Annotated in this window: 54 protein-coding genes and 11 tRNA genes (2 of these 65 running past the window's edge); 30 read left to right on the top strand and 35 right to left on the bottom strand. The window is 40.6% G+C overall.

The features are described 5' to 3' along the window. Together NQT69_RS06540 and NQT69_RS06535 are read left to right on the top strand one after the other, a co-directional pair. Nucleotides 1-413, top strand: the end of a protein-coding gene (locus NQT69_RS06540; protein ID WP_256826881.1) for a transporter substrate-binding domain-containing protein. Its footprint begins 418 nt before the window's first position; only the last 413 of its 831 coding nucleotides appear in the window; its start codon lies off the left edge, out of view; the stop codon is at nucleotides 411-413. Nucleotides 414-447: 34 nt separating this feature from the next. Next, complete coding sequence (locus tag NQT69_RS06535; RefSeq protein WP_256826880.1) at nucleotides 448-1320, top strand: peptidylprolyl isomerase; 873 nt, start codon at nucleotides 448-450, stop codon at nucleotides 1318-1320. 41 nt (nucleotides 1321-1361) lie between these two features. Here NQT69_RS06535 and queF read toward each other — a convergent pair whose 3' ends face one another. Then, nucleotides 1362-2207 (bottom strand): NADPH-dependent 7-cyano-7-deazaguanine reductase QueF, encoded by an 846-nt coding sequence (gene queF / locus NQT69_RS06530; protein WP_256826879.1) that lies wholly within the window; start codon nucleotides 2205-2207, stop codon nucleotides 1362-1364. Nucleotides 2208-2266: 59 nt separating this feature from the next. On the opposite strand from queF, the gene syd reads away from it, so the two are divergent. Then, nucleotides 2267-2806, top strand: coding sequence for a SecY-interacting protein (gene syd, locus NQT69_RS06525; RefSeq protein ID WP_256826878.1), 540 nt, complete (start codon nucleotides 2267-2269; stop codon nucleotides 2804-2806). Nucleotides 2807-2856: 50 nt separating this feature from the next. Here syd and NQT69_RS06520 read toward each other — a convergent pair whose 3' ends face one another. Both NQT69_RS06520 and NQT69_RS06515 read right to left on the bottom strand, forming a co-directional pair. After that, nucleotides 2857-3630 carry a Zn-ribbon-containing protein gene (locus NQT69_RS06520; protein WP_256826877.1) on the bottom strand — a complete coding sequence of 258 codons (774 nt, stop codon included), beginning with the start codon at nucleotides 3628-3630 and terminating at the stop codon, nucleotides 2857-2859. Nucleotides 3631-3642: 12 nt separating this feature from the next. Continuing rightward, a complete protein-coding gene (locus tag NQT69_RS06515; protein WP_256826876.1) occupies nucleotides 3643-3909 on the bottom strand; it encodes a hypothetical protein in 267 nt (88 codons plus the stop codon). Nucleotides 3910-4219: 310 nt separating this feature from the next. Here NQT69_RS06515 and NQT69_RS06510 point away from each other — a divergent pair, with 310 nt between their 5' ends. Together NQT69_RS06510 and NQT69_RS06505 are read left to right on the top strand one after the other, a co-directional pair. Then, nucleotides 4220-4873: a GNAT family N-acetyltransferase gene (locus NQT69_RS06510; protein WP_256826875.1), complete on the top strand. Its 654-nt coding sequence runs from the start codon at nucleotides 4220-4222 to the stop codon at nucleotides 4871-4873. A gap of 99 nt (nucleotides 4874-4972) precedes the next feature. Beyond that, a complete protein-coding gene (locus NQT69_RS06505) occupies nucleotides 4973-7843 on the top strand; it encodes a M16 family metallopeptidase (protein WP_256826874.1) in 2871 nt (956 codons plus the stop codon). A 103-nt stretch (nucleotides 7844-7946) separates the two neighbouring features. Here NQT69_RS06505 and NQT69_RS06500 read toward each other — a convergent pair whose 3' ends face one another. From NQT69_RS06500 to NQT69_RS06435, 14 genes are all read right to left on the bottom strand, one after another. Beyond that, the gene (locus NQT69_RS06500; RefSeq protein WP_256826873.1) at nucleotides 7947-9215 is read right to left on the bottom strand and encodes a DUF642 domain-containing protein; all 1269 of its coding nucleotides are present in this window, start codon (nucleotides 9213-9215) and stop codon (nucleotides 7947-7949) included. A 381-nt stretch (nucleotides 9216-9596) separates the two neighbouring features. Further along, a complete protein-coding gene (gene gloA, locus NQT69_RS06495) occupies nucleotides 9597-9995 on the bottom strand; it encodes a lactoylglutathione lyase (protein WP_256826872.1) in 399 nt (132 codons plus the stop codon). A gap of 1 nt (nucleotide 9996) precedes the next feature. After that, complete coding sequence (gene nth / locus NQT69_RS06490; protein WP_256826871.1) at nucleotides 9997-10632, bottom strand: endonuclease III; 636 nt, start codon at nucleotides 10630-10632, stop codon at nucleotides 9997-9999. A gap of 36 nt (nucleotides 10633-10668) precedes the next feature. Beyond that, complete coding sequence (locus tag NQT69_RS06485; RefSeq protein ID WP_256826870.1) at nucleotides 10669-11367, bottom strand: electron transport complex subunit E; 699 nt, start codon at nucleotides 11365-11367, stop codon at nucleotides 10669-10671. Continuing rightward, nucleotides 11364-11999, bottom strand: coding sequence for an electron transport complex subunit RsxG (gene rsxG, locus NQT69_RS06480; protein ID WP_256826869.1), 636 nt, complete (start codon nucleotides 11997-11999; stop codon nucleotides 11364-11366). The genes NQT69_RS06485 and rsxG overlap by 4 nt, the downstream gene beginning before the upstream one ends. After that, entirely contained in the window at nucleotides 11996-13054 is a 1059-nt protein-coding gene (rsxD, locus tag NQT69_RS06475) for an electron transport complex subunit RsxD (RefSeq protein WP_256826868.1), read from the bottom strand. The genes rsxG and rsxD overlap by 4 nt, the downstream gene beginning before the upstream one ends. Then, entirely contained in the window at nucleotides 13051-15321 is a 2271-nt protein-coding gene (rsxC, locus tag NQT69_RS06470; RefSeq protein WP_256826867.1) for an electron transport complex subunit RsxC, read from the bottom strand. Before rsxC ends, rsxD begins: the two co-directional genes overlap by 4 nt. A gap of 8 nt (nucleotides 15322-15329) precedes the next feature. Next, nucleotides 15330-15884: an electron transport complex subunit RsxB gene (gene rsxB, locus NQT69_RS06465; RefSeq protein WP_099295825.1), complete on the bottom strand. Its 555-nt coding sequence runs from the start codon at nucleotides 15882-15884 to the stop codon at nucleotides 15330-15332. A 1-nt stretch (nucleotide 15885) separates the two neighbouring features. Then, nucleotides 15886-16467, bottom strand: a complete 582-nt coding sequence (rsxA, locus tag NQT69_RS06460; protein ID WP_256826866.1) for an electron transport complex subunit RsxA — start codon at nucleotides 16465-16467, stop codon at nucleotides 15886-15888. 206 nt (nucleotides 16468-16673) lie between these two features. Beyond that, nucleotides 16674-18617, bottom strand: a complete 1944-nt coding sequence (locus NQT69_RS06455) for an EAL domain-containing protein (protein WP_256826865.1) — start codon at nucleotides 18615-18617, stop codon at nucleotides 16674-16676. 150 nt (nucleotides 18618-18767) lie between these two features. Further along, a tRNA-Asn gene (locus NQT69_RS06450) sits at nucleotides 18768-18844 on the bottom strand. Nucleotides 18845-18870: 26 nt separating this feature from the next. After that, a tRNA-Asn gene (locus NQT69_RS06445) sits at nucleotides 18871-18947 on the bottom strand. Between the two features lie 23 nt (nucleotides 18948-18970). Next, a tRNA-Asn gene (locus tag NQT69_RS06440) sits at nucleotides 18971-19047 on the bottom strand. Nucleotides 19048-19068: 21 nt separating this feature from the next. After that, nucleotides 19069-19145: transfer RNA gene (locus tag NQT69_RS06435), tRNA-Asn, on the bottom strand. Between the two features lie 1083 nt (nucleotides 19146-20228). On the opposite strand from NQT69_RS06435, the gene NQT69_RS06430 reads away from it, so the two are divergent. The 5 genes from NQT69_RS06430 to NQT69_RS06410 all read left to right on the top strand — a co-directional run bounded on the left by NQT69_RS06430 (nucleotide 20229) and on the right by NQT69_RS06410 (nucleotide 26290). Further along, on the top strand, nucleotides 20229-21608 hold the full coding sequence (locus NQT69_RS06430; protein ID WP_256826864.1) for an MATE family efflux transporter: 1380 nt from the start codon (nucleotides 20229-20231) through the stop codon (nucleotides 21606-21608). Further along, a complete protein-coding gene (gene uvrB, locus NQT69_RS06425) occupies nucleotides 21605-23605 on the top strand; it encodes an excinuclease ABC subunit UvrB (RefSeq protein WP_256826863.1) in 2001 nt (666 codons plus the stop codon). Before NQT69_RS06430 ends, uvrB begins: the two co-directional genes overlap by 4 nt. Beyond that, entirely contained in the window at nucleotides 23598-24548 is a 951-nt protein-coding gene (locus tag NQT69_RS06420; RefSeq protein ID WP_256826862.1) for a class I SAM-dependent methyltransferase, read from the top strand. The genes uvrB and NQT69_RS06420 overlap by 8 nt, the downstream gene beginning before the upstream one ends. Further along, complete coding sequence (locus tag NQT69_RS06415) at nucleotides 24535-25203, top strand: tRNA (adenine(22)-N(1))-methyltransferase TrmK (RefSeq protein ID WP_256826861.1); 669 nt, start codon at nucleotides 24535-24537, stop codon at nucleotides 25201-25203. Before NQT69_RS06420 ends, NQT69_RS06415 begins: the two co-directional genes overlap by 14 nt. 61 nt (nucleotides 25204-25264) lie before the next feature. Beyond that, nucleotides 25265-26290, top strand: coding sequence for a hypothetical protein (locus NQT69_RS06410; RefSeq protein WP_256826860.1), 1026 nt, complete (start codon nucleotides 25265-25267; stop codon nucleotides 26288-26290). Here the strand turns inward: NQT69_RS06410 and NQT69_RS06405 are convergent. Then, nucleotides 26277-26519: a hypothetical protein gene (locus NQT69_RS06405; protein WP_256826859.1), complete on the bottom strand. Its 243-nt coding sequence runs from the start codon at nucleotides 26517-26519 to the stop codon at nucleotides 26277-26279. The genes NQT69_RS06410 and NQT69_RS06405 overlap by 14 nt on opposite strands. Nucleotides 26520-26679: 160 nt before the next feature. Here NQT69_RS06405 and NQT69_RS06400 point away from each other — a divergent pair, with 160 nt between their 5' ends. Further along, nucleotides 26680-27129, top strand: coding sequence for a methyltransferase family protein (locus NQT69_RS06400; protein ID WP_256826858.1), 450 nt, complete (start codon nucleotides 26680-26682; stop codon nucleotides 27127-27129). A gap of 101 nt (nucleotides 27130-27230) precedes the next feature. Here the strand turns inward: NQT69_RS06400 and queC are convergent, their stop codons facing one another. Next, complete coding sequence (gene queC / locus NQT69_RS06395) at nucleotides 27231-27914, bottom strand: 7-cyano-7-deazaguanine synthase QueC (RefSeq protein WP_372822958.1); 684 nt, start codon at nucleotides 27912-27914, stop codon at nucleotides 27231-27233. Nucleotides 27915-28044: 130 nt separating this feature from the next. Between queC and queE the strand changes: the two genes are divergently transcribed. Continuing rightward, nucleotides 28045-28710 (top strand): 7-carboxy-7-deazaguanine synthase QueE, encoded by a 666-nt coding sequence (queE, locus tag NQT69_RS06390; protein ID WP_256826856.1) that lies wholly within the window; start codon nucleotides 28045-28047, stop codon nucleotides 28708-28710. Nucleotides 28711-29562: 852 nt separating this feature from the next. Here queE and NQT69_RS06385 read toward each other — a convergent pair. Further along, complete coding sequence (locus tag NQT69_RS06385; RefSeq protein WP_256826855.1) at nucleotides 29563-29862, bottom strand: DUF3301 domain-containing protein; 300 nt, start codon at nucleotides 29860-29862, stop codon at nucleotides 29563-29565. Between the two features lies 1 nt (nucleotide 29863). Then, entirely contained in the window at nucleotides 29864-30892 is a 1029-nt protein-coding gene (locus tag NQT69_RS06380) for a DUF3549 family protein (RefSeq protein ID WP_256826854.1), read from the bottom strand. A 102-nt stretch (nucleotides 30893-30994) separates the two neighbouring features. On the opposite strand from NQT69_RS06380, the gene NQT69_RS06375 reads away from it, so the two are divergent. The 3 genes from NQT69_RS06375 to NQT69_RS06365 are packed head-to-tail and all read left to right on the top strand — an operon-like array spanning nucleotide 30995 to nucleotide 32518. After that, the gene (locus NQT69_RS06375; protein WP_256826853.1) at nucleotides 30995-31315 is read left to right on the top strand and encodes a YqcC family protein; all 321 of its coding nucleotides are present in this window, start codon (nucleotides 30995-30997) and stop codon (nucleotides 31313-31315) included. Next, a complete protein-coding gene (gene truC, locus NQT69_RS06370) occupies nucleotides 31308-32072 on the top strand; it encodes a tRNA pseudouridine(65) synthase TruC (RefSeq protein ID WP_256826852.1) in 765 nt (254 codons plus the stop codon). The genes NQT69_RS06375 and truC overlap by 8 nt, the downstream gene beginning before the upstream one ends. Continuing rightward, the gene (locus NQT69_RS06365) at nucleotides 32072-32518 is read left to right on the top strand and encodes a flavodoxin (protein ID WP_256826851.1); all 447 of its coding nucleotides are present in this window, start codon (nucleotides 32072-32074) and stop codon (nucleotides 32516-32518) included. Before truC ends, NQT69_RS06365 begins: the two co-directional genes overlap by 1 nt. 43 nt (nucleotides 32519-32561) lie before the next feature. Here NQT69_RS06365 and NQT69_RS06360 read toward each other — a convergent pair whose 3' ends face one another. Together NQT69_RS06360 and gloB are read right to left on the bottom strand one after the other, a co-directional pair. After that, complete coding sequence (locus tag NQT69_RS06360) at nucleotides 32562-34157, bottom strand: lytic transglycosylase (protein ID WP_256826850.1); 1596 nt, start codon at nucleotides 34155-34157, stop codon at nucleotides 32562-32564. A gap of 137 nt (nucleotides 34158-34294) precedes the next feature. After that, on the bottom strand, nucleotides 34295-35080 hold the full coding sequence (gloB, locus tag NQT69_RS06355; protein WP_256826849.1) for a hydroxyacylglutathione hydrolase: 786 nt from the start codon (nucleotides 35078-35080) through the stop codon (nucleotides 34295-34297). Nucleotides 35081-35131: 51 nt separating this feature from the next. On the opposite strand from gloB, the gene NQT69_RS06350 reads away from it, so the two are divergent. Further along, nucleotides 35132-35890 (top strand): class I SAM-dependent methyltransferase, encoded by a 759-nt coding sequence (locus NQT69_RS06350; protein WP_256826848.1) that lies wholly within the window; start codon nucleotides 35132-35134, stop codon nucleotides 35888-35890. On the opposite strand, the gene NQT69_RS06345 is transcribed toward NQT69_RS06350, so the two are convergent. Together NQT69_RS06345 and rnhA are read right to left on the bottom strand one after the other, a co-directional pair. Then, complete coding sequence (locus NQT69_RS06345; protein ID WP_256826847.1) at nucleotides 35861-36715, bottom strand: MBL fold metallo-hydrolase; 855 nt, start codon at nucleotides 36713-36715, stop codon at nucleotides 35861-35863. The genes NQT69_RS06350 and NQT69_RS06345 overlap by 30 nt on opposite strands. An 85-nt stretch (nucleotides 36716-36800) precedes the next feature. Then, nucleotides 36801-37268 (bottom strand): ribonuclease HI, encoded by a 468-nt coding sequence (rnhA, locus tag NQT69_RS06340; RefSeq protein WP_256826846.1) that lies wholly within the window; start codon nucleotides 37266-37268, stop codon nucleotides 36801-36803. A gap of 68 nt (nucleotides 37269-37336) precedes the next feature. Here rnhA and dnaQ point away from each other — a divergent pair, with 68 nt between their 5' ends. The 10 genes from dnaQ (at nucleotide 37337) to NQT69_RS06290 (ending at nucleotide 41253) form a co-directional block, all read left to right on the top strand. After that, nucleotides 37337-38050, top strand: coding sequence for a DNA polymerase III subunit epsilon (gene dnaQ, locus NQT69_RS06335; RefSeq protein ID WP_256826845.1), 714 nt, complete (start codon nucleotides 37337-37339; stop codon nucleotides 38048-38050). 8 nt (nucleotides 38051-38058) lie between these two features. Then, nucleotides 38059-39435 carry a TIGR03503 family protein gene (locus NQT69_RS06330; protein WP_372822935.1) on the top strand — a complete coding sequence of 459 codons (1377 nt, stop codon included), beginning with the start codon at nucleotides 38059-38061 and terminating at the stop codon, nucleotides 39433-39435. Nucleotides 39436-39534: 99 nt separating this feature from the next. After that, nucleotides 39535-39611 (top strand) — tRNA-Asp (locus NQT69_RS06325). Nucleotides 39612-39638: 27 nt separating this feature from the next. After that, nucleotides 39639-39715: transfer RNA gene (locus tag NQT69_RS06320), tRNA-Asp, on the top strand. A 41-nt stretch (nucleotides 39716-39756) separates the two neighbouring features. After that, nucleotides 39757-39833 (top strand) — tRNA-Asp (locus NQT69_RS06315). A 30-nt stretch (nucleotides 39834-39863) separates the two neighbouring features. Next, nucleotides 39864-39940: transfer RNA gene (locus NQT69_RS06310), tRNA-Asp, on the top strand. A gap of 37 nt (nucleotides 39941-39977) precedes the next feature. Next, nucleotides 39978-40054, top strand: a tRNA-Asp gene (locus NQT69_RS06305). A gap of 37 nt (nucleotides 40055-40091) precedes the next feature. Continuing rightward, nucleotides 40092-40168, top strand: a tRNA-Asp gene (locus NQT69_RS06300). A gap of 54 nt (nucleotides 40169-40222) precedes the next feature. After that, nucleotides 40223-40299 (top strand) — tRNA-Asp (locus tag NQT69_RS06295). 237 nt (nucleotides 40300-40536) lie between these two features. After that, complete coding sequence (locus NQT69_RS06290; protein WP_256826844.1) at nucleotides 40537-41253, top strand: helix-turn-helix domain-containing protein; 717 nt, start codon at nucleotides 40537-40539, stop codon at nucleotides 41251-41253. Nucleotides 41254-41315: 62 nt separating this feature from the next. Here NQT69_RS06290 and NQT69_RS06285 read toward each other — a convergent pair whose 3' ends face one another. Beyond that, the gene (locus tag NQT69_RS06285; protein WP_256826843.1) at nucleotides 41316-43259 is read right to left on the bottom strand and encodes an alpha/beta hydrolase family protein; all 1944 of its coding nucleotides are present in this window, start codon (nucleotides 43257-43259) and stop codon (nucleotides 41316-41318) included. Between the two features lie 338 nt (nucleotides 43260-43597). Continuing rightward, nucleotides 43598-46054, bottom strand: a complete 2457-nt coding sequence (fadE, locus tag NQT69_RS06280) for an acyl-CoA dehydrogenase FadE (RefSeq protein ID WP_256826842.1) — start codon at nucleotides 46052-46054, stop codon at nucleotides 43598-43600. A 227-nt stretch (nucleotides 46055-46281) separates the two neighbouring features. Here fadE and NQT69_RS06275 point away from each other — a divergent pair, with 227 nt between their 5' ends. Beyond that, nucleotides 46282-47046, top strand: coding sequence for a class II glutamine amidotransferase (locus tag NQT69_RS06275; protein ID WP_256826841.1), 765 nt, complete (start codon nucleotides 46282-46284; stop codon nucleotides 47044-47046). Nucleotides 47047-47171: 125 nt separating this feature from the next. Here NQT69_RS06275 and NQT69_RS06270 read toward each other — a convergent pair whose 3' ends face one another. The 5 genes from NQT69_RS06270 to cmoA form a co-directional block, all read right to left on the bottom strand. Then, on the bottom strand, nucleotides 47172-47963 hold the full coding sequence (locus tag NQT69_RS06270; protein WP_256826840.1) for a DUF3108 domain-containing protein: 792 nt from the start codon (nucleotides 47961-47963) through the stop codon (nucleotides 47172-47174). After that, complete coding sequence (gene purN, locus NQT69_RS06265; RefSeq protein WP_256826839.1) at nucleotides 47920-48567, bottom strand: phosphoribosylglycinamide formyltransferase; 648 nt, start codon at nucleotides 48565-48567, stop codon at nucleotides 47920-47922. Before purN ends, NQT69_RS06270 begins: the two co-directional genes overlap by 44 nt. Then, nucleotides 48567-49619, bottom strand: a complete 1053-nt coding sequence (purM, locus tag NQT69_RS06260; RefSeq protein ID WP_256826838.1) for a phosphoribosylformylglycinamidine cyclo-ligase — start codon at nucleotides 49617-49619, stop codon at nucleotides 48567-48569. Before purM ends, purN begins: the two co-directional genes overlap by 1 nt. 229 nt (nucleotides 49620-49848) lie before the next feature. Then, nucleotides 49849-50817 carry a tRNA 5-methoxyuridine(34)/uridine 5-oxyacetic acid(34) synthase CmoB gene (gene cmoB, locus NQT69_RS06255; protein WP_256826837.1) on the bottom strand — a complete coding sequence of 323 codons (969 nt, stop codon included), beginning with the start codon at nucleotides 50815-50817 and terminating at the stop codon, nucleotides 49849-49851. Nucleotides 50818-50832: 15 nt separating this feature from the next. After that, nucleotides 50833-51558: a carboxy-S-adenosyl-L-methionine synthase CmoA gene (gene cmoA / locus NQT69_RS06250; protein WP_256826836.1), complete on the bottom strand. Its 726-nt coding sequence runs from the start codon at nucleotides 51556-51558 to the stop codon at nucleotides 50833-50835. A gap of 117 nt (nucleotides 51559-51675) precedes the next feature. Between cmoA and NQT69_RS06245 the strand changes: the two genes are divergently transcribed. Next, nucleotides 51676-52362, top strand: coding sequence for a DUF3334 family protein (locus NQT69_RS06245; protein WP_256826835.1), 687 nt, complete (start codon nucleotides 51676-51678; stop codon nucleotides 52360-52362). Nucleotides 52363-52415: 53 nt separating this feature from the next. On the opposite strand, the gene bcp is transcribed toward NQT69_RS06245, so the two are convergent. Both bcp and NQT69_RS06235 read right to left on the bottom strand, forming a co-directional pair. After that, entirely contained in the window at nucleotides 52416-52892 is a 477-nt protein-coding gene (bcp, locus tag NQT69_RS06240; protein ID WP_256826834.1) for a thioredoxin-dependent thiol peroxidase, read from the bottom strand. Nucleotides 52893-52902: 10 nt separating this feature from the next. Further along, nucleotides 52903-53436 (bottom strand): glycine cleavage system protein R, encoded by a 534-nt coding sequence (locus NQT69_RS06235; RefSeq protein ID WP_256826833.1) that lies wholly within the window; start codon nucleotides 53434-53436, stop codon nucleotides 52903-52905. Between the two features lie 345 nt (nucleotides 53437-53781). On the opposite strand from NQT69_RS06235, the gene bamC reads away from it, so the two are divergent. Together bamC and NQT69_RS06225 are read left to right on the top strand one after the other, a co-directional pair. Further along, entirely contained in the window at nucleotides 53782-54843 is a 1062-nt protein-coding gene (bamC, locus tag NQT69_RS06230; RefSeq protein ID WP_256826832.1) for an outer membrane protein assembly factor BamC, read from the top strand. 68 nt (nucleotides 54844-54911) lie between these two features. Continuing rightward, a complete protein-coding gene (locus NQT69_RS06225; protein ID WP_256826831.1) occupies nucleotides 54912-56300 on the top strand; it encodes a YjiH family protein in 1389 nt (462 codons plus the stop codon). A 133-nt stretch (nucleotides 56301-56433) separates the two neighbouring features. Here NQT69_RS06225 and NQT69_RS06220 read toward each other — a convergent pair whose 3' ends face one another. Then, a protein-coding gene (locus tag NQT69_RS06220; RefSeq protein WP_256826830.1) for a GGDEF domain-containing protein crosses the window boundary here: on the bottom strand, nucleotides 56434-57671 show its 3' portion. Its footprint extends 1132 nt past the window's final position; the window shows 1238 of its 2370 coding nt (coding positions 1133-2370); its start codon lies off the right edge, out of view; the stop codon is at nucleotides 56434-56436.

Raw genomic sequence — 57671 nt, 5'->3', positions numbered from 1 at the left:
TTTTTCAAAGTAATGAATTAAAAGTTTTAACCTATGGTCAAGGGGCCGAGCCATTACAAATGCTTGAAACAGGCCGGGTAGATGCTTTACCTTATGAAATTTTAGAAGTGACAAAGCCACGCAATACGAGCTTAGTAAATGATCAATATATTGCAATTCATTACTCAAGTGCGGTGTATTTTTTTGTGGCAAATGATAATCAGAAATTGCATGATCAAATTGAAACAGGCTTAAATATAGCCGTTAACGATGGCTCATTCGATGCGCTTTTTTATCGTCATTTTGCCCGCGCAATTAGTCATGCCAATTTAACAAATAGACGTGTTATTGAATTACAAAACCCACTTTTACCTTTAAGTGCCCCTTTAAATACTGCGCATTATTGGCTTGATAAAAAAGCACTTAATCAATAACCTATCAGCATAATTACTTTTAATAAGCCATATTATGTTTAAATTTTGGTTGTTCATTACCCTTTTATTTTCACTCATAACCCTACCTATAGCTGCTAAGCAAGCGACGGTCAACAGTGTTATGCAACAAGTGGACTCATCGGATTGGCGTGTTGTTGAGGCACAAAATATACTCAAAATAACCCTACCAACTGGAGCGGCTTATATAGAGTTAAACCCATTGTTGGCCCCTACACATACAAAAAATATAAAACGGCTAGCGCGCGAGGGATTTTATAACGGCTTGAATATATATCGTTTTGTTGAAGGCTTTGTTGCACAAGGCGGTGATGCCAGTGGCAAAAAAGTACCCACACAAGCAAAAAAGTCTATTCCTGCAGAGTTTTATTTAACCACTAAAAAACCATTAGCTATTACTGAGCTTGACCATAATGACGGCTATGCTGCAATCACGGGGTTTTTAAATGGCTTTGCAGTGGCGCAAAACCAACATAAAACGCAAACTTGGCAAGTACACTGTAATGGTATTTTTGCCATGGCGCGTGATAATGATATAAACAGCGGTGGCACTGAGTTTTACGTCACCATTGGCCATAGTCCACGCTATTTAGACCGAAATATTACCGTATTTGGGCGAGTGCTTGAAGGTATGGAGCACTTTAATCGTCTTGAACGCAAGGCTAGCGGTGATACACCATTTAATCTGATTACTGATATTCAAGTATTGGCAGACATTAGTGGACAAGACAATAGTCAATTTAAGGTTATGCGTACAGATTCAAGAGTATTTAAAGCGTTGATAGCCGCGCGTAGAAATCGCAGTGAAGCTTGGTTTATTGCAACCCCAAATTATATCGATGTATGTGCTATGCCGATCCCAACCGAAAGAGTAAAGCTGAACCTATAAAAATAATTAACCCAAATAAACTTTGGGTTAATTTAAGATCACTATTGGCGATTTATTTTTATATTAAATGGCACGGCATCATTATGAGTAGAACGGTATGGGTTGATATCTAGACCACCACGACGTGTATAGCGGGCATAAACCTCGAGATCTGAGATCGAAAGTGCAGTCGTTAAATCACTGTAAATACGTTCTACACATTGTTCATGAAACTCATTATGGGTTCGAAATGAGATCAAGTAGCGTAATAGTGACTCTCTACAGATTTTCTTACCAGTATAGCGGATGATAATACTTGCCCAATCGGGTTGTGAGGTAATTAAGCAGTTCGATTTTAGTAAATGGCTATGTAAAGTTTCAGTTACTATGTCATCGCAATCGCTTGCCAGCGAGCTGGCATCCAAATTATAGCCGTCAATTTCAATATCGAGATCATCAATACAATCGCCGGGTAATGGTGTGCAGGGCAGGCAGTTATAGTCATCTGCACGGTACAGAGTTACAGTAACCGGTAATGACACCGCATCAGATAAATCATTTGTTAACGCATTTTGCACATGTTTTATGCTGTCAAATCGCGTTTGATTAAAACTATTTAAATACAGTTTGAAAGATTTAGATTCAATAATGTGCGTTGTTTGACAAGGAAAGGCAAATGTCGCAACAGCCACCATAGGTTTACCTTTGCTATTAAGCCAAGACAGCTCGTAGCCAGTCCAAATGTCTTGCCCTTTAAAAGGAAGGTGAGCTTCATCAATATTTAAATCATCGCGGTTAAGCTTACGCGCAATAGGAAATAGTAAGCTTGGTGTGTAAGTATCAACATACTCGGTTGATTGCCCAAGTACACTGCCTTTTAGTTCAGGAGAATGGCTGTAATCTGTCATGTTGCGTCTTTTGTAGTTACAATGACCGCATTATACCTAAAGCTAATGAGTTTCACAGTATGTCTATTGTTACCCAATTAGAGCAACTTCATAAAAATTTTGCCCAGCATAAGTTAAACCTTACTAATTTATTACCACAAATTCAGCATGACAGCGATTGGCCAAGTCCATGTGAAGTCGCTGAGCCGTTAGATGATGGTTTCATTCAATGGCAAGCAGTGCGAAGAGAGCCCTGTGGCTCATTGAATGATTTAGCTAAAGCCCTTGAGGTTGATTTTCCTGATAGTTTAAACCAATTTTATGGTGCTTTTTTTGCGGGGCCTATAATGGCGAAAATCGAGCAGCATGAGATTGAATTGCTGCAAGCATGGAGTGAGGATGATTTTGATTTGCTGCAACAAAACATAACTGGGCATGTTTTAATGAAACGCAAATTAAAACAACCGCCTAGTGTATTTATCGGACTGACACAGCAAGAAGATTTATTGGTTTCTGTTTTGCTCGAAAGCGGTGAAGTGTGTTTAGAGTATGTCGGTAAAAAACCGCATCATGTGTTGGCTACAAACCTTGAAGAGTTTATTCAAGCTCTGAAGGTGTAACCGATTATTTCGCGGAGTAAGTAAGATTTACTCCGCGTATAATATCAATGTTATTGAAAATCCCAAGAAATATTTGAGACCAAGCCACAAGGCTCGCACTTAAAATCAAATAAGCCAAACCAAGGTTCTGGCAGTTTCCAATCCCCGTCACAACTTGGACACTTTCGTGCGCGTTCAGACGCTTTATCTTTACCACCTACCCGATATAAATAATAATAAACAGGCTTTTTAGTTAAGAATTTGATACGCTTAGCTATGTCCCTGCCACGACGAGACAAATCGCTATTGAGGTTAGATATTTCATCTAAGGCTGGAAACTCACACCGTGTTGCACCATTTATTTGGATTTGATCACATGCTTGCCAATCTTCTTGCCATTTAATCAGCGTTTTGTAGTCGCCATTGGCTATTGCTGGTATCTTAAATAGCGGTACAGGTAGAAAATCATCACCACAATATAATGGGCTGCAGGTATGCACATACGTTGTATATAAAATATAACTTGAAGGCTCCTGGCAGGTATCAGCACCGTTGGAGTGGATATCTTGGCCTATGACCTTAACTTTAGGAGCGAGCAGACCTGCATCATGCAACTTATCTATGCTGTGTTTAACAAATGGACTGTGATTTAACGGATGCATAGCATCATCTGTAGGGCTCATTACTCGTGTAACAAAGTAGCCGTCTTTTAATACGGTGGGAAATTCTTCCCCCATTATTTGACCATTAAAACGCAAGGCATTAACCACGCGATTAATCGCTTGCTCTGCGTCTTCTAATGTAGTGTCTTGGTAACAGTCAAAGGTTAAATCAACAACAAACATTCATTTTCTCAATTAATTTTTATCTATTAATGCCAATAGTTTATCTAGCTTAGCTTCAATGCGATCAAGTTGGCTCTCTTTCGATTTACTCGTTTGCTCTTTACTAGGCTGTTGAATCAAACTGTGAATTGACTCCGGGTTATTTTTATACTGGCTCACTGCCGCAATAATAATAGGCATAGGGACTGGTTGAGATAACTTATTTTTGGTTAGCGCGACAGTTGGGGTTTTACCTTCTTCTAGAAGGGTTTTGATGGCATCAATAACGATGGAATTCATTAATTTATAAACTCTTAAATTTACGCACAACACAGTAGTGTATTGCGCAGTTATCATATCAATATACTCAGCTGCGCTCAATAAAAGCTTGCGCATGAATATGTTAGTTTCAGTTGACTCAGGCTTGTTGGTTTAACCTAGTTTTAGCATGCTCTATGGTGTCCATGTCATGCTCTTTATAGCGATAATGTTTGATGATGGCGGGAGTGAGTTTAACTCTCGCTGAATTTGCGTTTTACTTAAGATAGGAATATACCTATAAATGGTGATAGCAAATGATAAAAACCAAGAACAATAAAAGGAATCGCTTATGACAACCGCCACACAAACTGATGCTTACAGTGTGCAATACATTTCCGCTGAGGATATCAGTGTAGCTGCGAGTTTGATATACCAAGCCTACCATGATGATCCTGTATTGCAGCAAGTGTTAAATTACACAGAGCATAACCCTGCTGCTTATGAAAAAAAATTACGCGCTTTAATTCGCGAAGAGTTAAATACTTTTTGGCAAGTAAAACAGCCATTAATAGGTTTATATCGTAATGAAAGGCTCAAAGCAGTTGCGTGCGTATTTGAGTCTAACAGTCAGTTACAGGCCGAGCGATACTGGCACTGGCGTTTAAAATTAATGCTTAGCGCGGGGTATTTACAAACGAATCAACTAATAGAAAAAGAGCAGACTATTCGTGCTGCCTTAAAAGATCAGGGAAATTATTACTTTTTAGCTTTTATAGCCGTTGACCCGCACTTTCATGGCCAAGGACTGGGTAGGTACTTGTTACGAGGTTTAGATGATTTAGTAAAAAATAACACTGCAGCTTCTGGTATGGCTGTATTTGTAACTCGCGATCAACATATAAGCTTTTTTCACAGTGAAGGGTTTAACACATTGAAAAAGTTAATGTTTGATAATATTGAAGGCGAGTTATTGCTTAAGCTTAGAGATCTCAGTTTTAAGTAATAGTTTGTTACAAAATTATTTAGAGTACACTTACTAAGCAGTTGTTGTTGTTCCTGTTAACGAATAGACTAAAAATGTTAATTTTAATAGGATAAACAGATGAAACTGACAAAAATTGCACTCGCTGTGCTTCTTAGTAGCAGCATAGCAGCATGTTCTCAACACTCACTCAAAACGACAGAATCAAGTATCACATCAGCCGTAACTGTTCCTGGGGTTACCTTAGTTGAGGCCGTTGATGGCCATGGTGAAAAAATTAGTATTCCTTACAAAAAGTATAAATTGGAGAATGGCTTAACCGTTATTATTCATGAAGATCGCTCAGACCCCCTAGTGCATGTCGATGTTACATATCATGTAGGTTCAGCAAGAGAGGAACTTGGTAAGTCTGGCTTTGCCCACTTTTTTGAGCACATGATGTTTCAAGGTTCTGAAAATGTAGCGGATGAAGAGCATTTCAAAATTATCACTGAAGCAGGTGGTAAATTAAACGGTACAACTAACTCAGACCGGACTAATTACTTTGAAACAGTTCCTGTAAATCAACTTGAAAAAATATTATGGCTTGAAGCTGACCGCATGGGTTTTTTACTTGATGCTGTAACACAAGATAAATTTGAAGTACAACGTGAAACTGTTAAAAACGAGCGTGGACAAAGAGTAGATAATCGTCCCTATGGCCGTTTAAACGAACGTGTATCGCAAGCGCTTTACCCCGATGGTCATCCGTACTCTTGGCCTGTGATTGGCTATATGGATGATTTAGATCGTGTGAATGTTAATGATTTAAAAGCGTTCTTTTTACGTTGGTATGGGCCGAACAATGCCACGATTACCATTGGTGGTGATGTAAAGCCGGACGATGTACTACCGTTAGTAAGTAAATATTTTGCATCGATCCCTCGTGGTCCAGAAGTAGTTAATGCCGAAAAAGTCGCTGTAACGCTTGATGCTGATCGTTACATTTCCATGGAAGATAAAGTACATTTACCTCTGCTTAGCATGAGCTTCCCAACTACTTTTGCGCGTGCTGAAGACGAAGCCCCATTAGATATTCTTGCTGAAATAATTGGTGGCGGAAATAACTCATTACTTTATAAAAACTTAGTTAAAACACAATTGGCAGTTCAAGCGGGCGTTAGTCACCCATGCCGTGAACTTGCTTGTTCAATGAGTATTTATGCACTGCCGCATCCTGCTTCAGGTAAAACACTTGGAGATATTGAAAAAATAGTCCGAGATTCATTTATAGAGTTCGAGGAACGCGGCGTTACTCAAGATGATTTAGATAAAGTCAAAGCTAAAATCGAATCCGGCGCTATTTTCGGTTTACAAAGTGTGTCAGGAAAAGTGTCACAACTTGCAGCATTTGAAACATTTACTGGAAACCCTAATTATATAAAAGATGATATTGCTCGTTACAATGCAGTTACCAAAGCGGATGTGATGCGCGTATTTAATCAATATATTAAAGGTAAAGCTGCTGTGATCATGAGTGTTGTGCCTGAAGGTCAAATTCAACTTATTGCGGCACCTGATAACTTTACGCCAATCAGCCATGACTTTGGTGGTCCTTCAAAGACATCTGCTGATGATTTAGTCGCGAGAAAAGCAATCGACACCTTTGATCGTAGTAAGCAGCCAATGGCCGGTGTAAACCCTGCTGTTGATGTACCAACTTTATGGGATGCGAAAACAACAAATGGTATTGAAATTTTGGGTACGCAGAGCATAGAAACGCCAACAACGTCATTATTAATTAAAGTACCAGGCGGTTTATATCATGAGCAAGCCGACAAAGTAGGCTTAGCATCAATGACTGCCGCTTTGTTAAATGAGTCAACGCAAGCCTATACAACCGAGGAAATGACCAATGCACTTGAAAAATTGGGCAGCTCCATTCGTATTTCTGCATCTAACAGGCACACTAATATATTTGTATCGAGCTTAACTAAAAATCTTGATGCTACATTAGCCCTTGTACAAGAAAAGTTGTTTAAACCTGCATTTAATGCAGAAGACTTTGAGCGTAATAAGCAACAAAGTTTGCAAAATATCCAACATGCAATGAAAGATGCAGGCTATTTAGCTACTAATGCATACAGTAAATTATTGTATGGTAATAGTATTGCTGCGTTACCAAGTGGTGGCACGCAAGCAAGTATTGAGGCAATAACGCTGGATGATGTGAAGCGTTTTTATGATGTTCATTTTAAGCCTGTAGGGACAGAGGTTATTGTAGTTTCTGATTTAGATCAAGCCGCACTTCAGTCTAAAGTAACAAATACTTTAAAAACTTGGCAAGGGAGCTCGCCAGCAGTAACGGCTACCTTTAAGTTACCTAAGGTTGAAGGGAATACTATTTATTTAGTTGATAAACCTGGTGCACCTCAATCTGAAATCCGTATTGGTAAACGTGACATGATTGAAGATATTACCGGTGAGTTCTTTAAGTCAAATTTAATGAATTTTGCTTTAGGTGGTAACTTTAATAGCCGTATAAACCTAAACCTTAGAGAAGATAAAGGATATACATACGGTGCCAGAACACGCTTTTGGGGGGATGCAACTTCAGGTGGTTTCACAGCATCCGCAGCGGTAAGAGCTGACTCTACAGCAGCATCAATTACAGAGTTTACAAACGAATTAAATAAATATGCTCAACAAGGAATCAGTGACGAAGAACTAAACTTTATGCGCCAAGCTATCAACCAAAAAGATGCACTTAAATATGAAACGCCAAATGCAAAACTTAGCTTTTTAGCACAAATTTTAGAGCATAATTTAGAGCCGAGCTTTGTGAAAGAGCGTAGTAAAATAGTAAGTACTATTACTAAAGATGAAATTAATGAGCTTGCAGCTAAGCACCTTAATACTAAAGAAATGGTTTATTTAGTCGTCGGTGATGCAAAAACATTAAAACCTGAGCTTGAAAAATTTGATATGAAGGTAGTTGATTACAGCTTATAGCTTATTAACTAATATCTCAAAACCAAAAGCGGCTTTTAGGCCGCTTTAATTTTTTAAATAAAAAGCCAGTCAAAGACTGGCTATTGGAGACTAACTTTTTCAATTAGTTACAGTAGTTACCATCAACAAATGTCAAATCGTTAACATGTGATGGGCCTTGCATAACGAAAGTCGCTTCAGCTGTGTTTTGGTTTAGCTTAAAGATATTCGCATTTTCACCCTTAACTCGGCCTGAAACATAAATACTACCATCTTCTGCAATTGCAATACCGGATGCTTGTGCAACACCATGTTCACCAATTAATGTAAGCTCTAATGAACCTTCATCAACAGTGTATAAAGCTTTGCCGGTTAACACATAAAGTACATTATTATCTGCAGAATAAGCGATATCACCATCAGCAAACGAGTCACCGGGATAGGTTAATTTTCCTAAAACGGTTTTATCACCAGTCTCAATATTAAAGTCGTACATGTATGTTTTGCTAGTGGCTCTTAATGTCGTGCCATCAGCGCTCATAGCAGAGCGATAAATCGGGTACGATTCAGCTGATGTAACAAACGATTGCTCATTGCTTTGAAGATCAAGTGATAAAATTTGTGACTCTTTAGTTGATTTATCTAACTGCTCCATGAAATATAACACGCCGTTATGAGATGCGATATTTGATGCCGTATTTGATAAACCGGCAACAATAGAGTAGGTGTTGTTTTCAGTATCAAAGCGGTATACATACCCTTCTTCACTTGTGCCAAAGTTATTGATACCATATAAACCAGTTGCACATTCATTTACTGCTGCCTGCGCTGTTACACTTACATCGTCAATAAATGCACCGTAAGAGTCAGATGTGCCAGCACCTTTAAATTTTAGCTCGGTATTAATTGCTGATCCCGTTACAGTGTAGGTAAACTTCTTCCAACCAACTGAATCACTATTTAGTGTATCAAGCAGTTGACCATCCCAATAGACTTCAGCGATATTAGTGTCTAAATCACCATTCACTCGAGCAGAGTAGTAAAAACTAATATCATACGTGTCACCTTCACTAGTAGGAATATCTTGGTAGATAGAATAATTAGCAGTTGAGTCCAGCTCAATGTACTGTTCTCCTGCTATGACGGGAATTATATTAATAAGCGATTTTTGAATTTCTACTTGAGCACCTTGGTGTTGCCAGCCGGCCAGTGAATCCAATAATTCCCACGTGTCTGAAACAGCAGCATCTTCAAATGAGCCATTAACTACTAGGTTAAGATTTGCACCAGTTTGTTCAGTATCAACACTAACCCCAAAGGCGGTATTGGCATTAACAAAGCTAGATGAAATGAGTAATGATAAAGATAAAAGCTTAAAGGTTGAGTTTTTCATAATATTCCCCGAACAAATGATTAAAATGCTGTGTTATTAACATTTAATTAATATTTTATAGTTCTATTGTGCTGTATTTGTCGCGCTTGGTCAAATAATAAACGTGATTATTTACTGTCGAAGCCTTTACAGATCTGACTTTTTTCATAAACATTCCATCATATACAGCGGGTTATATAGCGACTAGGAATTTTCTGAAAATACACTAGGAAAGCGTTAAGGATGGTGTGACTAATAACAGGTAATTATTTTATATCGATAATGGGAAGTGATGAATTACATATAGGTTAGAGTAAAGGGAGAGGAGTGTTTAACTCGAGAAGCCATAACGTATGGCTTCATATCAAATAAACTAGCTTGAATTTTAATTTACTTAGAAAATTAAAAGTCTGAGTTAGTTTTCTTTTGTATAAGTTCAATAGCATAACCATCTGGATCTTTTACAAAAGCTATCTGTGTTGTGCCACCTTTAACAGGGCCAGGCTCTCTGCTAACATTCCCTCCCGCTGCTTTTATATCAGCACACGCTTTATAAATATCATCAAATTCAATAGCTATGTGGCCATAGGCATTACCCAGATCGTAACTGTCAGTGTCCCAGTTATAAGTTAACTCTAAAACAGTGCTATTTTTTTCATCTCCGTAACCTACAAAGGCAAGCGTGTAACGGTACTCTTGATTATTAGCTCGGCGTAACTCTTTCATACCTAAAATCTGGGTGTAAAACGCAATTGATTTCTCTAAATCAGCGACTCTTAACATTGTATGTAGTAAACGCATATTAACCCTCTGTTTTCTCTTTAAACTCACATAAATCTTCAATAATACAGCTGCCGCATTTGGGTTTGCGAGCTACACAGGTATAACGACCATGTAAAATTAACCAGTGGTGTACGTCTACTTTAAATTCTTTTGGCACGACCTTTTCAAGTTTTTGCTCAACCGCAACCACATCTTTGCCCATAGCAAATTTGGTGCGGTTTGAAACACGAAAAATATGCGTGTCTACGGCAATGGTCGGCCAGCCGAAGGCGGTATTAAGTACCACATTTGCTGTTTTTCGGCCAACACCAGGAAGCGCCTCTAGGGCTTCACGGTTTTCAGGCACAATACTGTTATGCTGGTTGACTAAAATTTCACACATCTTGTATACGTTATTGGCTTTTGAATTGAATAAACCAATAGTTTTAATGTAATCGCGAAGGCCTTCTAAGCCGAGATCCAATATGCCTTGTGGCGTATTCGCAACAGGGAACAATTTACGTGTGGCTTTGTTGACACCAACATCGGTGGCTTGTGCTGATAGTGTCACCGCCACTAGTAGCTCAAATGGGCTTGAGTACTCAAGCTCGGTTTCAGGATGTGGATTATCATCGCGTAGACGAGTTAAAATCTCGTGGCGTTTTTCTTTATTCATGCAACTTAAACGTACAGCAAAGCTGTACGCTTCCCCTTAAGTTAAACTGGTTACTCGTGCCCGTGGGCCTTTTTCCGCTTCTGGCGGTGCGACTTGTTTGGCTTTTATTTGCGCATCAATGACATTTTTACCTGCAATTAATAAGCCTAGCCCTAAAAAGGCACCGGGCGGTAATATGGCGAGCAAAAATTGATTGTCAAAGCTAAATACCTCAACGCGTAAAATAGATGCCCATGGGCCGAGTAATAAGTCGGCGCCATCAAACAATGTACCTTGGCCGATCAGCTCGCGCATTGCGCCAAGAACAATCAACACCACCATAAACCCTGAGCCCATCATTAAACCGTCAAACGCCGATAAATGAACTGGATTTTTCGACGCATAGGCTTCTGCACGGCCGATGATGGCACAGTTAGTTACAATCAAAGGAATAAAAATCCCTAAGGATTGGTATAGGCCAAATGTATAGGCATTCATTAAAAGTTGAATAATGGTTACGAATGCTGCAATGATCATTACAAAAACAGGGATACGAATATCTTTTGGTACCCAGTTTCTGACTGCTGAAATTGTAACGTTAGAACCGATTAGTACCATTAAGGTAGCCAGTCCAAGTCCCATTGCGTTGGTGACGGTCGAGGTAACAGCGAGTAATGGGCACAAACCAAGTAACTGGACAAGGGCAGGGTTGTTTTTCCACATACCTTCGTTGAATAGCTCTTTAAGTTGACTCATGATTCACCTGCTGTACATGCGTTTGGCGCATTAAATACTTCGTTAAATTGGCTTTGAGAGAATAACACGGCATTTTTTACTGAACCAACAACGGCACGTGGTGTGATAGTTGCGCCAGTGAACTGGTCAAAGCTGCCCCCATCTTTCTTCACTGCCCAGCGTGCGTCGTCTCCACCCAGTACTGATTTATCATTGAATAAAGTGATCCAAGGAGATTTTTTTATTTCAACTTTATCACCTAAGCCTGGTGTTTCCTCATGCTTAGTGACCCGCACACCCGCAATTTGTCCATTTGATAACACTGCAGTTAATAGCTCAATATCGCCGCTATAGCCTTTAGGTGTGACATGGCGCATGATCAGTGCGACAGCTTCGCCATTTTGACGTGCGCGATAAACACGTTGTGGTTCTTTACCCAATAGAGGATTGCGAATTAGCGCACAGTCGTTATATAAAACATTATTATAAAATGCAGGGTTGAGTACTTCTTGTAATTGGTCTGACAGTTGTTTGCGCTCTTGCTCAGCAATATTATCCGCTGTTAACTCATGAATAGTGGCAACAGCTCCTGTTGTTAGGAGTGCAAAAATAGTTAAAATGCCACCATTTTTTGTCATTGAAGGTAAGATCATTTTTTCACCCCGTGACCATAAGTGCGTGGCTGTGTGTAATAATCAATCAATGGAACTGCCATATTTAATAGTAATACTGAAAAGGCGACAGCGTCAGGGAAACCGCCAAAGGTACGGATTAAATATACTAACAAGCCAATTAATGCGCCGTATATTAGACGTCCACGATTGGTTGTCGCAGCAGAAACAGGGTCGGTGGCAATAAAAAATGCGCCGAGCATAGTGGCCCCACTAAATAAGTGAAAAGCAACACCGGGCTCAGTTCCTGGCGTAGCTATATAACCTATACCACTGCATATTGCGAGCATAGCAATAAAGCTAACAGGGATATGCCAGTTAATCACTTTGCTTTTGATTAAGTATATCCCACCGATTAAGAAACCAAGGTTCACCCAGCCCCAACCTTTACCAAGCCATTGATTAAATACCGGTGATTGCATGCTTTCTGAAATTGTTAAGCCATGGGCAATATCTGTTTTCACCGTATCAAGGGGAGTGGCCATAGTCATTCCATCAAAACCCACACGTAATTGATCAACACTAAACCCAGCGGATGTATACCCATTAAAAATAACACTCAATTGCTGACTAAATGTTATAGGTTGTGCGAGTAAGTCGGTTGCGGGCAACCAAGCGGTCATTTGCACAGGAAAAGAGACAAGGAGCAGCACATACGCCGCCATTGCAGGATTAAATAAATTAAACCCTAGTCCACCGTAAAGCTGTTTCACAATAACAATGGCGAATACACTACCAATCACTATGATCCACCAAGGTGCTAATGGAGGAATACTTAACGCGAGAAGTACACCAGTCAGCCAGGCACTGCCATCGTTCAACGCGGCAATAGCTGAACGCTTGCGCATGCGCATAATAACAGCCTCAGCAACGCTTACTGTAAGCAGCGCTAAAAGTAGCTGTATTAGTACCCCAGTGCCAAAAAATATAAGCTGAGCGATAAATCCCGGTACGCAGGCTAAAATCACCGTTAACATCAGTTTGTTGAGCGATTTGTGGCTATGGTTATGGGGCGAGCTTGCCATGGTTAACTTCATGACTGATCACTTCCTTCTTGTTGACGTTTCTTTGCTTTAGCACGAGCAATAGCAGCGGCCACCGCGGCTTTCTTTTTATCTTCGGCGTTACGCGAAACAGGCTCTGACTCTTGGCTTAGCTCAGACTCTGTAGTGACTTCATCAGTTGGCTGCGAATCATTTTCCTTTGCTGCTTTTTTTGCTTTAGCACGGGCAATTGCAGCTGCGACGGCGGCTTTCTTTTTATCTTCAGCGTTATGTGCAGCAGGCTCTGACTCTTGGCTTGGTTCAGACTCTGTAGTGACTTCATCAGTTGGCTGCGATTCATTTTCCTTTGCTGCTTTTTTTGCTTTAGCACGGGCAATCGCAGCAGCGACGGCAGCTTTTTTATCATCAGCCGGTGCGTCAGTATTTTCATTTGACTCATTTTGTGCAGCTTTTTTCGCTTTAGCACGAGCAATTGCAGCAGCGACGGCTGCTTTTTTATCATCAACCGGTGCGTCAGTCGTTTCAGTTGACTCAGTTTTAGTTGCTTTTTTCGCTTTAGCACGGGCAATTGCAGCAGCGACGGCCGCTTTTTTATCATCAGCTGGTGTATCGTTTGTATTCTCGTTTGACTCAGCTTTTTGTGCTTTATATGCACGAGCCTGCTCTTTACGCGCTGCTCGCTCTTGTGCAACTGCAGTATTATCAGGTTCTAATTCACCGGTTTGCTTTTTAGCTTTAGCACGGGCGATGGCTGCAGCAACGGCTGATTTATTGTCTGCTTTATCGTCTGACTTTTTAACTCGCGCTAGCGCATCTGCAACTTTTTGTTTTTCATCAGCTGATTTAGCGGCTGCAGGCTTGCGTTTATGACGATTTTGTCTTGCTTCTTGTTCGCGTTCTAAGCGTTCTTTTCTAAGCTCAAAGCGTTCTTTTGCTCGTTCAGCTTTGACTTGTTCTGCCTGTTGCTCTTTTATTTCGACTTTAGCAACACGATAGTATTGAACCAGTGGAATTTCACTTGGGCATACGTAAGCGCAAGCGCCACATTCAATACAATCAAACAGATTATATTCTTTTAATTTGTCATATTCTTTAGATTTAGCAAACCATTGTAGTTGTTGTGGTAGTAAAGATGCAGGGCAGGCATCAGCGCAAGCACTACAACGAATACATGCTTGCTCAGGACCAGGCTCAGCTAATTCACTATGATCTGGCGCTAAAATACAGTTTGTAGTTTTAACCACACCAATACGTACTGTAGGTAAAGTAAAGCCCATCATAGGGCCGCCCATTACAACACGTTGTTGAGGTACAGGTGAAAAGCCTTGGCAATCTAATAAATGCTTAATCTCAGTACCTAACAAGGCCCATACATTACCCGCATTGTGAATTGTATTGCCAGTCACAGTAACAACCCGCTCAATCAATGGCTTACCCTGATAAACAGCTTGCTCAATGGCAAATAAGGTACCCACGTTTTGAACGAGGACACCAATATCGGCGGGTATTCCGCCACTAGGGACTTCTTTATCTGTTAGTAATTGGATTAACTGTTTTTCACCGCCTGAAGGGTACACAGTTGGTACAGTCTGCACGATAATTTTATCATTGTGCTGAGAGGCTTGTTTCATCGCCGCAATGGCTTGGGGTTTATTATCTTCAATGCCAATTATAGTCAATGTAGGTGATAGCAACTGTTGCATCAGCTCTATCCCTTTAACAATTTGTTCTGCATGCTCACGCATCAGCACATCATCAGCGGTGATATAAGGTTCGCACTCAACGGCATTAACAATAAAAAACTCAATTGGTTTACGGCTATCGGCTTTGATATAAGTAGGAAAACCGGCACCGCCCATTCCTGCAATCCCGCTATTATGAATAATATCGATTAATTGCTCATGAGAAAGAGTTGTAGGTTCAGTTACAGGGCTGAGTTCACACCAAGTATCGTGGCCGTCTGGGGTAATAATGATACTTAGCTCAGGCAAAGCTGATGGGTGAGCCGATGGCATTTGGCAAATATCAGCGATTACGCCAGAAGTAGGTGCATGTACCGGCACAGACCAGTTAGCTACAGGCTTAGTAAGAGCTTGTCCCTTTAAAACAGATTGCCCTTTATCTACTATGAGCTGGCCATTCGCGCCGATGTGCTGTTTAAGCGGCACAACCAGCTTTTCAGGAAGTGGTAGCCGTTTAATAGCTTGTGTGTTTGACTGTGCCTTTTGACCCGGTGGGTGAATGCCCCCAGGAAATGGCCACACTTTACCTTGCTTAATTTGTTGAATTAACTTTTCCATGTGTGACCTTAATCTATTTGTGTTACTGGGATTGCATCAAGCTGCCATTTCCACGTTTGTTTAGTGGTTTCTACAGGCAGCATATCAATACAGTCAACAGGACAAGGTTCAACACATAAATCACAGCCTGTACATTCATCAATAAGTACAGTGTGCATCTGTCGTGTTGCACCGACAATAGCGTCAACAGGACAGGCTTGAATACATTTAGTACAGCCGATACATTCATCCTCACGAATGTAGGCTACGGTTTTAACTGGCTCAGCCTGTTCGCCGCCAGCTAGAGGCTTAGCCTCAACCCCCATTAAATCGGCCAGTTTTTTAACGGTGGCTTCACCCCCTGGTGGGCATTTATTAATTTCATCGCCATTAGCAATGGCTTCAGCGTATGGTCGACAGCCAGGGTAGCCGCATTGGCCACATTGCGTCTGTGGTAAAATAGTATCTATTTGCTCAACAATTGGGCTTCCTTGCACGCGAAAGCGTACGGCGGCAAAGCCCAAAATCAAGCCAAAAATTAGTGCTAGCGAACCAAGCGCTAGCAACGCATAAAACAAGGTCATGTTAAAACTTCACTAATCCAGTAAAACCCATAAAGGCCATAGACATAAGGCCTGCGGTGATCATCGCAATCGATGCACCTTTAAAAGGAGAGGGGACGTCTGCGGCAGCTAAGCGCTCACGTAGTGCGGCGAATAATACTAATACCAAAGAAAAACCAACGGCAGCACCAAAACCATATACCGCTGATTGTAAAAAGGTATGATCTTCTTTGATATTCAATATGGCAACGCCTAATACCGCACAGTTGGTGGTGATCAAAGGTAAAAATATACCCAATAAACGATATAAAGTAGGGCTAGTCTTTTTTACGACCATTTCGGTAAATTGTACTACTACGGCAATGACTAAGATGAAGCTCATTGTACGTAAAAAAGTAATATCTAACGGAATCAAAATATATTGATTTACTAAGTAGCTTGTAACAGATGCAAGTGTTAGTACAAAGGTGGTAGCTAATGACATACCAATAGCAGTATCCAATTTACCAGATACTCCCATAAACGGGCATAGGCCTAAAAATTGTACTAAAACAAAGTTGTTAACCAGCACGGTGCCAATTAACAGCAAGACATATTCTGTCATATTCGCCTCAAGCTATAATAAACGCCGACATTATCCTTTTTTCTTGCTGGTTTAACAACACATCAGCGAGAAAAAACCGGCTTTTGTAATGATACTTACTAGTATTTATACTTATGCAAGAAACAATGTGTGGTTTCAGTGGGACGAATAGGGCAGTTATAAAAATTTAAAAGGCGAATAAAAGCGCCTTTTATAAATGAACTTAATTAGATATCTTTCGGCTTCTCGATGTAATAGCCTTGAACACCATCTAAACATAGGGTTTCTACTATGTGTTTTTCTTCTTGGCTTTCAACACCTTCGGCAAATACACTGACACCGATACGGTGTGCTAAGTCGACCATTAAACGCATAAAGTATTGGTTATTTTTATCTTCTTCTAGGCCCCGAGTATAGCTTGCATCCATTTTTATGAAGTCTGGTTTTAAGTCACGGAAAAACTTAAATGATGTTAAGCCAACACCAAAGCGTTCAACAGTAATACGCGCACCTACTCGGTGCACCATATCAATAAAACGCTTACTGGCTTTTATGTTTTGCTGTAGGCCGAATTCACTAACCTCAAAAACCAGCTTAGAAGCGATATTGGTGTCTTTCAATAAACGACGTTCAAGCCAAATGACAAATTGATCGTTATGCGCGCTTGACGCTGTTACGTTAATACCAAAATATTTCTCTGAAAAGTTACGGCTCTTAATTTTTTCTAAGGACGTATCGATAATTAGCCGATCTATTTCAATGGCCATATCAAGCTTTTCAGCCATCGCTAAAAAGGAGGCTGTAGGTAATACTTGGTTTTCTTCAGTTTTAAAGCGTACTTGTATTTCAGCATAGGCTTTTACGCTCTTGCCAATGGGCATAATACTTTGCATTACCAAATGGACACGTTTAGACTCAATTACTTCATTAATAACCTTACGCCAGTTCTGATTACCAAACCCAGCACTTACATTATTCATTAAGTCACTCTCGCGCTGTACATGCCACGCATTTGCTTGCTTCGACTGCGCCATACTCATGGCGTTATCTACAACCGAAAGCAATTCACCCAGCGGTTTTCCTTTTTCGTAACCTACAATACCTGTGTTTGCGACAGAGCTTAACTCTTGATTTTGCTGATACTGAGTAAAGCGTGACTGTAAATTATCACCAAAGCGCTCTGACTCTTTTAGTGGAACATTAGGTAAAACGACCGCAAAATCAGAGCTGTTTAAACGGAAAACCTTACTTCCCGTATAAGTACCACTAATATGCTTAATGATATCTGCAACCGCTTTAACGTACTCGTCACCTTTTTGGTAGCCTCGGGTTTGGTTAATAGACTGCAGCTCGCTACAGCGAATCATAGCAAGCGAGCCAAATGTGCTTTTTTCACTGTTTTCAATATGCTTCTCATAATATTCAACAAACATATTACGGTTACCCAACTCGGTAACTATGTCTTTATAGGCTTCTTGTTTTATGGAGTGGGCTGCATTTTGGATGTCTTCATGCTTAGATTGCAAAAAGTGAGAAAGCCGATTAAAACTCGGTACTAAATCGGCGGCAAGTTTCTTAAGTTTTGTATTATCAATAGAGGCTTCTAAGCCATTACTAACTTGGTTTTGATTTATATAAACATCAACAATTTCAGCAACGGTCATACTTATGTTGCGATTCAATCGCTTCAGCATGGCTTTCATAAAAATCACAGGGATTATTGCCATTAACCCTGATATTAAAATAACAATAAACAGTGCTTGCTGAAGCAACGTGCCTAAGTTATGGGCATTGATCAAGAATTCAACTTTAATATCAGATGCTTTATTTACAGCAAATTGGGGGCGGATCGAGTCAAAACTTTGCGCTATAAATGCTGCGAAACTAGGCAAAGGAGTAGGGGATTGAATATTAATGAGCTCTTTACCTTCATAATCCCGCAAGATAAAAGATGAAAAGGTCGTTCCGTCTGCTAGAGCTTGTTGGATCCTTTGCGGAGAAATTTCGTCAATTGTATGATTGTTTATATAATTACTCACAACATTTTGTGCTTTCTTTTGCGCCGAGCTTGCAGCGCTATCGAAAGCAGAAGCAACAAAATAGCCGCCCGCACTTGCTAATAACAGCCAAGAAATTAGTTGTATAAATATAAGTTTTTTAAAACCAGCCATGTTTTAGTCTTTCAGTCGTTCAAAGGGAAGGAATCAAGTCCTTGATCAGTCAAAGATTTTATTTGTTTGGTTGTATTATAACAAAAATTATTTATTTGACAGTTGTAGAGTAGAGGAATTATTCAGAAAAGTCTAATGGATTCGTCAAGTTGGCTCCCCCTCCCCGACTCGAACGGGGGACCTGCGGATTAACAGTCCGTCGCTCTAACCAACTGAGCTAAGGGGGAACTACATTAACTTTATTTATATGATTTGGCTCCCCCTCCCCGACTCGAACGGGGGACCTGCGGATTAACAGTCCGTCGCTCTAACCAACTGAGCTAAGGGGGAACAATAATCATATTACATAAACTTGGCTCCCCCTCCCCGACTCGAACGGGGGACCTGCGGATTAACAGTCCGTCGCTCTAACCAACTGAGCTAAGGGGGAATCGTTTATGGCTGAAAAACTTGGCTCCCCCTCCCCGACTCGAACGGGGGACCTGCGGATTAACAGTCCGTCGCTCTAACCAACTGAGCTAAGGGGGAAGCGTCATGCCTTTCAACGGGGCGAAATATTAATGATGGAGCCGCAAAGTGTCAACATAAAAACTTCATAAATTCAAAAAAGTAGTCTATTCGATGTTTTTATGTTCGATCTGCGTGTTTTATAGCTACAGTCGTACACTTTATAACGTATAAATATGTTAGAAAAGCATAGGTGATTTAAAACTTTTCGATTTGAACTTGCCTGGAGAAGTCATTTTTAAATACAAAATATTGTGGTTATCCTTGTGATACGCAGCAAAATCACAAAAAGTATGCTTTATGGGTATAAATAGATTATTTAGTTAATTTAGCATCACTCACTACATAATTTTATTTAATGAGTCGTGTAATTTTCTCTGAAAACTTATAGCTGCTTTAAACATTTGTTTAACTCATTACTTGTAGTAAAGCGTTTAAAACTATAAAGCCAAATAATATCATGATGTTGCATGTTTTATGAAGGTGGCGGTAAATAGCTTTATACCTTCATAAATCTGCAGCGGTGCATTTTCGTGTGTTTTTTAAGCGGCTTGCTTGAAATGCGATAAAGTTAGTATTTGCCAACATAATGCTAAACTGAAAACTTTAGTGCAGTTGTACGCCTTTATTAATGCGGGTTTGCGAGAGTTATCCACGGTTTCTGTGGATAACTCTGTTTATGAAACTTTAAGAACACTGCCTGAGCCTGATTTTTCGGGCGCTGTGAGGATATCAAGTATTTAAAACAGTTTTTTTATTTCCTTTTAAAACAGTTATTTAAAAAATGGCTGGGATAAACAGGCTATTCATGAGCAAATTTATTCGTGACGATTAAAAGCCAGCAATTTTTGTGTAAAAATACAGCGGTTGCAGCCTTATTTTTGTAATAAAGGTTACAAAAATGTATTTTTATTGTTTTTACCCTAGATTGACTGATATTTTAACTAAACAGCTTGAAATAGTAAGTTTTAGTAAAAGGTATTGAGTAAACATAATAAATAAGCAAAAGTTGCGCTAAGCAAGGAATCATTTGATAAATGCATGGCTTGATAGGGCATCATGCTTTAAAATGATAAGCTTAATAAAAGAGGCTTATTTATTCCCATGCGCGCAAACTTGCAAACAAACACATCACCTGATTTATTAAATGCTCCCATTACTCCTACGCTGAAACGCATGACGATTCCGATGATCTTCGGCATGATCACGCTCATGATGTTCAATCTTGTTGATACTTTTTTTATCAGTTTACTTGGCACAGAACCTTTAGCCGCAGTTAGTTTCACGTTTCCAGTTACTTTTACTGTGATTAGTTTAGCTATTGGGTTAGGTATAGGCACATCGGCGGTTATCGCTAAAGCACTGGGAAGTAACAACATTGAAGAAGCGCGTTTTGATGCCAGCATGGCGTTGGTTATTGCTGTAGTGATGGTTTTGTGTTTGTCACTTTTTGGTTACTTAATGCTTGAGCCCATTTTTACATTACTCGGAGCAGGGTCGCAAACATTGCCGTTAATACATGAATATATGGGTGTTTGGTTTCTGGGCAGTGTCTTTTTAATTACCCCTATGGTTGGTAATTCGGTATTGCGCGCCAGTGGCGACACAAAAACCCCCAGTATTGTTATGGGAGGAGCAGGACTCATCAATGCAGTCCTTGATCCGGTATTAATATTTGGCTTTGGCCCAATTCCGGCACTAGGAATTCAAGGTGCAGCAATTGCCAGTGTTATAGCGTGGGCGGTTGCAGTGGTGATCATTTTATATATATTAGCCGTGAAAAAAGATTTATTAAGTCTACGAGCTAAAAACCAAACACCATTGGCATCAATAAAAAAGATTTTAAAAATTGGCTTTCCGGCTGCTGGGGCAAACATGTTAACACCCATAGCAATGGCAGTAATGACGGCGTTAGTAGCTAGTTATGGCCCAGAAGCTGTGGCTGCATTTGGGGTTGGTAGCCGTATTGAATCAATAGCGAGCCTTGTGGTGCTTGCGCTATCTATGACATTACCGCCTTTTATCAGCCAAAACTTTGGCGCAGGAAAATTAAGCCGGGTTAAAACCGCCTACAGCACAACCTTAAAATTTGTCATGGTGTGGCAATTTATTATTTATTTATTATTGATTGCTTTTTCAGGTTTGATTAGTCAGTTGTTTGGTAAAGAGCAAATGGTTATCGATGTTATAAAATTATTTATTTATACATTACCACTGAGCTATGGTTTTCAGGGGGTGATTATATTATCTAACTCTTCATTTAATGCCTTACACAAGCCAATGAATGCACTTGTTTTGAGTGTTATCCGTTTGTTTATATTTTATATACCGTTTGCGTATGTGGGCAGTTTAATCGCTGGAATGGCAGGGCTATTGGTTGGTGCTGCTATTGGTAATGTATTGACCGGGATTGTGGCATATAAATGGTTTATAAAGGAGCTTAACGCAATTGATCAGCAACCAGTTAAGGAGTGCCAAGTATGAGTGATCATTTCCAATTGCAGTCGCAATTTACCCCAAGTGGCGATCAACCCACTGCAATTGCCCAGTTATGTGAAGGTTTAGAAGCAGGGCTTGCACATCAAACCTTACTAGGAGCAACAGGGACGGGTAAAACTTTTACTATGGCGAATATCATTAATGATTTAAATCGCCCGACCATTATTATGGCTCATAATAAGACCTTAGCGGCCCAATTATATGGTGAAATGAAAGAGTTTTTCCCAAATAATGCTGTGGAATATTTTGTTTCTTACTATGATTATTATCAGCCAGAGGCCTATGTTGTCGCCAGCGATACCTTTATCGAAAAAGATGCTTCCATTAATGAACACATAGAACAAATGCGCTTAAGTGCAACCAAAGCTTTGTTAGAACGCCGTGACACAATCATTGTAGCCTCAGTATCTGCCATTTATGGTTTGGGCGATCCAGATTCATACATGAAAATGATGCTGTTATTAAAAGTAGGCGAAACCATTGACCAACGCGATATGTTACGCAGACTAGCCGAATTACAATACACTCGTAATGACATTGACTTTAGCCGAGGTACCTACCGTGTGCGTGGCGAAGTAATTGATATATTTCCTGCTGAATCTGATACCTACGCAGTACGTGTGGAAATGTTTGATGACGAAATAGAGCGTTTAAGTATTTTTGATCCACTTACGGGTGCGGTTGAAAAGCATGTGATACGTGCCACCATTTACCCGAAAACGCACTATGTTACACCTCGAGAAAAGATTTTAGATGCTGTTGAACATATCAAAGCCGAACTTAAAGAGCGTCGAGCGCAATTACTCAGTGCTAATAAACTAGTAGAAGAGCAGCGGGTTGCACAACGCACCCAATATGACATAGAAATGATGACCGAACTTGGTTATTGCTCAGGTATAGAAAACTATAGCCGCTATTTATCGGGCCGTACGCCTGGCGATCCACCACCCACGTTACTGGATTATTTGCCTGACGATGCATTAATGATCATCGATGAATCGCACGTTACTGTATCGCAAATTGGTGCTATGTATAAAGGTGATAGAAGCCGTAAAGAAAACTTAGTTGAATACGGTTTTCGGATGCCATCAGCCATGGATAATCGACCACTTCGATTTGAAGAATTTGAAGCCATTGCGCCGCAAACTATTTATGTATCGGCCACTCCTGGCGACTTTGAATTAGAACGCTGTGGTGATGATATTGCTGAGCAAGTTATTCGCCCCACAGGTTTACTTGACCCTGAAATTGAAGTGCGCCCTGTGGGCACCCAAGTTGATGATTTGCTCTCTGAAATTTATAAACGAGTAGAGATAGATGAACGGGTACTGGTCACAACACTGACCAAACGCATGGCCGAAGATTTGACCGATTACTTGAATGAGCATAACGTAAAAGTGCGTTATTTACACTCAGACATAGACACTGTTGAACGGGTTGAGATTATTCGTGATTTTCGTGCTGGAGTGTTTGATGTATTAGTCGGCATTAACTTGTTACGAGAAGGTTTAGATATGCCCGAAGTGTCGTTAGTTGCGATACTTGATGCTGATAAAGAAGGGTTTTTACGTTCGGCTCGTTCGCTTATACAAACTATTGGGCGTGCAGCAAGGCACTTAAATGGCCGAGCAATTTTATATGCTGATCGGGTGACAAAATCGATGGCCAAAGCGATGGATGAAACTCAGCGTCGTCGTGATATCCAACATGCTTATAATGTAAAGCATGGTATAGAGCCTAAAGCATTATTGAAGAAAATAACCGATATTATGGATGTGGGTGAGCAAGCAGGTCCACAAGATAACCTAAAACTTATTCGTAAAGAAACAACACAGGTTCTTAGTGCAAAAGAGATTGCCGAGCAAATTAAACAACTTGAGAGCAGAATGCACGCCTATGCGAGTGACCTTGAGTTTGAAAAAGCCGCGTCAGTACGCGATGAAATACACGAATTACAGCAACAGTTGATTAAAAATGCATAACTTTTCTCCTCTTATCAGTGCGCTTGAAAATGCACCTCTTGCCGCCAATGAATTGTGCCGTGTTTTTCATGGTCGTGGTCACAGTGTGGAGCACTTGAGTCATTTAAACTTAGACTTTTATCCTCCTAGCTTATTTTTAGTTTCGTATGCAGAAATAGACGATGCAACCATAAGTGCACTCACCGAGCAATTATGGCTATGGGTACAAAAGCATGCATCCGATCATATTACAGCAATGGTGTACCAACAGCGCGCAGGTCTGCAAACAAAAAATATGCTATTGCAGGGGGAGCTACCTACACCCCATACGGTTAAAGAGGGGCCGAGTGAATTTATTGTTGATTTAATGAGCCGTCAAAATACGGGGATTTTTCCTGATATGCGAAGTGGCCGTGAGTTTGTATATAACAACAGTCAGCATGCAAAAGTACTTAATTTGTTTTCTTATACTTGTGGCTTCTCTGTCAGTGCAATGCAAGGTGGCGCCTATTCAGTCATTAATATGGATATGAATAAAGGTGTGTTACGTACAGGCAAACAAAATCACCAATTAAATGGTTTTGAGCGTGGTGTGAGTTTTTTACCCCATGATATTTTAAAATCTTTTGGTAAATTAAAAAAAGCGGCGCCATTTGATTTGATCATTGTTGACCCACCAAGCTTCCAAAAAGGCAGTTTCATACTCACTAAAGACTATCAAAAAGTCTTACGGCGTTTACCTGAGCTACTAAATAGCAGCAGCCAACTTTTACTCTGTGCAAATAGCCCTGAACTGAGTGAACATGCATTTAAAGCTTTGATTGCAGAGCATACACAAGGCGCAATCGAGTTTGTCGAGCGTCTTGCTCCTACAGCTGGCTTTATTGAAATTGATAGCGACCGCAGTTTAAAAGCCCTTGTTTATAAAACTTCGGCAACGCACGGCTTAAATGAAACTGAGTAGTCGTTTAAGTGCCATCAATGCCTTAATCACTCAGCCCTATGATGTGATTTGGGATTGTTGTTGCGATCACGGACTTCTCGGTATGGCCATTCTCAAGCGAGAGATAGCCAAAAAGGTCATGTTTGTTGATATAGTACCTCAGCTAATGAGTGAGCTTAATTATAGACTTACACGCTATGCATCAGCACAATCTGGTAGCGATTGGCAAGTATTGTGTAAGGATGTTGGCAGTATTGCACTTGCAGAAAATAAAAAGCAGCTGGTGATTATTGCAGGTGTAGGTGGTGAGTTACTACTTGCGCTAATACAACAAATTATTGCCAACCATAGTCAGCAAGTATTAGCTAAAATAAGCTTTATTGTCTGTCCGGTTCATCATAGCTATAGCTTAAGAGAGGGACTAGATGAGCTTAATTTAGGCCTTATATCAGAACAAATCATTGTGGAAAACAAACGTTTTTATGAAGTACTGCAGATTAGTTTTGCAAGCACAATTAAAATAACCGCAACGGGGAGTGCTATGTGGGATTTGAGTAATAGAGACCACAGTAATTACCTAAATAAACTACTTCAACATTATACGCGAATGGCGCAACAGAGCCCGCAACGTTTTGAAAAAGTGATCAATGATTATAAGCTACTGCTCAATGGTTGAGTGATCTATTTCGTACCTTTAATTCGTAACACAGAGATTCCTTGTATGAATTGAAGTAAATATGAATCGTCAAACAATGAGGCCTACGGGCAATAATAATGAAAAATGGCCCCATAGTTATGAGCAACCTATCTCATATGCACCACTGGTTCAACTCACGAACAACAATTGGGTCGTGCCGCAGCATTTCTTACGTTATAAACATACGTTAGCATCAGTAAGCGAAGTGCTTGGAAAAATTAATTTTTCAACTCATTTTACAGTTCTCGCAGCACAAAAAGATAACCAAATATATTTACAAGTGGCGGTGCTGAGCCCTGATAATTATCAAACTAATACACAAAGCCCGAATGCTAAAAAGTTACTTTTTGGTCGCCGCTGGTATGTTGAAGATAATTTACCTACTTCCGAATTAATTCAAACAGCATTTTTAGCGTTAAAAATTGCTAGAGAACATGAGGTTAGGGAGCTATTTCAGTTTAATCATGAGCACGGTACCAGTACACCATTTAATAATCATCACGATCTTCCTTTGATGGCAGATAATCCGGCTTTAGTGCATCAAGGCGACGATGAAGGATCCGATATAAACATGGTTTTAACTCGTTGTTTATTTGCAGGAGAGCACCTTAAATTAGTATCAGTACAGAATCTTGATTCAGCTTGTTATTTATATCGTCTTCAGCTTATGTGTAGTGCGTGTCAGCTTAGTGAGTTTAATAATGCAATTATTACATTTGTGGTTGCTGATAATACAAGTAATGGGTTTTTACATGGCTTAATGAATGCGCTGGTTTGTAAAAGCCACGAATATGTTAGTGAACAATTTAGCTACGCAGGATTAGCTCGCTTCAGTAAATGCATCGCAGTTGAAAAAGTAGGGGAGTTGAGCATCAAGCTCAGATCGCACAATGTTTTACAATTATGCTCGCTAGGTAAGCAGCAGGCTAATATACTCAATTTTGAAATCGACAGTGCCCGCGCACCACAGGGTTGTGATAGCGAAATTACGGGGTTTTTAGCCGCTCATGGTATCGAGCGGCCAGAAAACGCACACTTGTACTCAAAGCAGTTTAAAGCCGATTAATTTCTTGTTTTACGTTATAGCTAGAGTCGGTCACAATAGCTTCAAGTGTTTGTACTCGTTCTTTTAGTGCGCGTACTTCAGCATTCACAGCCTCGAGTTGTTTGTTTGCATCGTTATTGTTGTTTTGCATTTTATGCTTAAACTCGAGGTGTTTTTTGTACATATCGTATATGACCCCTGAGCCAACAGAAATAAATACAATTAACACAATCATCGTAGTACCTGACATAACTTTTATTTCCTTTATCCGTTTTTATTAGTATAAAGTATAACCTGCTTTACGCACCTAGAAAGCTGACAATTGTAACTATATTTGTATTGCTAGCCTTAAGTGCCCACTAATATCGTATACAACTTAGGCACAAGCGTAACCATCTAAAAGGATATATATGTTAAATAATAAAATACCGCCGGTGCTGGTTGTATTGTTTTTCGCCGGACTAATGGCTTTAATTGCCCATTATAGTGTTATCGATTTTAGCGCTTTTATTACTTACATTGCTGTTATTTTTGTAGGCATAGGCGTTATTTTTTGCATCGCCGGTGTGGTGAGTTTTCGTCTCGCAAAAACCACTGTTAACCCGAACAACCCTGAGCAGGCCAGCGAACTTGTAACTAAAGGCATTTATAGAATATCACGTAACCCTATGTATGTTGGCTTTGCGTTTATATTATTAGGGTGGGGCGTATGGCTTATGTCTATTTGGGCCATCATTTGTATAGTAGGTTTTATCGCGTATATCACGCAGTTTCAGATCATCCCGGAAGAGCGGGCACTAACAAAGATTTTTGGCCAACAATATGTTGATTACATGAATCGAGTGAGGCGGTGGTTATAGGTTAATAAGCAATAAAAAAGGCTATCGATGATAGGCTTAATATCCAAACCACCTCAAAATGCAGAATTCAGTATCATAAGGTGGCTTGGGTATATTGTTACTTATAGCTCATATTCGAGCGGGTCTGTGACATCGTTAAGTTTGAATGCCTCTAGACGTTCTTGGCACGCACCACATTTACCACAAGCCTTTTCTCGACCGTTATAACAGGTCCAAGTTTGGCTGTAGTCTAATCCCATTTTTATACCATCAGTTAGAATATCAATCTTGGTATTGTTTAAGTAAGGACTAAAAATCTCAACTGCATCGTAATTAGCAATTCGGCATAAATCATCCATTTTTTTCACAAACTCAGGGCGACAATCAGGGTAAATAGCATGATCGCCGGAGTGGGCACCATAATAAACTTGGCTGGCTTTAAGTGAAACAGCATAGCCAACGGCTAATGACAGCAAAATCATGTTGCGGTTAGGCACGATAGTGCTTTTCATGCTTTCTTCTTCGTAATGCCCTTCAGGCACATCAATATCGTCAGTTAATGATGAGCCGCCAATGAGTTGGTTGATAGCAGAAATATCAACGATTTTATGTGGAACGTTAAGTTTTTCACATACTTGTGCGGCGACTTTAAGCTCTTTAACATGACGCTGACCATAATCAAATGACAAGGCATAAACATCGTGGCCCTCTTGCAGGGCTTTATTTAATACGGTAAATGAATCCATACCGCCGGAATAAATCACAACTACTTTTTGCGTCATATCTGTTTTGCTCTTAGTTTTAATAGAGGTTTATATCAGGGCGCGATATACTACACGGCTGGAGCATAAATAACAATTTTTGCCCGTGCTTTTTGATTTCTATTTTATCGCTATTTTCATCCGATAAAATACCAAGTAGTAAGTGAGATAACGTTTGTACAAAATAAATGAAGTATTTGAAACAATCCAAGGTGAGGCAAGTTTTACTGGCACTCCTTCAATATTTTTGCGTCTGCAAGGTTGCCCTGTAGGGTGTGCTTGGTGTGATACAAAACAAACTTGGGATGTTAATAACGTATATAAAGTTTCACTAGATGAGACGGTTGAAAAAAAAGCCGACTCAGAGCATTGGGCAGATGCATCAGCTGAGCAAATTTTAGCGCTTTTTAAATCGCGAGAATATCGTGCAAAACATGTAGTGATCACCGGTGGTGAGCCATGTATGTACGACTTAAACCCAGTCTGTGAGTTACTCCATGCAAATGGGTTCAGTACTCAAATAGAAACCAGTGGTACCTTTGAGGTTTTAGTGCCAGAGCAAACTTGGGTTACTGTATCGCCAAAAATCAATATGCGTGGTGGTTACGAGGTACTCGCTTCAGCCATGCAGCGAGCGAACGAGATTAAGCATCCAGTTGCTATGAAAAAGCATGTAGAAGAGCTGGAAGTGCTATTTGCTAAAACGGGAGTGAACCCTAAATTGGTTTACTTGCAACCAATTAGCCAGAAAGTGACTGCAACTAAATTAGCCATTGATACTTGTATCGAGAAAAATTGGCGTTTATCAGTACAAGTCCATAAGTATTTAGGGATAAATTAGAGAGTTTGTGGGTAGCTAGTTTATTTATTACTTTTTTGGTTTAATAAATAACTGGTTACAAGCCTTTATTATTCAAACTTATTAGCAGGTATATCTTAGCTAGAGTGCCTATTTTAAGGCAAGTTAAAACGCCATTCTGGAAACAGTGCTGTAAGAGATATCTTACAATGCTGTGAGCGTAATCAGTTAATGACTATTTATAATTAAGAGTAATTGTTGTAGCGTATTGATTTATAATAACTTTGTTTGTTTTTCAAAAATGTTACATGAAAATAATTGTTATTTACTACCTAGCTCAAAACTCATAATTAAGTAAACTTGAATACATCAAGACGATACAGACTCAATGAATGAGCTGTTGCCAAGGAAATGGAATACGGCAAATTAGCATGAAGCTAGGCAAGAAGCCATATGGACAAGCTTACATGGATAGCAAGGATGAATTAGGACACTGCCAGGAAGCAGTATATTAGCGGAGCTAATGAAAAGGATTACCAAAAGGGATTAGATTACAGGAAGTAATAGGAGCGCTTGGAAGCGTAGGATAGCCAAGATGGCAAGTGGATAACACTAGGACGTGTAGGATATCGCATAGAAGCGATGTGAGGGTGTATTTTGGATGTATACCCGTTCAGGGGAAGATAAAAAAGGTAGCTTCGGCGTAGGTATGGATGCCTGATTATGGATGAAGTCAGATTGGGGCGTAACTATAAGTTACGCCTTAGTTTTTTGCATTGATTTTATTCAAACTCTATTCATAATAACTTTCTAACTTTCTAACTTTCTAACTTTCTAACTTTCTAACTTTCTAACTTTCTAACTTTCTAACTTTCTAACTTTCTAACTTTCTAACTAGAGCTTATGCGGTGGAACAATAACACTTTTTAGCATTTCATTTTCCATGACTAACACGCCTTGATAGACGCTTTGACCATCACTGGAAAATTCAAACATAAACTCACTTTTAATACCTGGTTTACCATTTCTCAACAGCCCAAAACGCCGTTTAATGCATGCGACACTCATTAACTGAACCTGTAATTGTTCACTTTGACGCTTAGCATGGTTATTGGCAGCTTCTGCCACTTTTCGGTTTAACCAAAACAAATATATTACGCTGCCAATAAAAATGAGTGTCCACAAACTAGCCATATTATGAGAATAACCTTCCAATAGCGCGGGCGAGGGTTTCGCTGCGATTTTCTTTTCTTAATAAGCCTAATAGATGCGGGCGGATAGCTGGAATTGCAACTAAGTCTGCAAAGATACTTGGAAATAATTCGTCAATGCCTTGGTGGTGCGCGCACTTATCCATAAAAACATGTAAACGTTCAGGCTCTTCTAATACATAGAAGCAGCGCCCCGCGATGGTGAGTAAAACATCAGACTCAAGCGCTATTTCTGATGCTAAAATCTTATCTACTAGCTCGGCTGTTAAACCTTGTGCTTGAGATTTTGACGCTGCACGTAGTGCGCATATTAATGCAATTGTGTCTTTATTATTAATAGCGTCAAATGCAAACTTTGATAGCAGCTCTGTTAAACTGGTTGGGGTTTTTACATGTTCAAGCATAGCACTCAGTGGTTGCAATACCTCTAAAGGCAAATGCTCCCATGCATTTTCTAGGCTAACTAAGTTATTATCGTGTTCTAGGCGCAAGGCAAAATCTGCAATTCCCTGTACCGCAACACTTTGCCAATTATCAAAACCAAGTTTGCCGCTAAAGTACATTTGCGCATACTCATAATATTGTGAAGCTGGTTGCTTAAGTAACACTTTAAGTTGCGCATTAAACGCGGCTAATTTATTGGCGTTTGGTGTAAAAACATAGGGGTTATTATCAAGCTTTCCTTCAGCGCGATCACTCGTTAAATCGTTACCTAGGGCCTCGATAACCATATTGGCAAAATGATCTCGACTAGCACAGACAAGTTTACTTTGTTCATCTACTGGGAATTTTAAAAACCAAACGTATGGTTCTTTGCTCGCGCTAGTATCCCAAAATTGAATTGCAATCCAAGCATGTCCTGCAAGTGGATATGGGTAGGGGATTTGTGCCTGCTCGATAGAGTTAAATTGTTTTTTATCAAGCTTTGTTATGTGCCGGCCGATATCAAATGCACGCCATTGTGTTCCAGCACCATCTAGGAGTTGGCCTAAGGTTGCGATTTGTTCAGTCATAATGGTCTCAAAATTTTATACTGCAATATGGCAGAAATTATACGCCATAGCTGCTTTTGAGGGAACAGGGTATAATAAGGGATTATAAGTGAAGAGGTGACAATGAATTTATTAATTCAAGACTATTTGAGACAGCTTGAATCATTATTGAAGCAGTATCAGCTTTGGCAAAGTGAGCCACTTGATGTGCAAGCATTTCACTCTAAGCTACCTTTTTGCCATGACACGATGGCGTTTGAGCAATGGCTGCAATTTGTGTTTATTGAAAAAATGCGTGTCCTTGTTGCCAAGCAGCTGCCACTCCCGAGTAATTTTGCTATTGCACCCATGGCGGAGCTTATGCTCGCTAATAAATCCGGTGGCACAGAAGTGACTGCATTACTAAAAAAATTAGATACTGTTTTTGGAAGCCCGAATGAGTGAACGCCCTGAACCAATTGAGTTTGGTGAATTAGAAATTTTATACCGTGATGAAAATTACATTGCGATTAATAAACCCTCAGGGCTGCTCGTTCACCGCTCTTTTTTAGATAAACACGAAACACAATTTGCTATGCAAATGCTGCGCGATCAGATTGGCCAACATGTTTTTCCTGTACATAGATTAGATAGGCCAACCTCAGGCGTATTATTATTTGCGCTTAGCTCAGAAGCTGCGCGTGATATCAATCAATTATTTATTGATAACCAAATAACTAAACGTTATTTGGCTTTAGTGCGTGGTTTTGCTCCCGAAGCGGTATTTTTAGACAAACCGCTCAAAGAAGAGCTAGATAAAATAGCCGACAAATTTGCTGACCAAAACAAGGCAGCTCAAGAGGCACAAACACAGTTTAATTGTTTATACCAAGCTGCTTTGCCAATTCCAATCGGTAAATACCCCACAGTGCGTTACTCATTAGTGGAATGTTTGCCAAAGACTGGGCGAAAGCATCAGATCCGCCGGCATTTAAAGCATTTATCATTACCTATCATCGGTGATGTTAATCATGGGGATAATCAGCATAATCAGTTTTTTCGGCAGCATTTTTCACTGCGCCGGTTAATGTTATTTGCAACCGAGCTTAACTTTGTGCACCCTTACACCAAGCAAGATATAAAAATTAAAGCGCCTCTGGGTGACGAAATGCTGAGTATTTGCCAGCAACTCGGTTGGCCAAACCTAGAAAAGGATTATTAATGGCAATTATTAGTATATTTGTAGGCAGTGTGTATGGCGGCGCTGAGCGTTTAAGTGATGAAGTCATAGGGTTAATTGAACAATCAGAGCACCAAGCAAAGTTGATTAATGTGCCAACGATTGAAGAGGTAAAATCAGCGAGTCATATATTGGTGATTACCTCAACCACAGGGCAAGGTGAGATCCCAGATAATTTAGCCCCGCTTTATGATCAGCTTAATACTCAATTTCCAATGTTAACTGGCAAACCATACGGCATTGTTGCTATGGGTGACAGAAGTTATGGCGACACTTTTTGTGGTGCAGGGCGTAGCTTTGATGAACTGTTTCGTGATTTACAAGCAAAGCCAATTGGCCATCGTCTAGAAATAGACGCTTGTGAAGACTTTGAACCTTGGCCTGTGACAGAGCCTTGGTTAAAACAGTGGCTGACAAAATTAACTTAGTAAAAAAGCGCGCATGAGCGCTTTTCTTGTTGATTATATAGTGCTAAGTACTTTTTACATCGACTTTAAGTTTCAGCTTCTGCCCTGGTTGTAAATACTTTTGCCCAGCTAGATTATTCCACTTAATAATATCGTTCACCGATAAGTTAAACTTAGAGGCGATGCGAGCGAGTGAGTCACCGCGACGAACTTTATAGGTGATTGTTCGGTTGGTGCTGACTAGGGCTGTTTGCGTGTTGCTACTTGATTTATAAACTGTGAGCTTTTGATCCAAACGTAAAACGCTGTTCTTCTTTAACTTATTCCATTTAGCCAGTTCATTGATGGTGACATCGTATTCTCGGCTGATATCCCATAGCGTATCGCCACTTTTAACAGTATGCGATAGTTTCTTTTGGCTCTGTTTATTCGCAGCCATGCGAACTTGCTTAGGTAAATGCTCACTATTAATTGCACCATCGGAGAGAGGAACGAGTAACTGTTGGCCAACACGAATGGTGTTTGATTGTAATTTATTGAGTGATTTAATCGCACTGGTGCTAGTAGAAAACTTTTTCGCAATTACTGATAAACTGTCGCCACTGGCAACTTTGTATTGCTGCCAACGCAAGCGATCTTTAATTTCAGTTTTTGCTAATTGCTGTTGAAAATTTTCAACTTTATCTGATGGGATCAATAAAAAGTGAGGTCCATTGGGATCGGTTGCCCAACGATTAAAGCCTGGATTTAAACGGTACAGTTCAGTGAGGCTAATTTGTGCCATATCAGCAGCCAGTGCTAAATCGATTTGTGAGCCTACATCAACGGTTTCTACAACTTGTGCGTTGATGATTGGATTCCACTTAAGACCAAACTCTTCTTGGCGTTTTAATAAATCAGAAAGTGCTAATAAGCGTGGTACATAAGCTGTGGTTTCTTTGGGTAAATCAAGAGACCAAAAATCTGTGGGTAATTGCTTTTTACGATTCTTTTTAATTGCACGTAGTAAACGTCCTTCACCTGAATTATAGGCAGCTATGGCGTTTAACCAATCACCTTCAAGGGTTTTATGTAAATATGACAGGTAATCAAGGGCTGCACGTGTTGACTGCACAATATCGCGACGACCGTCATACCACCAGTTTTGCTTTAAATCAAAACGCTCACCGGTTTGTGGCATAAACTGCCAAATGCCCGAGGCGCTGCGATGTGAGTAACCAAATGGGTCAAATGCACTTTCAACAATGGGTAATAATGCAATCTCAATAGGCATTTCCCGCTTTTCAATTTCTTCTACAATAAAATGCAAATAAGGCTCAGCGCGTTTTGATACGCGATCTAAGTAAGCTTGGTGACGAGCATAATAATTACGCTCAGTCACTACTTGGCGGTTTTGCGGTACTTCAATTGATAACTGGTAACGAACTCGCTCCCATACATCGTCAAAAATAGGGGGAGCGTCATCTAACTCATTTACCTGTAGGTATTGTGCATTGATCATTAATGCATTGTTGATATCGCTAGGGCTTGCGCCTTCTAATTGTTGTGCCGATTGATTGACAACTAACTGTTCATTAGTGTCATCAGATTGTGTTGAAGTCAAAGTTTGACAACCACTTAGCACCAACGCCAAGCTTAAAACGAGGGGAGATCTTTTCATAAATACCAATACATCAGGTAAAAAACTCGGCGAATACTACCCGTTATGAGCCAACATTGCCACTTTATGACCATCTAAAAACTGCAACAGTGGCAATTATAACCCTGTAATAATTTGATTATCATAGGGTAATAATTTTAGAAGTGGTCTTTCCAGGCTCTAAGACCTGCAAAGTTTTGCCAAGGTTCATTATTTTGTAATATATTTTTTGCTTTATATTGATATTCAGTGGGAATGTTTTGACTAATACCCGAAATATCACTGCGCATGAAAGGGTTTATTTTCTGCTCTAAAGCGATAGTGCTAGGTAAGGTAATTTCATCATTTTTGCGTTTCGCATCTACCCATTGTGCATGCTCAATTAAATCGCTGTTAGTAGGCTCTACAGCGAGAGCAAATGCTAAATTTGCTTGTGTGTATTCATGAGTACAATATATTTTACATGTGTCAGGTAGCTGTTTTAATTTATCAAAAGAGTGCTGCATTTGCTCTGCGCTGCCTTCGAATAAGCGACCACAACCACCGCTAAATAATGTGTCACCGGTAAATGCAAGGGCAGGGTGTATATAACAGATGTGGTCTAATGTGTGTCCAGGGGTCGTAATTATCCTGAATTGAGTATCAAACACGGTGACGATATCACTTTCTTTCAGTGGCTTTGTGATCCCTTTAAATGGACTGTCGTTGGGGCCATATACATCAATCCCCGAGAACGCTTTGCATAAAGTGGCTACGCCGTCGGTGTGATCATAATGATGGTGGGTGATTAATATACCCGCAAGTGTTAAGCCTGCATTTTTTAAATGTGTTAACACAGGCTCAGCTTGCCCGGGATCAACAACCCATGCCTGTTGGCTTTGCTCATCGGTGATGCACCAAATGTAGTTATCAGAAAAGGCGTTAATTGCTTTGACTTGCACCATGTTACATTGCTCTATAAAGTGACGATATTAATAGTATAACGAGCTCAGCAGATGAAACCAGCCCTTAGTTTTCAAGAAGGACCCAAACCACTGTCGTGGCATGAGTTTCCTCATGGCGACTACTTACGTTGTGATATTGAGCGAAAAATGGCGAAATGGCTGCCCCGAATGTTTGGCTATCATATGCTTAAACTGGGAAACCTCAGTGGCGAGCTTAACACCACTGCAAGCACAATTAAACATCAAGTCTGTGTGGCCGAGTCAGGCCCGTTTACCGGGGTTGTTGCAGATATAGATGAACTACCATTTTATGAGCACAGCGTTGATGCATGTATTTTAAGCCACTGTCTAGAATATCATTCAGATCCCCACCATATTCTTCGAGAAGCGCACCGTACATTGATCCCCGGTGGTTATATTGTGATAACCGGGTTTAATCCGTTTAGTTTATGTGGCTTGGCTCAATTACTGCCATTTAGTGGCCAAAAGCTGCCATGGACAGGGCGTTTTTTCACCCCTGCGCGAGTAAAAGATTGGCTTAATTTACTGGGTTTTGAGATTGTTAGCGATGAGCGGTTTATTTATTCTTCTTTAGCGCGAGGTAATAGGCTGTCACGCTTTGCACCATGGCGACGTTTTGCCAAGCAATATTTAAAACCTATGGGCAGTGTTTATATGCTGGTGGCACGTAAACGCGTTGCACCTTTAACGCCTATTAAACCAAAGTGGCATGCAAGGCCACAGTTTGCGCCGGTTAAAGGCGCTGGGCTGCGACAAACGTCAAAGCAGCACCGTCAACGGAATAGTTAATTGAGGTGTGAGTTCTTTCGGTAACGCTCCTGCACGTATATTCATTTGTATTGCTGGGTGTAATAGCTTAGGTGCGCTGAGCGTTGCATCGCGGCTCTCTCTGGTTTCAATATATGCTTGCTTTGAGCTTTGCAAATGCACATTCGTCAAACGTTGCTCTGCAACCGTTGTTTTATTGGCAAGTTTACGGCCATTCGGTTGATAATCATGGCACATCCACATAATTGTATACTCTGGCAAAGATAAAATTTTCTGTAATGACTCATACAATTTTTTCGCACTACCGCCGGGGAAGTCGCAGCGGGCAGTGCCACTGTCAGGCATAAAAAAGGTATCGCCGACGAAAACATTGTCATCAATTAAATAACACACGCTATCGGGTGTATGCCCAGGTGTTGTTAATACACCAAACTGACACTCCCCGAACGGATAGTGACTGTTGTCGTTAAACAATTCATCAAAAGGACTACCATCGCAAGGCATGTCGATTTGATATAGTTGGCTAAAGTAGTCTTGTACTTGCGTAATACCGGCACCTGTGCCGAGCTTACATGGATGAGTTGAGCCGAGTTTATGTTTGATGTAACTGGCTGCTGTAATGTGATCTGCATGGGCGTGAGTCTCTAGTAGCCACTCCAGTTTGAGTTTATTAGCGTGTATATAATCAATGATTTTATTTGCGGTTGTAAAACTCAGTGTTCCGCTGGGTGCGTCAAAATCAGCGGGAGGATCAATAATAATAGCGCTACCAGTATTTAAACAACAGACTAAGTAACAAAACGTAGCGCTTTGCTGATGGAAAAAAGACGTAACCGACACTGACATTTTACAACTCCATTATATGATATATCTAAATCTTATATCATATAACTTAATTGTAAAATAGTTTGTGCTGAACTAAATAAGTTGATTACTCAGGTTTGTAGCCTTCATCAATCAATAAGTCATTACTGCCAGCGGCTTCACGGGCAAGATCGTCAACTATCTCGTTGTATTTATTGCCACTGTGACCCTTGACCCATTTCCAAGTAATTGTGTGTCTATTACAGGCTTCATCAAGGCGTTGCCATAAATCGACATTTTTTACCGGCTTTTTGGCAGCTGTTTTCCAGCCACGCTTTTTCCAATTAGCAACCCAAGATTCAATGCCTTGCTTTACATACTGGCTATCTGTGGTGAGGTTTATTTCACAAGGGCGATTAAGACTTTCAAGCGCGACAATGGCGGCCAACATCTCCATGCGATTGTTTGTGGTGAGGGTATAACCTTGGCTCATTTCTTTTTCATGGCCGTTATAAAGCATGAAAATACCATATCCGCCGGGGCCTGGATTACCTAAACATGAGCCATCGGTGTAAATCTCTACGGTTTTTTGCACTGTTTTACCTTGATATTATGTACAATAAAGTGATTATAGAAAGATACCAGAATCAGGCTAAGTTCGATATGCAGCGTAGACAAATAGTTTTAGATACAGAAACCACCGGCATCGACCCAAAACAAGGGCACCGAATTATTGAAATCGGGTGTGTGGAATTAATAAACCGCAGGTTAACCGGTAATAACTTTCACGTTTATATCAATCCGCAGCGCAGCATTGAAGAAGAAGCAATTGATGTTCACGGTATTACCAATGAGTTTTTACGTGATAAACCGTTATATCATCAAATTGCACAGGAGTTTTTTGATTATATCAAAGGCGCAGAGCTCGTTATTCATAACGCGCCGTTTGACGTCGGCCATATGGATAATGAATTTGCTATGCTTAATCAAGGTTATCCTAACACCCATGAATACTGCCAAGTTCTCGACACACTTAAAATGGCGCGTGACTTGCATCCTGGTCAAAAGAATAATCTTGATGCGCTTTGCCGTCGTTATGATGTAGATAACACTAAGCGGACGTTACACGGCGCATTACTGGATTCTGAGATACTTGCAGACGTTTACTTAGCCATGACTGGTGGCCAAGTGAAGCTTAACCTGAATCAAAATAAAGATCAGGGTAATGAGCAACAACAAAAAGAAATTCGTCGTTTAGATGCAAACCGTGCTCCTTTGATGGTACTAAAAGCGTTAGATGACGAACAGTTAGCGCACGAAGCAAGATTAGATATCGTTCAAGATGCTGGCGGCCAATGCTTATGGCGCGCCGAATAAGGCCCACAATGAAAATATACTTATTGGCAATGCTAGTGGCGTTATTAACACCATTTACATTAACCGCAAATAGTGAAGATAAAATCACCTTATTAAAACGCGATGGTGAGCAAAATGAAATCCCGCTATTAGATAACCGATTTCGAATTGACTATAAGGTAAATGAAATCACCTTATTATTTTTTCGCAAGCCTGGGTCGCCTGCTGTCGTCCTAGTCCAGCCTAATGGGAGTAAGCTTTATGCTACTTCTGCGATGAAAGAGCCTAACGTCGATTGGTTTGATGAGCTAAGTTACGATTTAATCACCATCCGAGAGCCGATGGCCGGGCCATGGCAAGTGGTTGGCAGTATTTTACCGGATAGCAGAATTGTGGTTCTTGGAGATATAGACTTAAAGGTAGAGCCCTTGCCGCCACTGTTATTTCGTGGTGAAACGGTCAAAATCACGGGGCAGATCTTGAATGATGGTGAGCCTATCAACGTGGGCTTATTTAAAGATGTGGTGAGTTTGCATGTTGACTTTATAAGTACTAACAATAGTGATTATGCTAATTTTGGTGCGGGTACACATAACGTTGCACAGTTTAAAGATGATGGTCGAGGTTTTGACGAACGACCAAAAGACGGTATTTTTACGGGGGAATTTAAGTTGGCCTTCCCCGCAGGGCAGTGGCAACCAGAGCTATACATTGAAACCCCTTTATTGAAGCGTACCGTTGTTCAGGATGTACTTGAAGTAAAAGAGCCGCCATTTAGTTACGATATTGCACTTGCGCAAGATGATGCACACGAACACACATTGGCTATCACCTTGGATCCAAGTGTGGTGAAGCCCGAAACTGTGCTAATACAGGGGAAAATTTATTACCCCAACAACGAAGAACAAATGTTTAACCTAGAAGGCAGCACAGCTTTAACCCGAGAATTACAGATTAAAAACTATGATTGGGGCCGTTACAGTGTGGAACTCTCGGTATTCGGTACTAATGTCAATGAGCGAGAGTTTATGGCAACATTGCCTACTTATAAATTTGAAATTGAACGCCCAATTGAAGCGGTACCAGAATTACCAGAGCCAGTCATTACAGAAGCTGAACAAAAAGAGATCGACAGAGCGATAAGAGAAGCAGAATCTATGTCGACTATTATGTTTATTAGTCTAATCATCGGTGGCAATTTAGCCGTTTTATTAATAGGCTGGTTGGCAATTCGTGTATTTGTGCAGAAAAAATCTATTTTACCTAAGATAAGCCTCCCTTTTTTGCAGAAAAAAACAGCAGTGGAAGATGAGTCCGACAAAGGTGAAAAAAATGAAGTCGGCAAAAATGGCTCAAAAAGTGATAAATCAGGTGAAATTTTAAACCTTTCGATGTCAGATGACTAAAAAACCTGTAAAAAAACAAAAAAGCCCTTGACGAAGTAGGGGCTGATTCGTATTATTCACGCCGCTGCAAAGGGAGACCTAAGCAGCAAACGAAAATGCGGAGTGGTAGTTCAGTTGGTTAGAATACCGGCCTGTCACGCCGGGGGTCGCGGGTTCGAGTCCCGTCCACTCCGCCAATTTTCGACAATTTGTAAGTAGATGCTGGAGTGGTAGTTCAGTTGGTTAGAATACCGGCCTGTCACGCCGGGGGTCGCGGGTTCGAGTCCCGTCCACTCCGCCAACACTTACACAACATATGGTTGTAAAACATATTCTTATTATGGAGTGGTAGTTCAGTTGGTTAGAATACCGGCCTGTCACGCCGGGGGTCGCGGGTTCGAGTCCCGTCCACTCCGCCAATAAGATAAATAACAGTTTAAATATGCGCTGGAGTGGTAGTTCAGTTGGTTAGAATACCGGCCTGTCACGCCGGGGGTCGCGGGTTCGAGTCCCGTCCACTCCGCCACTATTTAAACACTGTTATATTACAAAATTTGTATGCTGGAGTGGTAGTTCAGTTGGTTAGAATACCGGCCTGTCACGCCGGGGGTCGCGGGTTCGAGTCCCGTCCACTCCGCCAGCAAATTAAGTAATAACAAGCATAATGATATCTCTGCGGAGTGGTAGTTCAGTTGGTTAGAATACCGGCCTGTCACGCCGGGGGTCGCGGGTTCGAGTCCCGTCCACTCCGCCACTTGATATCAATATTAAAATTAGTAAGTGCATTACCCCATGCACATACCACTGCGGAGTGGTAGTTCAGTTGGTTAGAATACCGGCCTGTCACGCCGGGGGTCGCGGGTTCGAGTCCCGTCCACTCCGCCACTTGTTATTTCCTCAATAACAAGTTAAAAAAATACTTTCCTAATTAATAACAGCCAATATATTTTTCTATCAGCTATCAGCTATCAGCTATCAGCTATCAGCTATCAGCTATCAGCTATCAGATCGACTCTTTTATACTAACCTGCTAATATTCCTTATTATTCTTCACTATTCAGCTTCATATATCTGCATGAATTACCAAGAATCTAACCTCACTTTAAAAAAGGAAGCATTAAGATGAGCACATTAGGTCTACAATTAAAGCAGCTAAGAAATAATAAAAAATTGAGCCAACCTGGATTTGCCCAGCAAGCGGGTATAGAGCAGAGTTATTTATCCAAGCTTGAAAACGATAAATCAATTCCCTCTAATGAAATATTTAGAGCTTTATTGATAGCATTAGATCTTTCAATTGATGAGTTTATGAAGCCACTCGTATCGAGTCACGATAAAGCTAGACTGATGCAAATACCCGATGTCGAGCAGTGGTATAAAAGTAAAGAAGTAAAGAGCTCAGCCACGCAGCGTAAGGTTATTTATCTCGCAATGTTTTTAATATCTATTGGTTGTGCATTGTTTTATGCCGGACATGAAAACTATGTGTTCAATGAACGCTTTTACGAATACAAATCTCTAGGTGTGATCAAAACAGAAGAACCTCTGAATGTTTTTACTCATTGGAATATTTATATTATTGAGTCGAATCGAGAGAAAAGAGATGAGAATAATCGGGAAATGTTAGCCAGAAGGGTACCAATTTTTAAGTTAATGGATGAATATGTCGGTGAATCATTTGTTGAAGAAGTCGAGGGAGGGAAACGTGTTTATACTGCAAATGAGCTTTCGCGGACTATGCCACATGCAGGCAATAGTTGGTTTGAGTTTTTAGGTATTTTTTCTGTAGTATTTGGTTTGGCGCTCGCTTTACTGGAGCCTAGATTGACCAAACAATAAAAACGTAATAAAAAGCCTGCGTACAAGAAATGCAGCAGGCTTTAATTCAAATTGGCTTACAATTATCCTTGTGGGCCAAATAACTCTTTTAAGTAAGTATCTAAAAAGTTGAGATACGCGTTTGAGGCACTAATACGGTTTTCTTTTTTAGTAAAACCGTGACCTTCGTCGTCAAATAATACATATTCAACGGGAACGCCATTGGCTTTTACCGCGGCGACCAGCTCATCGCTTTCAACTTGTAATACGCGCGGATCGTTAGCGCCTTGTATAACCATTAAAGGCTTAGTGATGTTGCCAGCATGAAACAGCGGTGAAATAGCACGGTGACGTTCACCATCAGTGGCGGGGTCGCCCATTTCATCGTACAGCGCTTTTTTAAAGCTTTCCCACCACGGTGGAATAGAGTTGAGTGTTCTTACCCAGTTGGTAACACCAAATATATTAATACCCACTTTGAACTCTTCTGGCTCAAAGGCAAGGGCTGCTGCAGTCATAAAGCCGCCATAACTGCCACCCATAATGCCGATTTTATCTGCATCAACCCAGTCTAAGCTCTGTAAGTGCTTTTTACCGTATACAATATCTTGTAGATCGTCGGTACCATGCTTTTTGTCATCTAGATGGAAAAATGTTTTACCATATCCGGAGCTACCACGGTTATTGACGGCAAAAATAGCATAACCGTGGTTCACTAAGTGTTGTTGCATTGCGCTATAACCCGTTCGGCTTTGCCCGCCAGGGCCACCATGCACCCACACAAGCGCAGGAACTTTATTGCTGCTACTGGCTTGTTTTGGTTTATACAATACACCAGGTATTTCTAAGCCATCAAAGCTTTTAAAGCGCACGATGGTACTCTCTACTAGGTCGTTTTGATCAATATCTTCACTTAATGTATTTGTTAGTTGCTTGGCTTGAGCATCGCCGACTTGCCAAACAAATAAATTGCTAGGTGAGGTGTCTGAGTTTAAGTAAAACGCCATTGTTTGCTCGTCGCTGGAGAAGCTTACGCTGCGTAAATTACCCGCCGGTAGCTTAGGCATGGCAATTTCTTTACCTGTTTTTGTATCTTTGACGGTTACTTTTGTACTGGCATCAGCATTAACACCACTGACTTGATAGCGGCCCGACTTAGAAAAATAAATGAAGCTGACGTCCCAATTATCTTTTAATGCAGGTGTATGTTCGCCTGTGGCTAACTCATAACGCCATACTTGAGAAAACTCACCTTTAGCGTCTGTAGAGTAATATAAATAGTTACTATCAACAGAGAAGGTGTCAGGCGTATATTGAGCTGGTGTATCGTGCTTTGAAATCAATTGTGGCTTGAGGGACTTTTTATAAGTATCGAGAATAAACGTATCACTATCTTTATTGGTATTATTTTTAGACAGTGCTATATAGCGGCCATTTGGGCTAATGGCGCCGACATCTAAACCTAAGGTGTTTTGATATACTGGGGTGACTTGATACGTTTTACTATCAACACGGTATAAGTCCATAAACTTGGCATCACGCTGATTACTGGTAATAAAAAACTGACTGCCATCTTTGGTGAAGCCTGCAAAGCTCGCTCTGGTTTCATCGCCCGGGGTTAAGTCTTTGATAGTACCATCAAGCTCCCGTACATAAATATGGTAACGTTCGTTACCGCCAGAGTCTTTAGTGAATAACACTCTGTTGTCACTAGGGAAGTAGCGTACAGGGTAGGTGCTGTCTTCAAAGTTGGTCAAGCGTTGTTTATCGCCTGTTTTAACATCGACTTCATATAAGCTGTAAATGCCGCTTTCATCACTACTGACTAAAATTTTATCGCCGGAGGCTGAAAAGCTACTGCCCATAATTGATGTTGTATCAAAAAAGGTTTTAGCGTTATATTTTTTTACCTGCTGTGTTTGCTCTGCTTTTACTGGGCTGCTGGTGGAGGTAGTTGATTGACTACAACCAGCTAATGTAAGCGATACTGCACAGGTGATGCAGGCAAGTTTGAGGGCTTTTTTCATGATTCACACTCCTTGGATTATCGTTATTTTATCGTGTATTAAGTGTTAACCGAACGTTTTTTAAACGCAAGCTTTTGGCAACTCGGATACGCAATAAAGTGTTACAAAGCGTGTATCGTTTTGGTAACTGAAATATATATACAGCACTAGGTGGTCAAGGTAAAACAACGTTTGGTTTTTGGGCTTTATTTAATCAAGCAAATAGCCTGCTGCTGGCAATTGGTATTGTTTGGTGTTTAATACAACAGTTCTTAGCGCAAAAAAAAACCAGCACATTATGCGCTGGTTTGGATGGTTATAACAGGTTTGTTACTGGCCGTGTATTAACTGCTCATCAGTTAAGCCGCATCAGCCTTGTTGTCCGCACTCTTACGGGCGGCTTTACCTGCTAATAAATCTGCAGGGTCAAAGTCGTCAACGTTGATAGTGTCTAAACGCGCTTTTTCAACTTCGGCCAGCTTGTCAGCTTCGGCTTGCGTTAAAATACCAGCATCAAGGCCCATTTGCGCTACTTTATCAAGTTGGAAGAAAGGCAGTTTAACGCCTTTTTCACGGCATACTTTGTCAAATAGCGGCTCAACGGCTAGCACGTCTTTAAGCGTTTGTTCTTGACGTCCCACTAGGTTAAGCGGCTCATTGGTTAAATATACATAACTTGCTAAGCGGTTACGGGTTTCGCTAGGTGCTTGCAATATTTGCGCTAATTTATGCTCCAGTTTGTCAGTTGGTTTACGAACCGGGCGACCAAACGGGAATAACATAAGCTTAAGTGCTGCACGTAGCGGTGCCGATGGCATATTGTTAATTAAATCTGCTAATGCACGTTGGCAGTGGTAAAGGTGATCTTGGCAGCTCCATTGAACAAGTGCAAAATCTTCTTTTTTACGGCCTTCGTCGTTATAGCGTTTAAGCGTAGCAGACACTAAATACAAGTAACTTAGTAAGTCACCTAAACGAGCTGAAATACGTTCTTTGCGTTTTAGTGAGCCACCAAACACAGCCATACTAATATCTGACATTAACGCAAGTGATGCACTAAAGCGCGATGCAATACGGTAAAACTCAGCTGTTTCATCTTTATAAGGCGTGCTAGTAAAACGTGCGCCAGTAAATGCTAACCACTTAGTACGTACTAAATTAGAAATAGTAAAGCCGATGTGGCCCATTAGTGCTTTATCAAATACCGCAAGTGCTTCTTCACGGTCTTCAATTGAACATGCGTTTAACTCAGTTAAAACAAATGGGTGACAACGGATAGCCCCTTGACCGTAAATAATCATATTACGAGTCAAGATATTTGCGCCTTCAACAGTAATGGCAATCGGCGCACCTTGATAGCCACGACCTAAATAGTTATTTGGCCCAAGCATGATGCCTTTACCACCATGAACATCCATTGCATGAATCGTTGAATCACGCATTTGTTCAGTCAGGTGGTATTTAATAATGGCTGAAACAACGGATGGCTTTTCACCTAAATCGACCGCACCGGTAGACATACTTACCGCTGCATCTGAGCTGTAAGCGTAACCTGCAAGTTTAGCGAGTGACTCTTCAACCCCTTCCATTTGACCGATTGGTAAACGGAACTGGCGACGAATACGGCTGTATGAACCACTAGCCAGGGCGATGGTTTTAATCCCGCCAACAGAGTTTGAAGGTAAGGTAATGGCACGACCAACAGATAAACATTCAACCAGCATACGCCAGCCTTGACCTGCCATTTCAGGGCCACCAATAATGTAATCAAGTGGCACGAAAATGTCTTTACCGCGAGTTGGGCCATTTTGGAACGGCACATTAAGCGGGAAATGGCGACGGCCAATTTCAACACCAGGCATATCCGTAGGGATGAGGGCGCAGGTAATACCAAGCTCTTTAGTATCACCTAAAAGGCCATCAGGGTCTTGCATTTTAAACGCAAGGCCAAGTACGGTGGCAACAGGTGCAAGGGTAATGTAACGCTTGTTCCAGGTTAAGCTAATACCAACAACTTCTTCGCCTTCCCACATACCTTTACATACTACGCCGTAATCAGGAATAGCACTGGCATCAGAGCCAGCCTCAGGTGAAGTTAGGGCAAAACATGGAATTTCTTCACCGCTCGCTAAACGGGGTAGGTAATGATTTTTTTGATCTGTCGTACCGTAGTGCTGTAGTAACTCGCCTGGACCTAATGAGTTAGGTACCCCCACAATTGACGAAAGCAGGGTAGATTTACTAGTTAGCTTTTGTAATACACACGATTGTGCAAAGGCAGAAAACTGCAGGCCGCCGTATTCTTTTTTGATGATCATGGCAAAGAATTTATTATCTTTTAGATATTGCCAAACATCTTGTGGTAAATCAGTTAGCTCGTGAGTGGCTTCCCAATCATCTAGCATACTACATACTGTTTCAACCGGCCCATCAATAAATGCTTGCTCTTCAATGGTGAGCTTAGGCATTGGGTACTGATGTAATTTTTCCCAATCTGGACGACCGCAAAATAAATCGGCTTCCCACCACGTAGTACCTGCATCAATGGCTGATTTTTCAGTTTCAGACATGGTCGGCGTTACTTTTTTAAACGCAGCAAAGATTGGTTTTATAATGTATTGCTGGCGAATGCCAGTAACAGAAAGTGGCACAGCGATGATTAAAAAGATTAACCAGCTAATTGCGCCAAAAGCACCTGCAAAGGTACCAATAACAAGGGTTGCGATAGAAACGCCAAGGGCAGTGTTCCAGCTCGCTCTGTGGTAACTCGCGATGCTGAGCAGCACGATTAAACCAAGTGTAAATATGAGTGTCATGTACTTAATCCTTAATAGAGGTCAGACCACCTTCGTTAGAGTAGCGCTAGAATCGGTAATTATCAAGTGGCTAATTACGATTATCGTGAGTTTAGTCACCCGTTTGTAAAGAGTATAGGGTATAGAGCTAACATAAGCTTGCCTTGATCTAGCTTATGTTTAACAATGCTAGCCACTATCCCTGTTGTTAATTTATGAAAATTGCGTTTTAAAGGTTAATTTATTTTATGTGTGAGTTGCTTGGCATGTCGGCGAATGTTCCGACAGATATTTGTTTTAGTTTTTCCGGCTTGCTAGAGCGCGGTGGTAACACAGGCCCTCATAAAGATGGCTGGGGCATAACCTTTTATGAAGGCAAAGGGTGTCGTACTTTTAAGGATCCTGAGCCTAGCTGCCAGTCTGAAATTGCCAAGTTAGTTAAGGCATACCCAATTAAAAGTGTCTCTGTGATAAGCCATATTCGCCAAGGTAATCGGGGTCGAGTGTGTCTTGAAAATACTCATCCATTTACACGCGAGTTATGGGGGCGCGAAATTACCTATGCGCATAATGGTCAGTTATCAAATTATCATGATTTAAAACCTGAGTATTATCGCCCTGTCGGTAACACTGATAGCGAACTGGCTTTTTGTTGGTTGCTCGATAAAATTCGCGAAAAATACCCAAAACGCCCATCGAATATGGCATCAGTTTTTCGTTATGCCGCGAAACTTTCACACACGCTCAAAGAAAAGGGAGTGTTCAATATGCTGCTTACCGATGGGGTCTATGTGTTAGCGTATTGTACTAATAACTTACACTGGATCACCCGTCGTGCCCCGTTTGGTAAAGCAACGCTAATTGATGCAGATATGGTAGTGGATTTTCAACAAGAAACCACGCCAAATGATGTCGTGACTGTGATTGCTACTCGACCGTTGACCAATGATGAACGCTGGCAGAAAATGGAACCGGGGGAATTCGCGTTATTTAAAATGGGTGAGTTAATTTAGCCGTCAGCCGTCAGCCGTCAGCCGTCAGCCGTCAGTTTCAAGTTTGAAGTAGTTATAAACCGTAAAATAAAAAGCCCAAGTTATGATTGTCATACTTGGGCCTTTCATCTTACGTAGAAACAAATTTACTCTGGGGCTATTTCGCTTTTTACAGCTTCTGGAACAGCAACAGGGCTGGTGACGGTGAATGACTTCATTTGCACTTCAAATTGTTCTACACCTTTTTCGCCTTTCCACATCCTAACAAGCATGTAGTCCATTTCAGGCGCAAACCAAGCAAGGGCTTGACGTTTATCGTTATCGTAAAGGCGCTTTACTTTAATCGCTTCAATATTACCAATAGGAAGTGAGATCATTTCTTTGCCTACTACTTCAAAATTGTAATCGCGACAGTTACCTTTTTTATCGACTAGCGGGTAAGACAAATCAGTTTTACCCATTTTTAAGTCTTCGCGCACTTGTACTTGATATGAAATGGAGTCTTGGAAGTGTTCGCTCCATTCACATTTTAATGGGTATTTACTTTCACTACTATTGACGAGCTTTTCTGCGTTATTAAACGATAAAGTATATTCTTTATCAGGACCGGTACCGGTGCGGATCATGCTGTAATCCACAGGAGATACTTCATTGTTACTAAAAGTGAAATTGGACGTTTCTTTGCGAGAATCAGAGAAGATCATCCATTCAATATCACTGTGGTAACTCACTTGATAACTATTATCTGAGATTTTTTTGAGTGTTCTTACACCTTGCCCATGATTTTCGCCTTTACGCAAAATATCATAATTGGCTTCGAATTGTGTAAGCTCGCTGGCGATTAAGCTAGTAGGAAGTAAAGTGCCCGCACACAGTAGTAGGGCACTTAGTTTTTTATTGTGGGTAGTCTGCGCCGTGTGTTGGGAGTTTGTTTTCATCAAGAACTGCATAATCTGCTTCCATCGTAAGTCGTTGTTCACTGAACCATTTGACCACCAAAGGATAGATTATATGTTCTTGTGCATGCACACGCTTTGCTAATGTTTCAGCAGTGTCATCTGCTAACACAGGTACTTTGGCTTGAAGAATAACGGGACCGCCGTCTAATTCTTCAGTGACAAAGTGCACGCTTACACCATGAACGTCATCTTTTGCATCTATTGCTCTTTGGTGGGTATTCAGACCCTGATACTTAGGCAACAAAGAAGGATGAATGTTCAACATTTTTCCTTTAAATTTTTGCACTAAGCTAGGAGTAAGAATACGCATAAAACCAGCTAATACAACTAGATTTGGTGTAAAAGAGTCAATAACGTTCATTAATTTTGCATCATAGGCTTCACGCGAGTCAAAATCTTTATGGCTGAGCACTGCTGTTGCAATGCCCGCATTTTTTGCTCGCTCAAGGCCATAAGCGTCTGCCTTATTACTAATGACAGCCGCTATGTTTGCGTTTATCTCGCCATTATTACAGGCATCAATGATGGCTTGTAAATTAGAGCCACTACCTGAAATTAAGACTACTAGACGAGCAGGGGCCATTAATCACGGCCGCCTAGGATTTCTACTTGTTCTTCGCCTGCTTTAGCGTCTTGGATTTCACCAAGGTGCCACGCATTTTCGCCAAGATTTTTTAAGATGCTTAAGCTTTGCTCAAGTTTGTCGGCAGGAACCACTAAAACCATACCTACACCACAGTTAAATGTGCGGTACATTTCATGAGTCGTGATGTTACCGTTTTCTTGTAACCAGTTGAAGATACCAGGCCATTGCCAGCTATCACCTTTTACAACTGCTTTTGCAGATTCAGGTAATACACGTGGGATATTTTCCCAAAAACCACCACCGGTGATGTGAGAAAGGGCATGCACATCTACTTGCTTAAACAATTCAAGTAACTGCTTAACGTAAATACGTGTAGGCTCAAGCAGTGTTTCGCCTAGAGTTTTACCTTCAAACTCAGCGTTAGTATCAGCGTTTGATACTTCAAGTACTTTACGAATTAACGAAAAGCCGTTTGAATGAGGGCCGCTAGAAGCAAGAGCAATTAATTGGTCACCAGCAGCTACTTTAGTGCCGTCAATGATATTGGCTTTTTCTACAACGCCAGTACAAAAACCAGCCATGTCGTAATCTTCACCTTCGTACATGCCAGGCATTTCAGCAGTTTCACCACCGATTAGGGCACAACCTGAAAGTTCACAGCCTTTACCAATACCTGTTACAACGTCTGCAGCTGTATCAACATCAAGCTTACCTGTTGCATAGTAATCTAAGAAAAATAATGGCTCAGCACCTTGAACGATAAGGTCATTCACACACATAGCAACTAAGTCGATGCCCACGGTATCGTGTTTTTTCAGGTCGATAGCCAAACGTAATTTAGTACCCACACCATCAGTGCCTGCAACTAAAACAGGTTGCTTGTAACCCTCAGGGATTTCGCACAGTGCGCCAAAACCGCCAATTCCGCCCATAACTTCAGGACGACGGGTTTTTTTAACTACGCCTTTAATACGCTCAACAAGTGCGTTACCGGCATCGATATCTACGCCCGCGTCTTTATAACTTAGAGACTGTTTTTGTTCGCTCACAGGTTTTCCTCAAAAAAGTTGCATGGTTTTGCATGTGTATGCTTAGAAACGCGCGTATTTTACAACAATTGCTGGTGCGCGGCTAGTTCAAATATAAGTTTAGCTCTATTGACAAGGACAGTTGTCCGCATAATGACTTAAAGGTACTAGGGAATAGTCTATAGGGTACTGTATTAGCGTCGATGATAGCCTCGACGCTAAATTAAAAGAATTTACTATTTGCTAGAACCTAAGCCTTTGCCGTTAAAATTGCGCGCAGTGGTGCAGGGTAGCCTTCAATGGTTTTACTAATATCGTTCGGATCTAAGAAATCGATCAGTGATTCGTTTTCCATCCAGTCAGATTTTCGTTGTTCTTCTAGGGTGGTTATTGCACAGTCTTTTACTTGTACATCTTTAAAACCAACGCGTTCCATCCACAGCTTTAATGCTGCAGTACTGGGTATAAACCACACATTACGCATTTTGGCATAGCGGTCTGTAGGGACAAGTACAGTATTTTCATCGCCTTCAATAACCAATGTTTCAAGTACCAGTTCACCACCGGGTCTAAGTTGGGATTTTAATTGCGCAAGAAAATCAATCGGTGAACGGCGGTGATAAAGTACACCCATCGAAAATACCGTATCAAATGCTTTGAGTTCAGGTAGCGCTTCAACGCCTAGTGGCAATAGGTGTACATTTTCGTCTGGGTTAAAGTGTTTAATGGCTTGAAACTGGCACAAAAACAAATCAGATGGGTCGATACCAACAACAAATTCAGCGCCTTCACCACGCATACGCCATAGATGATAACCAGAGCCACAGCCAATATCTAACACTGTACGACCTTTGAGCGGCTCAATATGAGGTAATAGTCTGTCCCATTTCCAATCGCTGCGCCATTCGGTGTCAATTTCAATGCCATGTACGCTAAAAGGGCCTTTACGCCAAGGCATCATGCGCTTTAATAAGTGCGTTGTTTGCTTTTGCTCGCCTTGCGTCATTTCGCCCGGCGCGCCAATTTCCACTTTATCGTTGATGTTAATGTGTTTAGTGTGTACTTCGGGTAAGTTTTTTAACACTTTTTGCCATTTTGGCAAATCACCGTGGCTGGCCTCATTTTGCCAATGCTTTAATTGGCTTGGCAGTACTTCGAGCCAGTGACTCAGTGGGCTTTGTGCAATGGCTGCATAAAATTGGTTAAACCATGAAGACATTAAATATTTCCTAAATTATTTTATTGCAACTAATGAGCAAAAATTAAAACATTGATACCACACCTGAGTTTGGCTAAAGCCGATGTTCTTTAGGCGAGTGTAATGAGAGCTTAAGGTATCAGGGCGCATTACATTTTCTATAGCGGTACGTTTTTGGCTTATTTCTAATTCTGAATAGCCGTTGTGACGTTTGAAGTCATGATGTAAGTCAATCAGCAAGTTATCGCACTGCTCGTTTTCGCCTTTTACTTTTTCACTTAGCAGTAACACACCGCCGGGTTTTAAATTAGCGTAAATTTTTTCAAGTACGGCTTGACGCTGGGCTGGCGGAATAAATTGAAGCGTAAAGTTCATCGCCACTACCGATGCATTTTCAATATTAAGCTCGTTAATGTCGCCAAGAGTAACTGTTACTGGCACTTCGGAGCGAAAACCTTGTAAATGTAATTTACAACGCTCAACCATGGCTTCGGAGTTATCAACTGCAATAATATGGCAGTTATCAGTACGGATATTCCGGCGCATACTTAAGGTAACGGCACCAAGGGAGCAACCTAAATCATATAAATTAGAGTTACTTTGTGCGTATTCACCAGCAAGTTTACCCATTGTGCTAACAATAGTGGCATATCCAGGCACTGAGCGCTGGATCATATCAGGGAATACTTCTACTACGTTTTGGTCAAAGCTAAAATCTTTAACCGCTTGCTCTGTGGCATAAATACTGTCTTTTACAGTCACACAAACAGTCTCTTTGAAAAATAATAGAACTATTTTAGCATTTTATGCTGGATAGTCAGTGATAATTTCAGTAGCTTGGCTAGAATTATCAATAACAAGTACAAAAAGAGAAGTATAATGAGCAAAAGTAAAGTGATTAGTACAGAAGATATTCTATCTACGCTTTGTCACTCAGTAACCGAGGTTTTATCATCGGCTAGCGGCAATAGCATTAGTTACTCAGCAATGGTACAAAAGATAACCCGTACCTGTATGCGGCCAGATATTGGCTGTTTTGTGTTGTTCGATGGCGGCTTTACAGGGTTAGTAATTACCAACTTTACTTCGCAAGCGGCGATGGAAATATACCATGACTATATGCGCAGCATGGGTATGCCTGAAGAAGAGATTGCCCATAGTCATTTATCTGATGATGTATCGAATGTACTCGGTGAATTGATGAACCAAATCGTTGGTGATTTCACGTCAAAAGTTCGCGAGCAATTGCACACTTCCATTACCCAAAACCAACCGAAAATGATGGCAATTAATAAGCAAGTGCAAATCTCAGTGGATACCACTATGGATAGACCACAAGCACGGCGCGTTACATTCACGACGAGCAAACAAAACATTTTTTATTTAGAGCTGGCAATGGATAAAACTGAGTTTATCAAATTACATGATTTTGATATTACCGAAGCGGTTGACCCTGACGACATTATTGAAAATGAAGCTAAGCAAAAGGCAGCAAAAGAGCAAGCGGCTAAAGCAGAGGCAGCAGGTGATGCTGACGATGATTTTATGGCAGAGTTAGGATTATAATAGTTTTTAATGAAGGATAACCCCGATAATAGTTCGGGGTTATTTATGCAGTATTAGCCTTTTAAAAAATCTAACACAACTTGATGATGGTCTTTGGTTTTAAATTTATTAAACAAGTGTTTGATTTTGCCATCTTGGCCAATCAAAAAGCTTAAACGGTGGATACCGTCGTACTCTTTTCCCATAAACTTCTTATAACCCCATACGCCAAATGCTTCCGCAATGGCATGATCTTCATCAGATAAAAGGTCAAAGTTAAGCTCTTTTTTAGTTTCAAAGTTTTTTAAGCGTTTTACTGGGTCAGGGCTAATGCCAACGACGCGAGTGTTAAGCTTAGCGAGCTCTGCTTTTTCATCACGCAAATTTTCGGCTTGAACCGTGCAGCCAGGGGTCGAGGCTTTTGGGTAAAAATACACTAATACTTGTTGTTCTTTAAGTAGCTCAGCGAGTTCGATGGTTTCACCATCTTGGTTTTGCAGGCTAAAAGCGGGTGCAGTATCACCGGCTTGTAATGGGCTGATCAAGTTCATATTTTGCTCCTTAGCGAATACGTCTAAAAATATAATCTACGTCAAGTGTACGAGAAAGGGCTTCAAAATCGATCTTAAACTCATCGATATTGACATCAACAGGAATATTAAACTCCAATTCGCAACGCATTTTAGTTTCTTCTTGCTCATCATACGTATCTGATTTTAATGAGCAAATGCTAATTTGGTTATCAGCAAAAAAGCGCGTTACTTTACTCAGGGTGCCAGGAGTGTCGATACCTGTGTACTCTAAGGTATAGCCAGCGCAAAACTCACTCTCTGTGTGGCTTGCGGTACGCTTCATCATGGTGAGCAAACCCAGCTCCATGCCTTTGACCGGTAAAGTATGTTCTATACGGCTGATTGCAGACATATCACCGGCTAACAGCATAATAAATGTGAACTCGCTGCCTAATATAGCGATACGGCTATCAATAATATTGCAGTGGCAATCACTCACTAATTGCGTTAATTCGCTGACAATACCTGGGCGATCTTCGCCTATAGCAGTTAAAACGATTTGATGATTTGAAAAAGCAGTCATGAATTCAAGTACCTAGGTTATATTAGCAATAACAGCCAGAGTGAGCCCTAAGGGCAAATACACATGCACGGCGGCGAAGTTTAGCACAAATTTACCGCTAAACTACAATTGATATGCATTAAGCCGGTATTTAAAGCACAGTGTTTCTTGTTTTTCATAGCATGGGAAAGTACCATAGTTAAAATTTTGCATAACCAATGGCTGTAATTGATAGCCGCCAGTTTTATTGAGTTTGCATAAAAATAAGAAATGTAAAGTTAATCTTGATTTTACACTGAACCAAATCGGCATAACCCACTCATATATTTGTTAAAACAATTAAGGGTATGCTAAGGAGAATTATCTGTGCAGTATTGGATCCCAAAAGCGCTGACTGTCGGCGTATTGGTTAGTTTATCAGGATGTGGCGTTTTTACTGACGAAGCGCATCATAAACGTAATTATAAAGCAGGTGAGCCTGTACAGGTACCTGGTCAATTAGCGCAGCCTGCGCAAGATCCCACTTATAAAATGGAAGTGGCAGAGTACGATAACAATCCTGATTCAACAAATTACCGCCCGCCTGCACAGGTGTTGACGATTGCCAAGGGCAGTTGGGTTGAAGAAGGTGATAAACAAGCCCGTGTGTATTTTGATAAAAATGACGGAATTGTTGATTTAGATGAGTTTATTTGGGATTCGATTCAGGCCGTGTTGGCTGAACACCAAACAAAACCGTTAAAACAAGACAAATTACTAGGTACTGTTGAAACAGATTGGTATGCGATCATTCAACCTGAAGAAGGCTGGTTATGGGATAGCGACACCGAAGTATCTCAGCAGCGCTTTTTATTTAGTATTGAAGAAAAGTCGCACCAAAGAACCGCGTCTTTAACATCTAAGTTAGTTGATTATAAAAGTAAAGATGAAGAGTTAACCCCATTACTTCAGCAGCAGTTAGAAGTGCGTGCTTTGAATCAAGTGATTGGAGAGTTTGATTATCGTTATCGTCAGCTAGAAGTTGAAATGCGTAAACAGCAGGGCATTATCTCACTCGAAATGGGCTTTGATAATAAAGGAAATGCAGCTCTAGTCACTGAACAAGACTATTTCGCTGTGTTTGATCGTTTTTCAGGTTTCTTAGAGCGCTTGTCATTTACAATTATTGAAATAGACCAAGAGCGTGGCTTGATTACAGCTGATTACAAAAAGCCAGAATCAAGTGTGTGGGATTCAATTTGGGGCGAAGAATTAGCTGAATTACCAATTGAAGATGGTCAATACCAAATTTTAGTAAGCCGTACTAAAGAAGGTGGCACAAGCTTAACCTGGATGGATGATGAGGGAACAACCTTAGAGCCAGGTACCATGAATGACTTACAACAAGCATTAGAGAATGCGTTGCGTCAGCGCGGTATAAAAATTTAATTAAAAAATAAAAATCTCACCACAAAAAGAGCGCTTTGCTCTTTTTGTGCTTTTTACAGGTTGAAAATATGTCTCAGTTAAATTCACCCACACCTGCACCCACAGAGCAACGATATGATTTGAAGGTGTGGTTAACTTTTTTGATCCCATCGTTAATTGGTGTGTTTTTGTTTATGACTCCTGTCCCCGCAGGGGAGGTCATGACCATTCCTATTGCTGTTATGGCTAAAGTGATCCAAGGTGCATTCAGTGAAATAGCACTTGGTTTAATTGCGGTAATTATCTGTATCACTGGCGTTTTGTCATTGATTTTTAGCGTATTTAAGCCAGAAAGTTTAACCAAATTTCATTTGCTTAATCATTTATTTAATGTGAGTTGGATTTGGTTAGTAACGCGCTTATTTGGCATGCTGTTTGTGTTACTCACTTATTTTCAGGTTGGCCCACATGCAATAAGTTCAGAGAATACTGGCTTATTAGTATTAAAAGATTTATTGCCGGTATTATTTTCTGTTTTTATCCTAGCGGGTTTATTACTGCCTTTATTGCTTAATTTTGGCTTGCTAGAGCTTGCCGGGACATTATTAACTAAGGTTATGAGGCCACTATTTGGTGTACCAGGGCGAAGCGCGGTTAACTGCGTAGCCTCATGGTTAGGTGACGGTAGTGTTGGCATTTTAATGACTGCTCGCCAATATGAAGATAAATATTACACTCAACGCGAAGCGGCTATTATTGGTACTACGTTTTCTGCAGTGTCAATTACCTTTTGTTTAGTGGTGATAGGGCAAGTAAAACTTGAATATTTATTCGCCCCGTTTTATTTAACCGTATGTTTAGCGGGTGTCGTTGCCGCTGTTATTGTGCCACGCTTGCCACCATTACGGTTTAAAAAAGACAGCTTTATTGATGGCAGCGAGCCTGATGGAAATGCAGAGCTTGTGCCCGAAGGCAAAACCTTATTTAAACATTCTCTCGATGTTGCTCTTGAAAAAGCGAAACATGCTCCAGGTTTTGCAGGCACATTAAAAGAAGGTATTCATAATGCGTTGGATATGGTGTTTGCAGTGCTGCCTGTGGTTATGGCTGTGGGTACGTTTGCGCTTATTATTGCTGAGTATACGCCAATATTTCAGTATCTTGGTATGCCTTTCGTGCCATTTTTAGAGTTACTCCAAGTACCAGAAGCTGAAGCCGCAGCACAAACTATCATGGTTGGCTTTGCAGATATGTTTATCCCGTCGATTTTAGCTGCAGGTTCAATTGAAAGTGATGTAACACGCTTTATCATTGCTGCAATGAGTGTGACCCAGTTAATTTATATGTCTGAAGTGGGTGCGCTTTTATTAGGTAGCAAAATTCCGGTTAACATTGTTGAATTATTTATTATTTTCATTTTACGTACGTTAGTGACTTTACCTGTTATTGCTGTGATGGCGCACTGGTTAGTTGGTTAACATTAAAAGTTAATACTAAGCCCTGAATATTCAGGGCTTTTTTATGAGCTAAATAACCTTAATCCTGGTTAAGGTATGTACTAATATATTGATATTAAATAACAAATGTATTTATCCGCCTCCAGCTTTCAGGTTAAATAGGCGCGTTTATTAAACTGATAGCAGCATGTGCGGGGAGTGGTTTTGATTTTAGAAAACCTTGGCCAAAATGACATTGGGTACGTTGTAATATCGCTAGTTGCGTTTGAGTTTCGATCCCTTCAGCAACTACATCGAGCTCGAGTGAATTGGCAAGAGATAAAATAGCATCGACGAGTGGGTTAGCATCATCTTTTAAATTATCAATAAAGCTTTTGTCTATTTTAAGCACATGAATCGGTAGTTGATGCAAATAGCCTAAGGCAGAGTAACCAGTACCAAAGTCATCAAGGCATAACTTTACTTTTAATGGGGCTAATCCTTCGATGATCTGGGTCGCTAATGCTAAGTTTTCAATCAAGCCTGATTCGGTGATCTCTAAGCATAATGAGCCTAATGGCAGTTGGTATTTATTATAGATTGCATGGATTTGTGAGACAAAATCTAGGCTGGCAAAATGCCTAGAAGAAACATTGACGGTAATGCGCAAGAAACGCTTTCCTTGTTGAGTCCATTCAGCTATTTGTTTTGCCGCAATATCTAATAAGTGCAAGTCTAGATTAATGATTTGCCCTGTGCTTTCCGCTACGGGTATAAAGTCATTTGGTGGCACAAAGCCTTTATTAGGGTGGTGCCAGCGTACTAGTGCTTCAAAACCAACAATGTTATTAGATTGAATTGTAAAAATAGGCTGGTAGTACAGCTCAAACTCGTTGTGCTCAATGCCATGCTGTAAATCGTTTTCAATATCTGCATGTGTTTTCAGTTTTTTTCGCATGGTGCCATTAAAGAATCTGACTTGCCCTCGCCCTGAAGACTTAGCCTCGTACATTGCAGCATCAGCATGCTGTAGTAATTTGTATGCTTTATCTTCACTAGTTTGGGTAAAGGCAACACCAATACTGGTTGATGCTTGAAGCAAATGGCCATCAATATTCAGGGGGGCTTCTAAAGCGGCCGAGATTCTTTTTAATGCCTCATTAACTTGGTTTTTATGGCTGATGTTTTCCATAAAAATTGCAAATTCATCGCCCCCCAAGCGAGCAAAGGTATCTGTATTACGAATTGTTGCTTTGATAGCCTGACAAATTGAAATAAGAAAGTGATCGCCTACTTCATGACCTAAGGAATCGTTAATACTTTTAAAGCGATCGAAGTCTAAATAGAGTAAACAATGACTGACTTTTTTAGGTTCACGGGCAAGGCGTAAAATAGCATGCTGCATTTGTTCTA

This window comes from Pseudoalteromonas shioyasakiensis (assembly GCF_024518675.1).
Taxonomy (GTDB): Bacteria; Pseudomonadota; Gammaproteobacteria; order Enterobacterales; family Alteromonadaceae; genus Pseudoalteromonas; species Pseudoalteromonas shioyasakiensis_B.
Note: the sequence above shows the minus strand (reverse complement) of the source record. Positions and strands in the feature narration are given on the sequence as shown.

Bases quoted from the DNA above. Each gene is read 5' to 3' on its own strand.
- NQT69_RS06535 (WP_256826880.1), top strand. From the start codon at position 448: ATGTTTAAATTTTGGTTGTTCATTACCCTTTTATTTTCACTCATAACC.
- queF (WP_256826879.1), bottom strand. From the start codon at position 2,207: ATGACAGATTACAGCCATTCTCCTGAACTAAAAGGCAGTGTACTTGGG.
- syd (WP_256826878.1), top strand. From the start codon at position 2,267: ATGTCTATTGTTACCCAATTAGAGCAACTTCATAAAAATTTTGCCCAG.
- NQT69_RS06520 (WP_256826877.1), bottom strand. From the start codon at position 3,630: ATGTTTGTTGTTGATTTAACCTTTGACTGTTACCAAGACACTACATTA.
- NQT69_RS06515 (WP_256826876.1), bottom strand. From the start codon at position 3,909: ATGAATTCCATCGTTATTGATGCCATCAAAACCCTTCTAGAAGAAGGT.
- NQT69_RS06510 (WP_256826875.1), top strand. From the start codon at position 4,220: ATGACAACCGCCACACAAACTGATGCTTACAGTGTGCAATACATTTCC.
- NQT69_RS06505 (WP_256826874.1), top strand. From the start codon at position 4,973: ATGAAACTGACAAAAATTGCACTCGCTGTGCTTCTTAGTAGCAGCATA.
- NQT69_RS06500 (WP_256826873.1), bottom strand. From the start codon at position 9,215: ATGAAAAACTCAACCTTTAAGCTTTTATCTTTATCATTACTCATTTCA.
- gloA (WP_256826872.1), bottom strand. From the start codon at position 9,995: ATGCGTTTACTACATACAATGTTAAGAGTCGCTGATTTAGAGAAATCA.
- nth (WP_256826871.1), bottom strand. From the start codon at position 10,632: ATGAATAAAGAAAAACGCCACGAGATTTTAACTCGTCTACGCGATGAT.
- NQT69_RS06485 (WP_256826870.1), bottom strand. From the start codon at position 11,367: ATGAGTCAACTTAAAGAGCTATTCAACGAAGGTATGTGGAAAAACAAC.
- rsxG (WP_256826869.1), bottom strand. From the start codon at position 11,999: ATGATCTTACCTTCAATGACAAAAAATGGTGGCATTTTAACTATTTTT.
- rsxD (WP_256826868.1), bottom strand. From the start codon at position 13,054: ATGAAGTTAACCATGGCAAGCTCGCCCCATAACCATAGCCACAAATCG.
- rsxC (WP_256826867.1), bottom strand. From the start codon at position 15,321: ATGGAAAAGTTAATTCAACAAATTAAGCAAGGTAAAGTGTGGCCATTT.
- rsxB (WP_099295825.1), bottom strand. From the start codon at position 15,884: ATGACCTTGTTTTATGCGTTGCTAGCGCTTGGTTCGCTAGCACTAATT.
- rsxA (WP_256826866.1), bottom strand. From the start codon at position 16,467: ATGACAGAATATGTCTTGCTGTTAATTGGCACCGTGCTGGTTAACAAC.
- NQT69_RS06455 (WP_256826865.1), bottom strand. From the start codon at position 18,617: ATGGCTGGTTTTAAAAAACTTATATTTATACAACTAATTTCTTGGCTG.
- NQT69_RS06430 (WP_256826864.1), top strand. From the start codon at position 20,229: ATGCGCGCAAACTTGCAAACAAACACATCACCTGATTTATTAAATGCT.
- uvrB (WP_256826863.1), top strand. From the start codon at position 21,605: ATGAGTGATCATTTCCAATTGCAGTCGCAATTTACCCCAAGTGGCGAT.
- NQT69_RS06420 (WP_256826862.1), top strand. From the start codon at position 23,598: ATGCATAACTTTTCTCCTCTTATCAGTGCGCTTGAAAATGCACCTCTT.
- NQT69_RS06415 (WP_256826861.1), top strand. From the start codon at position 24,535: ATGAAACTGAGTAGTCGTTTAAGTGCCATCAATGCCTTAATCACTCAG.
- NQT69_RS06410 (WP_256826860.1), top strand. From the start codon at position 25,265: ATGAATCGTCAAACAATGAGGCCTACGGGCAATAATAATGAAAAATGG.
- NQT69_RS06405 (WP_256826859.1), bottom strand. From the start codon at position 26,519: ATGTCAGGTACTACGATGATTGTGTTAATTGTATTTATTTCTGTTGGC.
- NQT69_RS06400 (WP_256826858.1), top strand. From the start codon at position 26,680: ATGTTAAATAATAAAATACCGCCGGTGCTGGTTGTATTGTTTTTCGCC.
- NQT69_RS06385 (WP_256826855.1), bottom strand. From the start codon at position 29,862: ATGGCTAGTTTGTGGACACTCATTTTTATTGGCAGCGTAATATATTTG.
- NQT69_RS06380 (WP_256826854.1), bottom strand. From the start codon at position 30,892: ATGACTGAACAAATCGCAACCTTAGGCCAACTCCTAGATGGTGCTGGA.
- NQT69_RS06375 (WP_256826853.1), top strand. From the start codon at position 30,995: ATGAATTTATTAATTCAAGACTATTTGAGACAGCTTGAATCATTATTG.
- truC (WP_256826852.1), top strand. From the start codon at position 31,308: ATGAGTGAACGCCCTGAACCAATTGAGTTTGGTGAATTAGAAATTTTA.
- NQT69_RS06365 (WP_256826851.1), top strand. From the start codon at position 32,072: ATGGCAATTATTAGTATATTTGTAGGCAGTGTGTATGGCGGCGCTGAG.
- NQT69_RS06360 (WP_256826850.1), bottom strand. From the start codon at position 34,157: ATGAAAAGATCTCCCCTCGTTTTAAGCTTGGCGTTGGTGCTAAGTGGT.
- gloB (WP_256826849.1), bottom strand. From the start codon at position 35,080: ATGGTGCAAGTCAAAGCAATTAACGCCTTTTCTGATAACTACATTTGG.
- NQT69_RS06350 (WP_256826848.1), top strand. From the start codon at position 35,132: ATGAAACCAGCCCTTAGTTTTCAAGAAGGACCCAAACCACTGTCGTGG.
- NQT69_RS06345 (WP_256826847.1), bottom strand. From the start codon at position 36,715: ATGTCAGTGTCGGTTACGTCTTTTTTCCATCAGCAAAGCGCTACGTTT.
- dnaQ (WP_256826845.1), top strand. From the start codon at position 37,337: ATGCAGCGTAGACAAATAGTTTTAGATACAGAAACCACCGGCATCGAC.
- NQT69_RS06330 (WP_372822935.1), top strand. From the start codon at position 38,059: ATGAAAATATACTTATTGGCAATGCTAGTGGCGTTATTAACACCATTT.
- NQT69_RS06290 (WP_256826844.1), top strand. From the start codon at position 40,537: ATGAGCACATTAGGTCTACAATTAAAGCAGCTAAGAAATAATAAAAAA.
- NQT69_RS06285 (WP_256826843.1), bottom strand. From the start codon at position 43,259: ATGAAAAAAGCCCTCAAACTTGCCTGCATCACCTGTGCAGTATCGCTT.
- fadE (WP_256826842.1), bottom strand. From the start codon at position 46,054: ATGACACTCATATTTACACTTGGTTTAATCGTGCTGCTCAGCATCGCG.
- NQT69_RS06275 (WP_256826841.1), top strand. From the start codon at position 46,282: ATGTGTGAGTTGCTTGGCATGTCGGCGAATGTTCCGACAGATATTTGT.
- NQT69_RS06270 (WP_256826840.1), bottom strand. From the start codon at position 47,963: ATGAAAACAAACTCCCAACACACGGCGCAGACTACCCACAATAAAAAA.
- purN (WP_256826839.1), bottom strand. From the start codon at position 48,567: ATGGCCCCTGCTCGTCTAGTAGTCTTAATTTCAGGTAGTGGCTCTAAT.
- cmoB (WP_256826837.1), bottom strand. From the start codon at position 50,817: ATGTCTTCATGGTTTAACCAATTTTATGCAGCCATTGCACAAAGCCCA.
- NQT69_RS06245 (WP_256826835.1), top strand. From the start codon at position 51,676: ATGAGCAAAAGTAAAGTGATTAGTACAGAAGATATTCTATCTACGCTT.
- bcp (WP_256826834.1), bottom strand. From the start codon at position 52,892: ATGAACTTGATCAGCCCATTACAAGCCGGTGATACTGCACCCGCTTTT.
- NQT69_RS06235 (WP_256826833.1), bottom strand. From the start codon at position 53,436: ATGACTGCTTTTTCAAATCATCAAATCGTTTTAACTGCTATAGGCGAA.
- NQT69_RS06225 (WP_256826831.1), top strand. From the start codon at position 54,912: ATGTCTCAGTTAAATTCACCCACACCTGCACCCACAGAGCAACGATAT.